This window comes from Aeromonas sp. FDAARGOS 1403, from assembly GCF_019047325.1.
Lineage (GTDB): Bacteria > Pseudomonadota > Gammaproteobacteria > Enterobacterales > Aeromonadaceae > Aeromonas > Aeromonas dhakensis.
Genome location: NZ_CP077249.1, coordinates 2,991,002 through 3,048,672 on the forward strand (window position 1 = coordinate 2,991,002; position 57,671 = coordinate 3,048,672).

A 57,671-nucleotide genomic window follows, 5' to 3' on the forward strand; every position below is an offset into this window, starting at 1 on the left:
CCTGGCCGCCGCCGACAAGGCGCTGGACTGGGCCGACATGGTGCTTTGCACCGCAGGTCCGGTGGGGCTCTACATGGCTGCCTACACCGAAGATGACTTCAAGCGTGAAACCACCCTGCCGCTGCTGCCCGGCGTCATCCCCGAGTTCAACATGTACGAGTTCAGCCGCCCGATGACCCGCAGCGGCTGCCGCGTGCCCAAGCGCATCTACTCCCACATCTCCCCCTACATGGGCGGGCCGGAGAAGATCAAGAACACCAACGGGGCAGGGGACGGGGCGCTCTCCGCCGTGCTGCACGACATGGTGGCCAACGCCTATCACCGCAGTGCCGTGCCCAACTCCGCCAAGCACGTGGCCGAGTTCCTCACCTACTCCTCCCTCTCCCAGGTGTGCAAGTACGCCAACCGGGTGAGCTACGAGGTGCTGGCCCAGAGCAGCCCGCGCCTGTCGCGCGGTCTGCCGGAGAAGGAAGACAGCCTGGAAGAGGTGTACTGGGAGCGTTGATCCCGTCCTCTGCGCTGAAAACGCCTCCTTCGGGAGGCGTTTTGTCAGGTAAAACCCGCCATCGGGCAGTTTTTTGTGTGATAACCCCCAAGATGCTTGAGTCCATGTCGCTTTTGCGACACCATTTGGCCACCGCATTGCCACTCGGCACTGCCGTGGCCGCAGCACCCGATTAAAGAGAGAGCCCCATGAGTAAGTTAACTGACAATCTTGACGCCAATTTCCAACTGTTCATCGAAGAAGTCCGCGAGTCGGGTCAGGTGTGGGGTCTGCGCTACGGTGAAGACTGGGTGGTCTGCCGCTCTGCCGAGTTCGAAGATGCGGACGTGATGCCGCTCTGGTCCGCCGAAGAGGACGCCCGTCTGCACTGCGTGGACGAGTGGGCCGACTACGAGCCGGAAGTGATCGAGCTGGAAGAGTTCCTCGACATCTGGATCAACGATCTGGACGAAGACGACGTGCTGGTCGGCCCGAACTGGAACGCCGATCTGGAAGGGCAGGAGCTCGAACCCATCGAGCTGGCCAAGGCGCTGGTAGAACTGGACGCCTGAACCAGGCTGCATTGAACCGGGCCTTGGCCCGCGTGACGAGAACCGATATCCGCGAGGATGTCGGTTTTTTTATGGCCGGCTTGCAGAATACTGAATGAAAAGGCGATTTGCCTTTGCACCCGCCAAAGGGATGGTCCATCATCAACCTTTTGCCGAGCGGGAGGAGCCATGTTTGTATTCGACGTCACCGGCGCTGCGGGGGAGCGGGCCGAGATCCGGGTCCAGGCGCTGGACTGGGGACAGAGCGGCCCCGTCACCTTTCACTGTGATGACGATCGACTGGCGGTACTGCTGCTGACCGACTGCCGCTGCGATGCGGTGGGCTTCTTCAATCTGCTGGCGGGTTGCAAGCCGCTCTATCTGGAGCAGTGGCTCAGCTATCTGCAGGAGACCGGCCGCATCGCCAAGCAGAGCTGCCAGCTGGAGAGCCCGGCCCAGGAGGATTACCTCGCCAAGGCCGGTCTTGAACACGAGGAGCTCAATGCCCTGCTGGGGCAGGTCTATCAGGTGGCGGGCTTCAACCGGCTGCAGATCAACCGTTACCTCAAGAATCGCCACAATCCCACCGCCCTGGCGACCCGCTACGATCAGAAGGCGCTGGAGCGCTATCGCCAGCTCAACGACATCATTCTGACTCTGTTGAAGTTGAAGCATCCTCAGTAAAGAGCCCGAGCTGGCTGATGTCCGGCCGAAGCGGCTGGGGCCTGGCGATGAGATAGCCCTGCAACCCGTCCACATACATGCCTTGCAGCAACTGCTTCTGGCCCAGTTGCTCGACCCCTTCCGCAATCACCTGGCACCCCATCCGGTGTGACACGTCGACGATCATCCGCACGAACTGCTGATTGGTGAGATCCTGCTCCAGCCCGGTGATGAGGGCGGGATCCAGCTTGATGTAGTCGGGCTTGAGCTCGCGAAACAGATTGAACGAGCCGATCCCCTTGCCGAAGTTGCAGATGGCGGAGCGGCTGCCGTTGCGTCTGAGCAGCTCGAACACCCGCTTGGCCCCGGTCAGGTTGCGCTCCAGGTGCTCCTCATCCAGCTCAAACACCAGGTTGGCGCTGGTGTTGGGATCGTTGAGCAGCTGTCGGTCCAGCCAGATCAGAAAGGCGCTGTTTTGCAGCAGATTGCTGGAGAGGTTGATGCCCCAGCGACTCTGATTCGAGCCAAAGGCCCGGTACTGGCGCATGACGTGGATCACCAGCATCTGTTCCAGCCGCATCACCATGTCCAGCCGCTGGGCCATGGCAAACAGGGTGTCGGTGGGCAGCACGGTACCGTCGGCACCGCTGAAACGGGTGTAGATCTCGTTGTAGGCCAGCATGCTGCGGTGCATGGGCTGGATCGGCTGATAGGTAAAGTCGATCCGCTCCTGCTCCAGCAGCTCGGTCAGCACCAGCTTCCAGTGATGCTGCCCCTGCAGCTCCACCACGTTGTCATCCTGCTGGATGGCCCAGCCATTGACCGTCTCGGTCTGGGCACGGGCCAGCGCCAGATCCGCCCGGGCCAGAATGGCCTCTATCTTCTGGCCGCTGCTGAGCCGGGTCAGCCCGGAGTAGGCGGCGCTCTCCAGCTCGTGCTGCTGTTGATAGTGGTCGAAGGCGATCTTCAGATCCCGCCCGAGCAGGGGGGGCGGTATGTTGGCCTCCGGCCGTACCAGCACCGCGAAGTCGGCCCCCGAGATGCGGTAGACCTGATGGCCGGGAAAGCGGCTCACCACCTTGTTGATGAGATTGGCAATATCTTTGATGTAGGCATCCCCCGACTGAAAGCCGCGCTGTGCGTTGAGCTTGCCAAGCTCGGTGGCGCGGACCAGCACCAGGGTGGCGGTCTGGGTATCCTGATCCCGCTGCAACAGCTCGGTCATGTCGCGCCGAAAGGCGTGGCGGTTTTGCAGCTGGGTCAGCTCGTCCTGGGTCGCCTGATTGTGCAGTTCATTTATCTGGCGGTGGGCATCGAGCTCGGCTTCGTTGAAGTGGGCGAGCAGCTGCTGCAGGGCCGCCTGGGCTGTCGGGGTCTCCAGGCAGGTGGGGTCGCGCAGTTGCAGCGCCCGGCACCACACCTGCTCCTGTCTCTCCCGATCTGCCTGTTGCAGCCCCATCACCAGCCGGATCAGCAGGCCAAAGCCGAGCAGGCTGGTGGCGAGGATGAGCAGCAGGGTGAGCGGCGTGCTCGCGAAGGCGAGCCAGAGCCCCTGCAGCATCAGCAGGGGAGCACAGATGAGAGCCATCACCATCAGCTGGTTGCTCCCGAGCTTGTTCAACATGGTGTCATCCTTGATGATGTCGTTGATGCTGAAATTCTAACCAAGCTCGCATCGCAAAGCATGCGATCCCGCTCAACTCCTGGAAAAGGGCCAATTGAAATCAGTTAAATGTGAGTGAAACCACTTTCATGACGCCGGAAACAGGCGAAGATGAATCGAGAATGGATCAAAACAAGGCAGAGGTAATTATGTTGTTAGAACCCGTAAATACTGCCAAAGCACGGCAACTATTGAACCAGAGTATGGCCTTGGTGCTCGCGGGGGGACGGGGCAGTCGCCTGAAGCAGTTGACCGACAACCGCGCCAAGCCTGCCGTCCATTTTGGCGGCAAGTTCCGCATCATCGATTTCGTGCTCTCCAACTGCATCAACTCAGGCATTCGCCGGGTGGGGGTGGTGACCCAGTACAAGTCCCACAGCCTGCTGCGTCACCTGCAATCGGGCTGGTCTTTCCTGCGCTACCAGATGAACGAGTTCATCGACCTGCTGCCTGCCCAGCAGCGGGTGGACGAGGTGCACTGGTATCGCGGCACCGCCGATGCCATCTACCAGAACGTCGACATCATCCGTGACTACGGCCCCAAATACATAGTGGTGCTGGCGGGGGATCACATCTACAAGATGGACTATGCCGCCATGCTGCTCGATCACGTGCGCCTCGGCGCCAAGGTGACGGTGGCCTGCATCGAGGTGCCGCGCGCGGAGGCCTCCGCCTTCGGGGTGATGGACATCGACGAGCAGCGCAAGATCCGCGCCTTCGTTGAGAAGCCGGCCAATCCGCCCGCCATGCCGGGTAACGAGCACGTCTCCCTGGCCTCCATGGGCATCTACATCTTCGAGGCGGAGTACCTCTATCAGCTGCTGGAGGAGGACATCCACAACCAGGAGTCCAAGCATGACTTCGGCATGGACGTGATCCCGCGCATCGTGGGGGAGGGCAAAGCGTTTGCCCACCCGTTCACCATGTCCTGCGTGGGGGCCAAGGAGGGGCTGAAACCCTACTGGCGGGACGTGGGTACCCTGGATTCATTCTGGGAGGCCAACATGGATCTCGCCTCCGTGGTGCCCGAGCTGGACATCTATGACGAAAACTGGCCCATCTGGACCAGCCAGACCATGACGCCGCCAGCCAAGTTCGTGCAGGACCGCAACGGCCAGCACGGCATGACCATCAACTCCATGTTTGCGGGGGGGTCGATTGTCAGCGGCTCCTTCGTGCTCAACTCCGTGCTGTTCACCCATGTGCGGGTGCACTCCTTCTGCACCCTAGATCAGGCGGTGATCTTCCCCGGGGTCGAGATAGGCTCCGGCTGCCGCTTGCGGCGAGTGGTGGTGGACAAGGGCTGCAAGCTGCCCGATGGCCTGGTGGTGGGGGAGAACGCGGACGAGGATAGCCGCCGCTTCTATCGCTCCGAGCAGGGTATCGTGCTGGTGACCAAGGAGATGCTGGCCAAGCTGGGGTGATGTCGCTGCCAACGCCAGACGCCACAACTAAAAAGGGAGCCGATAAGGCTCCCTTTCTCTATTCAACCAGTGGCTGATCATTGCTCGGTGATCAGCGCCTTGGCGGCCATCACCATGGCGGTGCCGTGCTTGCCACCGGCGGCGGTGACTTGCGGGACGCCATCTTCGTCGGTGTCACCACCGGCCCCTTCGATGACGTTCTCGCCGGAGTCGCCGATCCACTCGGCCATCTGCATGCCACCGTTGACGGTGCCGCGGAACCAGCTTACGTAGCGCTGGGTCAGCTGGGCCAGCTCGAGCGCCGGGGCCTTCTCGCTGCCTTCGTTGCGCAGGTTCAGCATGGCGGAGCGCAGGGCGCCGGAGATGGCGGCCTGGGTCCAGGGGGTATATTCACCCTGTTTGCCTGCGAGCCAGGTACCGGCCTTCTGGTTGAAGTAGGCCTTGTCGGCGGCGATGAACAGCTCGCGCGCCGCGGTGCGGTACTTGGCATCCGAGGTGGCCAGGAAGGCGGCGGTCAGGCCGCGGATGGCGGCAAATTGTGCGTCGATGGACTGGCCGGCATCGAGCTTGCCACCCAGGGTGATCCCATCGTGCACCAGCCCATTTTTGCCCTTGAGATTGGCCAGGATGAAGTCGGCCTGCTGGCGAATGAGCACCAGCGCCTGCTGGCCCTGGGCGGTTTTCAGGTTCAGCTCGCCATTGTCACCGGCGGCGTAGCCCACCGGCAGCGCATCCTGGGCGCGCTGGAAGATCTGCAGGGCGACCAGGCTGTAGGCGGCGTCAAAGGTGGTGACGTGCTTGGCCTGTTTGCCGGCCTGCCAGCTGTCGACCAGGGTGCCGGCCTTGGGCTCGAAGTGGAGGGCATTGAGGTTCTTGAACACCATGCCGGAGAGGTTCAGCGCCAGGGAGAAGGCATCGTCACCCGCTACCAGCTTGGCGGCATCGCTGCCCTTGTTGGCAGCCGGTGCGGCGGCGAACGGGGCACCGTCGAACACGGCGTGGAAGGCCGGGTTCTGGTTGGTGTTGGCGCTGCGCTGATCGCTGAAGGCGTAGAACTCGGAGAGCGGCCACAGCATCATCCAGGTGTCGCGCAGCTGAGCGGAGCCATCAACCACCTCGAGCTTGCCGATGGCGCCGACCTCGTTCTTGGCCGTCTCGGTCACTTTCACCTGATGGGGGAAGTAGACGATGCCCTTGGCCGGATCGTACTGCGGAGTGATCTTGGCGCCCAGCTGCTTGCCGTCAAAGCCGAGCTGACCCTGCAGGATGGCCAGCTTGTCGATGGACTGCTCGGTCAGCATCATGCCGTTGAAGCCGTCGGCGGCGGAGACGCCCAGCTTATGCTTGCCGTCCTGATCCATGGTGGCGGACGCGGCTTCCACCTCTTCATCTGTCTCGGCCACGTGCATGCCGCCGAGGAAATCCTGGGACCACATCACTTCCTTGAGCAGGATGCCGCCCACGGCTGCCGGTACCAGCAGGTTGTCACTGCCGCTCCAGCGCAGGGTGGCGTAGTCGCGGAAGTAGGCCGGCACCTGGGTCTTGACGCTCTTCTCGTTGCCCTTGGCGGTCTTGATGGTGATCTGGTCGCCGTTGACCGGGGTGGCGTTGACGGCTTGCGCGAACTCCGGGTTGGCAGAGGCGTAGGGCAGGGAGAGGGGATACATGCCTTGCGGCACTTCATCGGCCGGGAAGCCGACCGCATCGGCCATGGCCAGTACCCGCTGGCCGAGGGTGGCCATGGTGCCGCCACGAGCCAGGTTTTGCGGCCCGTTCACCAGGTGCGGGCCCATGCCGGATTGATAGTTGAGGGCGTACATCGCCTCTTCGGAGTATTCGTAGGATTCGATGCCGGCGGCGAAGTCGAACGGGGTCGGCTCGTCGGCGCGGTTGGCGTCCAGCACATCCAGATCCAGACCGAGGGCTTCGGCCAGCGGCTCGCCGGAGAGCTCGAATTCGGTGTAGGCCAGCATGTTGGCGGCGGTGTTGAATGTCTTGTCTTCTACCTTGACGGCGGCGTGTGCGGCGCCGCTCAGGAGGGCGCAGGCGATCGCCTGGACCAGTACGGTTTTTCTCATGTCCCTTCTCACCATATGTTTGATTTTATTATGACGCTTCTCATGAATCTAAATGAGAATGGTGTGCATTATGAGGCAAAGGGGGGAGCTTGAGAAGAAAAAACCGCGCCCCTGGAGTTGAAGAGAAGAGGGGCGCGGTTGGGGGTCAGAGCAGCTTGAAGGGGATCACCAGTCGACCCGGCTCTACCTTGAGTGCTTCGACCTTCTCCTTGATCCGCGCCTCGTTCTGGCGGCTGCCGTCGAGCCGATAGACGGGGGTCTGGGAGAGGAACAGGGAGAGGGACTGGTTGAAGGTGGGCAGCAGCGGGGTGAGAGCGGTACCCACGTCGGCCGGCTCTGTCTTGACCGAGAGCAGCTCGAGATCGCGCAGATAGATGGCCCCCTGCTCGGCCACGTAGTCGGGGCGGGCGCTCAGGGAGAAGCGGATCTTCATCTGCTGGCTGCCGAGCGGGCTCATCACCTGCAGGTTGCCGGCGGCATCCAGCTCGACCCGGTCAGCCTGGCGGCGACCGATGCGGCTCTGCATCTCATCGAGGCGGATCTTGCTCGACATGATGCCGGGGATCCCCAGCTGTTTTTCGAAGGCGACCCTCTCTTTGAGGTACTGGTTGATCTCCCCTTCGCTGACGTTGTACTGGGTGAGTGAACAGGCCGCCAGCAGCAGGCTGAGGGGGAGCAGAAGCAGGTGCTTTAACATCGAGGATCCCGTGGGTTGAAACAATGGTCATGAAGATGGCGCCATCTTAGGGGGAAATGGCGCTCGCTGCCAGCGCGGGCGGTGAGACCGCGGTTTTTGTCGCAGCCTCATATGGGGTGTTGGCAGCGGTGCTCATACGGGCAAGAGGGGTAGGCCCTGCACGGTGGGCCACGACGGGCAATATCCACAGATAAGTTCCAGTTTTATCGGCACAAAAATCCCATTGACCGGGGGATTTCAAAGCGAGTATTTTACCGCCGCACAAATACAAATTGATAATCATTATCATTTTGAATCATATTTGAGGGTGTAACGTGGATACTCTTGTGATGGAAAATAGCGCGCCTGCCCAGGCTGCGTCACCGCCCGATTTCTTGTTTACCTCGGGGCAGGGCACGATCAGTGCTACTGACCTGGGCCAGCCTATCACCACCCCCGCCTGTGAATGGCCCTTGCTGGAACAACAGATTGCCGACGCGCTGGCCGCGGCCAGCGCCGCCGGCCAGAGCAACCCGCTGCTGATCGGTGCCTTCGCGTTCGACCCGGCGGAGGCCTCCTGTCTCTATGTGCCCAGCCGCTATAAGCGGGGCGATAAACTGGCCCCGACAGAGCCGTCATCGGTGACAGCGGCCGAACAGGCCGTCGAGGCCAACCGGGTCATCTCGGTGCAGAGCACCCCGCCGGCCAGCGAATTCCAGGCCTCGGTCAGTGCGGCGCTGGATGCGTTTGCACAAGGCCGGCTATCCAAGGTGGTGTTGTCGCGCAAGCTGACACTCACTCTGCATCAGCCCGCCGATCCGAAGCGGGTGATAACTCGTCTGATGGCCCAGAATCCCCATGCCTTCCACTTCTCCCTGCCGCTTGGCCAGGAGCGCCGCCTGCTTGGCGCCAGCCCGGAGCTGCTGCTGAGGGTCAGCGGGGGAGAGGTGTTCACCCATCCGCTGGCGGGCTCCGCCAGACGGGCGAGCGAGCCGGCGCAAGACGAAATGGTGGCCCGGGAGCTGCTGGCTTCTCGCAAGGATCAGCATGAACACAAGTTGGTGATCGACGAGATCCGCCGGGTGCTGACCCCCCACTGCCGCGAGCTGGCGATCCCGTCCAGCCCCTCCCTGATGAGCACGGATACCCTCTGGCATCTGGGTACCCCCATCGCCGGCCGACTGCACGGTGGCGAGGCATCGGTGCTCTCCTTGGCCTGCCAGCTGCATCCCACCCCGGCCCTGTGCGGCTATCCCACCGAACTCGCCCGCCAGTTTATCCGCGAGCAGGAGCCCTTCCGGCGCGCCCTGTTCAGCGGCATCGTCGGCTGGTGTGACAGCCAGGGCAATGGCGAGTGGGCCGTGGTGATCCGCTGCGGCGTGCTCGATGGCCATCAGGTGGAGCTGTTTGCCGGCGCCGGCATCGTCGCGGGCTCGGATCCTGCGATGGAGTGGGCCGAGACCGGCACCAAGCTGGGCACCATGCTGAAGGCCCTGGGCCTGGATTTGGAGGTAGCGCAATGACGCAGCTTCAATATCTGGGCTGGCCGAGTGGGCAGCCAAATCTGAAAGCCCTGGACCTGAGTCCGGAGGTCGCGCAATGAGCGATACCAACCGCTTCCTGCCCTATACCCGCTGGCCCGATGAATTGGCCCAGCACTACCGCGCCAAGGGCTATTGGTGCGGCGAGCCGCTGACCGCCATGCTGGCGCGCCAGTGCGAGCTGGCCCCCGACGCCGAGGCCATTCTCTGCGGCGAGCGCCGCTTCAGTTATGGCGAGCTGGACGCCGCCTCGAGCCGGCTGGCCGCAAATCTGGCCCGCCGCGGCTTGGGGGTAGGGGATACCGCGCTGGTACAGCTCCCCAACGTGGCCGAGTTCTATCTGGTGTTCTTCGCCCTGCTCAAGGCCGGCATCGCGCCAGTCAACGCGCTCCTTAGCCACAACCGGCTGGAGCTCCTCTCTTATGCAGAGCAGATCACACCGCGCCTCTTTATCGGTTCGTTCGCCCATCCGCTGTTTGCGAGCAAGGGACGCGAGAGCGAGCTGCTGACAGCCATCGGCGCCGAGCTGGTGCTGCTGGATGGCGACGTAGAGGCGCTGGGGCTGACCCGCTGGCTTGGCGAAGGGGATGAGGGGAGCTCCCCATCCGTCTCCTTTGTCCCGACCCCGGCGAACGAGGTGGCCTTCTTCCAGCTCTCCGGCGGCAGCACCGGCACTCCCAAGCTCATTCCCCGTACCCATGACGACTATTACTACAGCGTGCGCCGCAGCAATGAGATCTGCGGCCTAGGCTCCCACACCCGTTATCTGTGCGCCCTGCCGGCGCCCCACAACTTCCCCCTGAGCTCCCCGGGCGCCCTTGGGGTGTTCGAGGCGGGCGGCACAGTGGTGCTGGCGCCGGATCCCAGCCCCATCAGCTGTTTCCCGCTGATCGCCCGCCACCGGGTCAACCTCACCTCGCTGGTGCCGCCGGCGGTCTCGCTCTGGCTGCAGGCCGCGGAAGCGGATCCCACTGCGCGCACTCAGCTCGAGAGTCTCGACTTGCTGCAAGTGGGGGGCGCCAAGCTGGGGGAGGCGGTGGCCAGCAAGATAGGGCCGCTGCTCGGCTGCCGGCTGCAGCAGGTGTTCGGCATGGCGGAGGGGCTGGTCAACTACACCCGGCTGGATGACCCCGACGAGAAGGTCATTCACACCCAGGGCCGCCCCATGAGCCCGGACGACGAGGTGCGCATCCTCGATGAGGCGGGCAATCCGGTCGCCCCCGGCGAGCCTGGCGCCCTGCACACCCGTGGCCCCTATACCTTCCGCGGTTACTACCAGAGCCCGGCCCACAACGCCCGGGTGTTCGATAGCGAGGGTTTCTACTGCTCCGGCGATCTGGTGGTACAGGATGCCGATGGTTACCTCACCGTGGTCGGGCGGCAGAAGGATCAGATCAACCGTGGCGGCGAGAAGATCGCGGCGGAAGAGGTGGAAAACCAGCTGCTGCACCACCCGGCCATCACCCATGCAGCCCTGGTCTCCATGCCCGACAGCGCCATGGGGGAGAAGAGCTGCGCCTTTATCGTCACCACCGAGCCGGGGCTCAAGCCGCTGGCCTTGCGCAAGTTTCTGCGCGAGCGCGGGGTGGCGGACTTCAAGCTGCCCGACCGTTTCGAAACCTTGGACGCCCTGCCCATGACGGCAGTGGGCAAGATTGACAAGCAGGGGCTGCGGGCGCGCATTGCGCACCTCATCGCCGCCAACCAGTCCCTGACAACAGCATAAAACTAAAAAGGAATCATGACGTTATGGCTATCCCAACCCTGAACAATTACGCCATGCCCAGCCAGTGGAAGGCCAACAAGGTCGACTGGTCTCTGGATCCCAAGCGCGCCGCCCTGCTGATCCACGACATGCAGGAGTACTTCACCGCCTTCTATGGCGAAAACAGCCCGCTGATTGCGGCGCTCACCGAGCACCTGGCCGCCGTGCGCAAGCAGTGCAAGGCCCTCGGCATCCCGGTCTTCTACACCGCCCAGCCCAAGGATCAATCCCCTGAAGATCGCGCCCTGCTCAACGACATGTGGGGCCCGGGGCTCAACAAACGGCCCGAGCAGCAGCAGGTGGTGGCAGCACTGCGCCCGGAGCGTGACGACACCGTGCTGGTCAAGTGGCGCTACAGCGCCTTCCAGCGCTCCGAGCTTGAGCAGATGCTCAAAGCGCTGGGGCGGGATCAGCTGATCATCGGCGGCATCTACGGCCATATCGGCTGCATGATGACCGCCTGCGACGCCTTCATGCGCGACATCCAGCCTTTCTTCCTGGCGGACGGGGTGGCGGACTTCTCCCTGGCCGATCACCAGATGGCGCTCGATTACGTGGCGACCCGCTGCGGCAAGGTGATCCGCTGCGAGGAGGTGCTGGCCCTTGCCCCGGCCTCCGCTTCTGTCGCCCAGAGCAATTCGTTGTCCGCCAATCCGTTGCTGACCAATCCATTACTGACCTACGAGGGGCTCAAGGCGCGGCTGCTGAGCCATATCGATGAGGACGAGGGGGAGTTTGACCCCGACGAGAACCTCATCGACTACGGTCTGGATTCTGTGCGGATCATGGCCCTGCTCACCGAGTGGCGCGCCGCCGGGGTGGAGCTCGGCTTCGTGGATCTCGCCAAGCTGCCGACCCTCAACGGCTGGTGGCGCCTCATCGAGGCCAAGCTGGCAGCCCAGGCCCTGGAGGTGGCCCCATGAACCGCTTCCCCTTGACCATCCCCCAGCAGGGGCTCTGGTCCGGTCATCTGCTCAATGACGACAAGGCGATGTTCAACACCGCCGAGTGCATCGCCTTCGACGGCAAGGTGGAGGCGGCCGTGCTGGTCGCGGCCCTTGCCAAGGCGGTGGGGGAGTGCGAGGCGCTCAAGGGCCACTTCGAAGACGATAAGGAGGCGGTCTGCTTCGTCCCGGCCGAGCTGCCCCTGGCCTATGAAGAGGTCTCCCTCGAGCATGATGACGAGACGCTGGCCCGCGCCTGGGCCTGGGCCGATCTGCGCCGCCCGTTCGAGCTGACCCAAGAAGCGCCCTGCCGTTTCGCCCTGCTGCGCGGCCCCGGCCGCGATTATCTCTACAGCTGCGTGCACCACATCGCCCTCGACGGCTTTGGCACCACCTTGCTGTTCCAGCGCATCGCCGAGCTCTATGCAGAGGGGCTGGCCGGTGAGATGCACTCTCCATCCCCCTTCGGCTCGTTGGCTGAGGTGCTGGCCGAAGAGGCGAGCCGCGAGCTAAGCGGCAAGAACGCCGCCGCTCGCGCCTTCTGGCAGGAGCAGCTGCAAGGCTGGCCCGAGGTGACATCCTTTGGCTCGTTACGGGCGCCGATTGCCGCCGACTTTATCCGCGAGAGCCGCCCGCTGCCGGCGGCGCTGTGGCAATCCCTGACCGGCTTTGCCGACGAGCACAAGCTGGGCTGGCCCGATCTGCTGCTGGCTGGCCTCTCTGCCCAGCTGTCGCTTGCGAGCGGCCAGGATAAGACCCTGCTCGGCCTGATGATGATGAACCGCATCGGCTCGGCGTCGCTGACCGTACCCTGCATGCAGATGAATATCACCCCCTTGGCTCTTGCGCTTGATGAGACGCTGGATCTGGCGGGAGCCGCCAGCGCCGTGGCCAAGGCCAAGCGCGGGGTGCGCAAGCACCAGCACTACCGCTACGAGCTGCTGCGCCGCGACCTTGGCCTGGTGGGGGGCGACAAACGCCTGTTCGGCCCCTTGGTCAACATCATGCCGTTCGATCACGCTCGCCGCTTCGGGCCGCTATCTGCCCATATTCTCAACATCAGCGCCGGCCCGGTGGAGGATCTCACCATCGAGGTGCAGGTCGGTGTCGATGGCCAGCCCAGACTGGATCTGGACGCCAACCCCGGCTGCTACTGTCAGGCAGACCTGGCGGCCATCGCCGATACCCTGTTTGCCCTGCTGGGGCGCTGGCTGGCCGAGCCCGCCCAGACCCAGGGAACCCTCAAGGCCGACTGGCTGGCCGAGCAGCGAGCCCGCGCCCTGATCGCCGGCTCCGCCCATGAAGTGATCAAGGTACGGCCGGTGCTGGAGGCGCTCTGCCACTTCGCTGCCCAGACCCCGGACAAGGTTGCGCTGGAGCAGGGAGAGGCCCGCTTCAGCTACGAGGCGCTGCTGGCCAGATCCGAACAGATGGCAGCTGCCCTGCAGGCCGCAGGCGTCGGCCCCGGCGACAAGGTGGGGGTCATGCTGGCCCGCACCCCCCAGGCCATCTTCGCCCAGCTGGCGGTACTGCTGGCGGGCGCCGTCTACGTGCCGCTCGATCCCGAGCAGCCGCTGGAGCGCCAGGGCCATATTCTGCGGCTGGGGGAGGTCAAGACCCTGATCACCCAGGCCGAGTATCGCCACAAGCTGGCCAGGCTGTTTGAGGGGCGCACCCTGCTGGCGGGGGATCTGGTGAGCGGTGATCGGCTCAACCAGCCGGCCGCCGGCCGCGCCGTCGCCTACCTGATGTTCACCTCGGGCTCGACCGGCCTGCCCAAAGGGGTGGCAGTGAGCCACGGTGCGCTGGATCACTTCGCTGCCGCTGCCCGCTGCCGTTATCACCTGGATGAAGAGGCGCGGATGCTGCAATTTGCCCCCTTCAACTTCGACGCCAGCATCGAGGAGGTGTTCGCCACCCTGAGCGCCGGTGCCACCCTGGTGCTGCGCACCGACGCCCTGCTCGAATCCATGCCCGCCTTTGCGACCGGGGTGGAGCAGATGGGGATCACCCACCTCGACCTGCCCACCGCCTTCTGGAACGAGTGGGTGGTGGCGCTGACGGCGGGTCAGGCCCACATTCCTGCCGGGCTTACCACCGTCATCATCGGCGGCGAGGCGGTCTACCCCGAGCAACTGGCCCAGTGGCAGCGCCAGGGCCGCTCCGATGTGCGCCTGTTCAACACCTACGGCCCCACCGAGACCACAGTGGTGGTGACCATCCAGGAGCTGCAACAGGAAGACCCGAGCCAGGCCCAGTTGCCCATCGGCCTGCCGCTGCCCGGCATGCAGGCGCTTATCCTGGGAGCGGGGGAGCAACCTGCCGAGGAAGGAGAGTTGGTGCTGCTCGGCCCGCAGCTGGCCAACGGCTATGTGGGCAGCGCGCAGAGCGCGAATGTGCAGAGTGCGCAGGGCGGTTTCGGCACCCTGCGGGTTGGCGCGGAGCAGATGCCCGTCTATCGCACCGGCGATCGGGTGCGCCTGGTGGCCGGCCGGCTGGTCTACCTCGGCCGGCGCGACAACGAATTCAAGATAAGCGGCTATCGCATCCAGCCCGGCGAGGTGGAGGCCCAGCTGCTGGCCCTGCCGGGGGTGGACGAGGCCTGCGTGCAGGGGGTGAGCATCGGCAGCGTGCGCCGGCTGGTGGCCTTCGTGGCGGGGCCGGAGCGCGACAGCCGGGTCATCAAGGCGCAGCTGGCCAAGGTGCTGCCTGCCGCCATGATCCCCACCGACTATCGCCACTATGACCAGCTGCCCCGCACCGGCTCCAACAAGCTGGATCGCAAGGGGTTGTTGGCCCAGTACCAGGCGGGCGGCGAAGCGTTGACCCTTGGCAGCGAGACCGAGAACCGGGTCGGCGCCATCTGGCAGCAGATCCTGGGGCTCGCCACCATGGCGCCCGCCGACAACTTCTTCGAACTGGGGGGCCAGTCCCTGCAGACCATCCAGATCGTCAACCGGCTCGGCGCCGAGTTCGGGGTGCAGGTCAAGGTTTCCGACGTGTTCGATCACCCTCGGCTGGATGACTTCTGCCGTTTCCTCGACGGCCTGCTTGCCGAGGACGAAGAGAGCGTGGAGATGGTGTGGTGATGAGCAAGATGACGAAGGATCAGCAAAAAATGGCCTTTGATTTCACTGGCAAGCGGGTCTGGGTGACCGGGGCCGGGCGCGGCATCGGCCGCGAGGTGGCGACGCAGTTCGTGGCGGCCGGCGCCTGTGTGGTGGGGCTGGATCTGGCGTTTCCCGAAGCCGACTACCCCTATGCCACCCGGCTGCTCGATATTGGCGACTCGAAGGCGGTCAACGCCTGCTGCGCAGCGCTGCTGGCGGACGGCGGGCTCGATGTGCTGGTGAACGGGGCCGGGGTGCTGCGCCTCGGCCCCACCGAGACTCTTAGCGATGACGACTGGCACGACTGCATGATGGTCAACGCCAGCGGCGTCTTCTATCTGCTGCGGGCTCTGGTGCCCCACTTCAAGGGGCAGCGGCGCGGCGCCATCGTTACCATCGGCTCCAACGCCGCCCATGTGCCGCGCATGCAGATGGCGGCCTATTGCGCCTCCAAGGCGGCCGTCACCAGCCTGACCCAGACGGTGGGGCTGGAGCTGGCCCCCTTCGGCGTGCGCGCCAACCTGGTGTCGCCGGGCTCGACGGATACCCCCATGCTGCGCGGCATGCTGCCAAGCGAGGAGGCCATGGCCCGCACCATTGCCGGGCTGCCGGAGCAGTTCAAGCTCGGCATCCCCCTGCGCAAGGTCGCCACTCCGGCGGAGATCGCCCATACCGTCCTCTTCCTGGCCTCGGATCTGGCCAGCCACATCACGCTGCAGGATCTGGTCGTCGACGGCGGCGCCACCCTGAGTGCCTGAGGCTTGAGAAACAGATGAACAATATGATTTTGCTGTTGAAACAGCTGGGCGGTCAGAGCGTGAAGCTCGCCCTGAATGAGAAGGGGCAGGACGGTTTTTCTTCCCATCGAGCCACGCCGGCTGTCTGAGGTACAGATGAACAATATGATTTTGCTGTTGAAACAGCTGGAACGGCAGGGGGTGAAGCTGGCGCTGAACGACAAGGGCCAGCTTATCTCCCAGTCGAGCAAGGAAGCGGTGACACCTGCCATCGGCGCCACCATCAAGGCCCACAAGGATGAGCTGGTGCGCTGCCTGGCGGCCCGCGCCGCCTTCGAGGCGCCCATTCTTGCGCAACGTGAGGCCGAGGGGGCCTTGCAGGGGCCGCTCTCGTCGTCCCAGAGCGGACTCTGGTTTATCGAGCAGTACGAGGAGGCCTCCCACCTCTACAACATGCCGGTCTATTTTCGCGTCAAGGGAGAGCTGGACACGGCGGCGCTGGAGTTTGCCTTCGACCACCTGTTTGCCCGCCACCCCAGCATGCGTACCCGCTTCATCAAGGACGAAGCGGGCAGGGGGGCGCAGGAGATCCTGCCCCATACGCCCTTCAAGCTGCAGATTGAGGACGTGAGCGCAGAGCCCGCTGCCGAGCGCGAAGCCTATGTGGCTCGCCGGGTGCGCGAGGAGATCGGGCGCCCCTTCTCCCTGACCCAGGGGGATCTCAGCCGGGTGCATCTTATTCGGCTGGGCAGCCGCGAGCACGTGCTGCTGATCACCCAGCACCACATCATCTCCGACGGCTGGTCGGTCAAGAACATGTTCGCGGATCTCAAGCGCGCCTTTCTTGCCCATCAGAACCGCGAGCCCCTGCAGGTGAGCGAGCTGCCGCTCACCTACATCGACTATGCCCGCTGGTTCAACTCTGACCGTTTTCTCGATTATCACGCCGAGTTCAAGCCGTTCTGGGTCGACCGGCTCGGTGGCAGCCCCGAGGTGCACGGTTTGCCGCTCGACAAGCCGCGCCCGGCCCATCAGGACAGCGGCGGCGAGCTGGTCTTCTCCACCATCGACAACGCGCTGTGGGAGAGCTTCAAGCGCCTCTGCCAACGCCACAGCACCTCCAACTTTATCGGTCTGCACGCCCTGTTTGCCCTGCTGATGGTGCGCCAGAGCGGCGAGAAGGAGGTGGTGATCGGCACCCCGCTCGCCTATCGTGAGCGCCACGAGATCGAGTCGCTGGTGGGCTTTTTCGTCAATACCCTGGTGCTGCGCACTCAACTCAGCGGCAAGCCCAGCTTTGTCGACTATCTGCAGCAGTGCCGGGAGGAGGATCTGGCGGCCTTTGATCACCAGCTCTACCGCTTCGAGGCGCTGGCCGAGGCCATCGGCGCCGATCGCACCACCGCCATCAACCCCATCTTCCAGATCATGCTGGTCTATCAGGCCAAGGTGGACTTCAACGATCTCATCCCCGGCTGCCAGCTGGTGGAGGAGACCTCGCCTGTGCTGCCGGCCAAGACCGACATCTCGGTCAAGGTGACCGAGCTGATGGACTCCGTCCGGGTAGACTGGCTGTTCGCCACCGCCCTGTTCGAGCGAGAGACCATCCAGGCTTATGCCGATCGCCTGCTGCACCTGATGCGCGCCGTGGTGGCGGCCCCCGAGACCGACATCTGGCAACTGCCGCTGGAGGCGGGCACCGACCAGGCCGCGCTGGCCGCACAGCTTGCCGACCTGCCGCAAGACTACCCGGGCCGCGACACCCTGCTCTGCCACATCGAGCGGCGTGCTATTCAGTTGCCGGACGCGCTGGCGGTCAGCGACGGCGCGCAATCGTTGACCTATGGCGAGCTGGAGGTGCGTGCCAACCGGCTGGCCCACTGGCTGCAGGTTCAGGGGGTCACCCCGGGCGCCGGCATCGGCATCCAGGCCAGGCGTGATGTCGCCTTCGTCATCGCCCTGCTCGCATGCTGGAAGGCGGGGGCGGCCTATGTGCCGCTGGATCCTGCCTATCCCGCCGAGCGACTGGCCCATATCTTAGGCGATGCATCCATCAGCCTGGTGCTGGGGGGCGTGCCGGACCCGCGGCTTGACGAGGCGCTGGCGGGCACGACTGCCGAATATCACGATCTGCACGGGCTTGCGCTGGACAAGATGCCAACCAGCACGCCCGCACTGCCTCGGGACGCCGCCATGCTGGCCCAGATCATCTACACCTCCGGCAGCACCGGCCTGCCCAAGGGGGTCATGGTGGAGCAGGGCAGCCTGGTCAACCTGATGGCGGATCACGGTGAGCGCATCGCCCTTGATCAGAATGGCGCCATGTTCAACTGCATGTCCCTCTCGTTTGATGCGGGCAACATGACCAGCTTGCTGCCCCTGTACTGCGGCGCGGCCCTGCACTTCGGCGAGCCGGGGGAAGGGGTGATCGCTGCCGCCATCAGCAAGGGCGCCAGCCATATGATTTTGCCGACCGCCCTGCTCTCGAACCTGCTGCCACCGGCGGATCTCGGTTCCCTCAAGGCCATCGGTTTTGGCGGCGAGGCGTGCCCGAGCAGCCTGGTGGAGCGTTGGGGAGATCGGGTGGCGCTGTTCAACATGTACGGCCCGACCGAGTGCACCGTCACCGCGCTCTGCGCGCAGCTCACTCCGGGGGCGCCCATCACCATAGGTCGACCCGTCAACAACCTGAAGGCGCTGATCCTAGACGAGGCGGGCAGCCTCTGCCCGGTGGGGGTCCCAGGCGAGCTTTGCCTGGCGGGGCTGGGGCTGGCCCGTGGCTACCTCAATCTGCCGGAGCGCACTCAGGAGGCCTTTATCGAGCTGGCCTTTGATGCAACGAATGAGGAACGTACCCATCGCCTCTATCGCACCGGCGATCGGGCCCTGCTGCGCCGCGACGGCAACATCCAGTATCTGGGCCGGATAGACGAGCAGATCAAGCTGCGCGGCTATCGCATCGAGCCGGGTGAGATAGAGACCCGGCTTGCCGAATTGTACCCGGTCATTCGCCAGATCAAGGTGGTGGTGCAGGAGGGGCGTCTGCTCGCTTACGCCTGTTTGCAGGCCGGGGCAAGGGAGCCCGACGGCGACGCCCTGCTGCAGCGGGCCGGCGAGTGCCTGCCCGAATACATGGTGCCGGCGCGCCTGTGCTGGCTGCCAGAGATGCCGCTCACCCCCAACGGCAAGCTGGACTTGCGCCGCCTGCCCGCCATCGTCTGGCAGCAGAGCAAGGGCGAGCCGCAAAACGAACTGGAGCAGACCGTGCTTGCCATCTGGCAAGGGGTGCTCAAGCAACCGCTCGGGGTGGAGGATGACTTCTTCCGCTTAGGGGGTGACTCCATCCTCAGCATCCAGCTCACCACCCGGTTGCGGGATGCCGGGTTGCACTGCAGCGTGAAGGACGTGTTCGAAGCCAAGACGGTGCGCCGCCTCTGCCGCCAGCTCGGCCAGCAGCAGGCCGTCAGCCACAGGAGCGAGCAGGGCAGCCTGACCGGCGAGTTCCCGCTCCACCCCATTCAGCACTGGTTCTTCGAGCAGGGCTTTGCCAAGTCCGGTCACTGGAACCAGGGGGTGATCCTGCGCCTGCCAGCCGGGGTGGACGATGAGGCCCTGCGCGGCTGGCTGGATACCCTGCGCCAGCACCACGATGCCCTGCGCCTGGCGGTGACCCCGACCGGCCAGCGCTACCTGGCCGAACTGCCATTGCCGCCGCTGCCGACCCTGGATGCCGGTAGCCTTGATGAGGCAGAGCTACAGGCCCGCCTGACCGAGCTACAGGGAGATTTCGATCCTGCTAGTGGCCACACCCTGGCCTGGGCCCGCCTGCGCAATCTCTCTCTGGAAGGTGAGCGGGAGGGCGAGGGTGAGACGGTGGAGGGGCTCTTCCTCGCCTTCCATCACCTGGTCATCGATGCGGTCTCCTGGCGCATTCTGGCCGAGGATCTGGCCCGGGTGAGCAGGGGCGAGCCGCTGCCCGCCAAGGGCAGCAGCTATCGCCAGTGGGGCGAGGGGCTCGCGGCCTATGCCAAACGGGAAGAGGAGCAGCTTGGCTTCTGGCTGGCTCAGGGGGAAGGCAGCCAGGGTCACCTGCTGATCGCTGCGCGCGCCGCCGACGGCCGCGCCGCCGCCAGCCTGCTGCAACTGAGTCAGGAGACCACGGCCCGTCTCATCGACACCGCCAACCAGGCCTACTTCACCCGGGTACCCGACCTGCTGCTGGCGGCCCTGACCCGTACCCTGAGCGAGCAGGGTTACGGCAGCCGTCACTGCGTGATGCTGGAAGGACACGGCCGTGAGGCCATCGATGCGGAACTGGACGTGAGCCGTACCCTGGGCTGGTTCACCAGCACCTATCCGCTGGCGCTGGAAGATGCCGGGGCATGGGATGCGCTGGTGTGCGCCACCAAGGAGCAGCTGCGCGCCGTGCCGGACAAGGGGGTGGGCTTCAACGCCCTGCGGCTGCACCACCCAGGTGGCTGGGCACTGCCCGAAGCCCTGGTGGTCTTCAACTACCTGGGGGTCAGCCATCAGGGCGTTGCAAGCCAAGCCTGGCAACCCCTGCCGCTGGCACCGGGGGCCCCCACGTCCCCTGACAACCTGCCGCGGGAGCTGGTCAGCCTGCACGGGGGGGTCTACGACGGTCGCCTCACCCTGCGCCAGGTGGGCGCCCTCAACCAGCAGGCGAGCGACGCCCTGATGGCGCGGCTGGCGGACAACCTGACGGCGCTGGTGGAGCACTGCTGCGCCGTGCAGGCTCCGCGTCACACCCCGAGCGACTTCCCGGGGCTTGGCCTCTCGCAAAGCGCGCTCGATCGGGTGCTGAGCGGGCGTGAGGTGGAGACCCTGCTGCCCATGACCTCGCTGCAGCAGAGCATGTTCCATCACAGGGCGCTGCTGCCCCGGGATCACGCCTATCACCTGCAGACCGAAATCGACTACCACCAGCCGCTGGACGTGGCGGTCTACCGTCAGGCCTGGCAGGGGGAGATCGCTCGCTGGCCGGCCCTTCGCAGCGAACTGGTGCTGGCGGACGGGGTGGCGCTGCAGCGCATCTTGAAGCACGCCGAGTTGCCATTCCACTATGAGGACTTGTCTGAAGTGGAAAATGCAGAGGCACGGGTTCAAGCCTACCGCGAGCAGGATCTGGCCCGTCCGATCCCGCTGGAGCAGGCGCCCCTGCTGCGCCTTGCCTGTTTCAAATTGGCCCCCGATCACCACAAGGTGATCTTCAGCGCCCATCACGGCGTGCTGGATGGCTGGAGCGGTCCCGTGTTGCTGGGTTCCTTGCATCGCGGCTATCAGGCGCTGATGAACGGCCTGTTGCCGCAGGGCGAGCCGGATACCGCCTGGCTCGAATTTGGCCGCCATATCGCGAGCCAAGCCCGCAGCGCCGAGGCCTACTGGCAGGGGCGGGGCGAGCTCTTGGCCAAGCCCAACGATCTCGCCTGCCTGTTCGGGGTGACGCTGGACGCTAGCTCAAGCGGGCGCCATACCCAGCAGCGACCGGCGGTGTGCGCCACGGCGCTGCCGGCCGAGGTGGCAACCTTGCTCGCCCATCGTGCCCGCGACCTTGGTGTGACTGCGGGCCTGTTGGCCCAATATGCCTGGCACCGTCTGCTGGCACGCCGCTCTGGTGATGCCGTCACCCTGGTGGGCAACGTGACCCCGGGCCGGGACTATCCCATCGAGGGGATCACCGCGAGCGTCGGGCTCTACATCAACAGCCTGCCGCTGGCGCTGGCGTGGCGCACCGAGCTGACCCTGGCCGAGCATATCGCCCGGTTGCAGACCGACCTGATGGCGCTCAACGAGCACGGCACCCAGTCGTTGGCGGCACTGACCAAAGGCCGGGCGCGTCTGTTCCAGAGCCTGTTCGTGTTCGAGAACTACCCCATGCCGGCGGCCCCTGCCGCCCCCGAACCCCACCAACTGGTGCCGCGCTTTGGCGCCGTGGTGGAGAAGGTGGAGCTTCCTCTCTCCTTGGTGGTCAGCAGTCGGGGCGAGACGCTCCAGCTGCGCCTCGAGTTCGACGGCGAGCAGATCCCCGAGGCCCGGGCCGAGGCGGTGCTGGCTGACTGGCTGGCCGAGCTCGACTGGCTGGCGCAGGCGGATCTGAGCCAGCCGGCCAGCGTGGCTGTGGCGGCGGCACCGTCCCCGGCGAAGGCGCAAGTGGCCGCTACCAAGGCTGAGCCCGGTCTGGCTCAGCCGCCGGCCGAGGCCCGCGCGCTGGTGGCCCTGTGGGAACGCCAGTGCGGCGTGCCCGGCATCTGGCAGCAGACCCTGTGTGAACTTGGGGTGGATTCGGTGCAGCAGCTCGCCCTGCTGGCGGCACTCAACGAGGCGTTTGGCCAGGATCGAGCGCCGCTCACCCTGCAGACGCTCAAGGCCCACCCATCCCCCAGCCGGCTCTATCGGCACTGGCTGGTGCGCCAAACGGAGGCCGCGCTATGACGGTGACCATCAAGCATAAGGCCCCGGCCCCCCTGAGAAGCGCCCCCAAGGGGGCGGTCAACCTGGGGGGGCGGCTGGCGGCATGTCTGTCCGCCACCCCGCTGGCCCCCGCCATCCGTATGGGCGGGGAGGGGATCAGTGAGGGTGGATCAAATGAGCAGTGGCTCAGCTACGGCGCGCTCAATGCCAGGGTCGGCGAGATTGCCGCCCGATTGCAGGGGCTGGCGGTGGGGGAGCGGGTCGGTCTCTACCTCTCCCGCAGCCCCGATCTGGTGGCCAGCCTGCTGGCTTGCCTGCGCCTCGGCCTCACCTTCGTGCCCCTTGAGCCGGATTTTCCGGTGGAGCGGCTGCAGGGGATCGCCCGTCAGGCGCGCCTGTCGGCGGTGATCTGCGACGGCGACAGGCCGGTTCCCGCCTTCGGCTGTCCGCTGCGCACCCTCGATGGGCCGGCAGCGGCAGGGCCCGTCTCCTGGCCCCGGGTGGATGACGCCCTGGCCGCCTACATGATGTTCACCTCGGGCTCCACCGGCGAGCCCAAGGGGGTGGTCATCAGCCGGCGGGCCCTGCTCTGCTTCCTCGACGGGATCCGCGAGCGGCTCGGGCTCTCACCGAGCTGCCACTGGCTCTTCATCACCACCCCGGCCTTCGATATCTCCCTGCTGGAGATGCTGGGGCCGCTCTGGGGCGGTGGCCGGTTGACGGTGGCTGGCGGTGAGCACAACAAGGATCCGCTGGGGATGCAGGCGTTGCTCGAGGCCGACCCCTCCATCAACTGGCTGCAGGCCACCCCGGCCTGCTGGCGCATGCTGCTCAAGGCTGGCTGGCAGGGGCGCAATACCCTCACCGCCCTGTGCGGCGGTGAGGCGTTGGACTCGGGATTGGCCGAGCAGCTCTGTGCCCGCACCCGGCGGCTGTGGAACTGCTACGGGCCGACCGAGGCCACCGTCTGGTCGCTGGTGAGCGAGGTGCGCTGGCCACCGACTGATGGCCAGATCACCATCAGCCACAGCCTGCCCGGTTATCGGCACTGGGTGCTGGACGAGGCGGGGCAGCCGGTGGCGGAGGGGGAGTGCGGCGAGCTCTGCATCGAGAGCCCGGCCCTGTGCGAGGGGTACTGGCGCAAGCCGGCCTTGACCCGCACCGCCTTCCTGCGCCTTGCCACCCATCGCCTCTATCGCACCGGCGATCGGGTGCGGTGGCTGGGGACGGACCGTTTCCTCTATCTGGGGCGGCGCGACGATCAGGTCAAGTTGCGCGGTTTTCGCATCGAGCTCGGCGAGGTGGAGGCGGGACTGCGCCGCCAGGCCGGGGTGCAGGAGGCGGCAGTGCGTCTGGTGGGCGAGGGGGACGAGGCCATGCTGGTGGGCTACGTGGAGGCGAAAAGCGGGGTGACTCTCAATCGCCTCGCCCTGCGCAAAGGGCTGCAGGCGACGCTGCCGCACTACATGGTGCCGGCGCGGCTCATCTTGCTGGATGCACTGCCCAAGACCGGCAGCGGAAAATTAGATAGGAAGGCGCTGCCACTGCCTGAATAGGGCGACCGGAAAGCGCCAAACATCCATAAGAAAGAAGCCCGCATATGCGGGCTTCTTTGTGGGCGCTCATCACGCGGGCTTATTGGGTGATGGGGGCCGCATCGGGTTTGGCCAGCAGCTGCTCGACGTCGTCGATCACTTTGAGGGCCGCCTGGGGGCCGCCGGTGGAGGTCCACAGGGATCCGTCCACGGCGCCGAAGCGCTTGCTCTTGATGGCGCCAAGCTGCTGGAAGGCCGGGGTCTGCTCGGCCTGCTTCATGGCATCCACCGCATCGCCGCTGGCGCTCAGGGTGCCGATCACCAGCCAGTCGCCGTCCAGCAGGTTGAGGGATTCGAGGCTCAGGGCCGGGGAGTGGGGGGTCTTGTCACCGATCTGGTGGGTCGGTCGGGTCAGCCCCATCTCTTCCACCACGCTGCTGGCGAAGGTGCCGCTGTGCATGTAGCTCGGGCCCTTGGGGTTCCAGCGCACTATGCTCAGGCGCTCGCCCTGATGCTTGGCGAGCTTGCTGCGGGCTTCCTGCAGGCGGGCGTCATACTGGGCGAGGAAGGTCTTGGCTTCGGCGTCCCGGTTCAGCACGTGGGCGCTGCGATTGAAGATCTCTTTCCAGGAGTCACCCCAGTTGCCGGTGACCACTGTGGGGGCGATCTCTTTGAGCAGGGCCAGCAGCTCGGGCTTGGTCTGGCCGGTGAGGATGAGGTCGGGTTCCAGATCGATCAGCTTCTCCAGGTTGGGGTTGTCCAGATCGCCGACCACGGCGATCTCCTTGCCCGCCTGTTGCAGCAGGTAGCGGGGCAGGGTGGACTGGCCGCGGCCATTGACGGTGCCGACCGGTTGCAGCCCCAGGGTCAGGGCGCTGTCCAGATCGATTTCGCTCAGCACCACCACCCGTTTGGGCTGGGCCGGTACGACCTGGGTCTTGCCGTCGGCATCGGTCACCTGACGGGTCTCGCTGCCGGCCTGTGCCTGGAAGCCGACCAGGCTGGCCAGCATCAGCACGGCAGCCAGGGGAGAGGAGATCTTCATCGTTACATCCTTCTTGGTGAAATCAGTGGAACACTGGGTCCCAAACGGGCGAACTCATGCTACCACAAATTCAAATGATAAGAATTGTCATTTGTGTTTGTGGCATGTAGAGGGGGCTGTTTGCTACCATGCTGGCTCACCCACCAAGGGCTCTTCGTGATGTTCATTGCCACTGCGCCAGCCTGTTCACTGGACCGCTTTATCGTGCAGGCTGACAGCCTGCCGCTGCCCGGCGCGGCGCACATGGCGCTGCAACGGGTCTGCTTTGACCCCGCCGCCTTCACCCCGGCCTGCTACGACGCGGCCGGCATGGTGCTGCCCGCCAGCTTGCAGCGCGCGGCCCCCAAGCGGCTGGGGGAGTTTCTGGCGGGGCGTCTTGCGGCCCGCGAAGCCCTGCGCCCCTTCAACCTCGCGGATCACCCCGTGGCCATCGGCAACGCCCGCGAACCCTGCTGGCCTGCGGGGTTTGAGGGCAGCATCAGCCACAGCCTGTTGCAGGGGGGCGGCATGGCCCTGTGTGCGGTGCGCCCCGGTCGGGCGGGGATGGGGCTGGATCTGGAGGGCTGGCTGACAGAGGGGCAGGCGAGCGAGCTCTGGCCCGGCATTGCCAGCGGGGAGGAGTGGGCCCGGCTGGCGACCGCAGCTCGCGCCGTCGGCCTGAGCAGGGCTGAGGCGCTTACCTTGATCTTTTCGGCCAAGGAGAGCCTGTTCAAGGCGCTCTACCCCAGGGTGGGGCGCTATTTTGACTTTCTCGATGCCCGCTGGCTGACCATGACGGAGCAGACCCTCACCCTCGAACTGGTGGGCGGGCTGACCCCGGGTCTGCCCGCCGGTTGGCGCTGCACGATCTACTGGCAGCCAATGTACTGGCAGACACAGCATTGGCAAACAGGGCACTGGCAAACACGGCCGGGCGGGGTGCTCACCAGCCTGCTGCTGTGAGTGGCGGTGCGCCGAGCTGCAAACATAAAAAAACCGCCTCTCGGCGGTTTTTTGATGGGGCTCAGGCCGGTTGGCGCATGGCAAAGGCGTGCGGTCTGCGGCGCGGCACTATGATGGGGGCGCCGTCGCCGGGGGCGTGCAGTATGTCCACATCGGTCTGATAGAGGCGGTCGATGAGGGACTTGGTCACCACCTCGCGGGCCGGCCCCATGGCCTGGATACCGCCATCTCCCAGCGCGATCAGCTCGTCGCAGTAGCGGGCGGCGGTGGCGAGGTCGTGGATGACGATGAGCACCGTCTTGCCCTCGGCGGTGATCTGGTGGATGGCCTCCATCACCTCGGTCTGGTGGCCGATGTCGAGGGCGCTGGTCGGTTCATCCAGCAGGATGATGTCCGCATCCTGGGCCAGCACCATGGCGAGCCACACCCGCTGGGCCTGACCGCCGGAGAGAGAGCTGGCGCTCTGCTGCAGAATGTCGCCGAGCTGCATCCGCTCGCAGGCCCAGCGCACCATGTGCGCATCCTCCTCGCTCCACTGATTGAACCAGCCCTGATGGGGATGGCGGCCATACTGCACCAGCTGCTCGACCTGGATGCCGGCGGGCACCAGCGGACGTTGGGGCAGGTAGGCGAGCTCGCGGGCCAGCGCCTTCTTGCCGTAGCTGGCCAGCGGCTTGCCCTTGAGCAGGATCTCGCCGGCTTGCTGCTCCTCCTGGCCCGCCAGCAGTTTGAGCAGGGTGGACTTGCCGCCGCCGTTGGGGCCGACGATCCCCACCAGCTTGCCCTGGGGAATGGTGAAGGAGATGTCGTTGAAGACGGGCTTGTGCTGATAGCCAAATTGCAGGTGATTGATGGTGAGCGTCATCAGGCGGCCCTCGGTCTGTCTTGAAAATGGATGAATGGCATCGTCAGTCGGCCTTCTGGCGGTCTTTGAGCAGGATGAACAGCAGCAGCAGGCCGCCGAGAATACGGGTCATGATGCCGGTGGCCACCTCGTGGGGGCTGGCCAGCACTCGCACCAGGGTGTCGCTGGCCAGCAGCAGCAGGGCGCCGCACAGGGCGGCAATCCACAGCGGCACGATGCGATCCCGGCTGAGCCAGGAGGCGAGCACCGGGGCCGCCATGGCGATGAACACCACGGGGCCGCCGATGGCGGTGCCGAGCGCCGCCACGACGATGGCCTGGGCCAGCACGCCGAGCTGCACCCGGTTGACGTTTACCCCCAGACTCTGGGCGGTGACGGGGCCCAGACGCAGTACGCCCAAGGCCCGGGAGAGATAAATGATCCAGGGGCAGACCAGCAGGATCAGGATCCCCACCGGCAGCACTGTGCTGTAGCCCTGGCCGACGAAGTTGCCCATGTTCCACAGGTAGAGGCTGGTGAGGTGCACCAGCGACTGGGTGGACATCACGAACTGGCCGATGGCGTTCATCAGCTCGGAGACGCCGATGCCGATCACCACGAACAGGTAGCCCTGCTCCCCCGGCTTGTTGCACAGGGCATAGAGCACGGCGGCGGCAAACAGGGCGCCCAGCGGCGCGGCCCACCAGGGCCAGCTGCCGAGGGTCAGGTAGAGGGAGAAGGCGATGATGGCCAAGGAGGCCCCCTCGTTGACCCCGATCATGTCCGGGGTGGCGAGGCGGTTGCGAATGAGGGTCTGCACCAGGCAGCCGGAGAGGCCCATGGCCGCTCCCGCCACCAGCACGGCGACGATGCGCGGCAAGCGGATCTTGAAGACGGTCACCTCGCTCAGCCGGTTGCCCTCGCCAAGCAGGGTCTGGATCACCCCCAGCATGGTGAGCTTGCCGGAGCCCAGGGTCAGCGCCAGCAGGGAGAGCAGCACCAGGGCCACCAGGAGCCCTAGGGTGATCAGCCAGGCGCGGCGGTGCAGCAACAGGGTGCGGCTGCCAACGCGCAGGCAGACGGTACCGGTGGGAAGCGTCGTGGTGAGGGAGGGATGGATGGAATTGTTCATGAGGCAGGCAACCTTATTTGACGGCCAGCAGGGCGCGGAAGCCGCCGCTGCGCACCACCAGGATGAGCACGGGGGCACCGATCAGCGCCAGGATCACCCCGTTGGGCAGCTCGAACGGCTGGATCAGCCAGCGCGCCAGGATGTCGGCGCCGAGCAGAAAGAGCACCCCGAACAGGGCGGAGAAGCGCACCTGGATGGCGAGGCGCACCGGCTCCACCAGACGGGCGCAGTAGGCGGCGAGAAAACCGACGAAGCCGATGGGGCCGGCGATGGCGATGGCGCAGGCGGTAAACAGGGTGGCGGCCAAGAGCACGCCGATGCGCACCCGGGTCGGCCGGATGCCGAGCGCCAGCGCCTGGCTGTCACCCATCTGCATCAGGGTGAGCTGGCGACAGAGTGCCAGGGTCAGCAGCAGGCCGAGCAGGGCAAAGGGCATCACGGTGAGCACCGCATCGAGATCCGAGGCGGCCAGCGACCCCAGATTCCAGAAGCGGAACTGCTCCAGCACCACCTGGTTGGAGAGCAGCAGGAAGTTGGAGAGGCCGCCGAAGGTGGCGGAGAGAGCGACCCCCACCAGAATGAGCTTGAGGGGGTTGGAGCGCCCCACCATCAGGCCGAGACCGAGCACGATGAGGTTGCCGAGCAGGGCCCCCATGCCGGACCAGAGCAGATAACCGTAGGCGGATTCGACGCCAAAATAGGTGAGGCCGATCACCAGGGCGAACACGGCGCCGGCGTTGACCCCGAGCAGGCCGGGTTCGGCCAGCGGATTGCGGGTGGCGCTTTGCAGCATGGAGGCCGCCAGCGCCAGGGAGACGCCCACCACCAGGGCACACAGGGTGCGGGGCAGACGCAGGGTGTGAACTATCATGGCGAGTTTTTCATCGGCCACGAGGGCGGGATCGCCCAGCAGAAAACCGGCGACCTCGCGGCCACCATAGACACCGGCGCCAGTGGCCAGTGACAGACAGATCAGCAGGAACAGGAGGATCACTCCCAGCCAGAACAGGTGTGTTTGGTGTCTCTGCACCCGGCTACTCCTTCATGTCGAGGCAATAACAGCAGAAAGAGGGGAGCCCTGACGGACTCCCCTGCGGGGCTTACAGCTTGTAATCCACGCCGGCGTAGACGGTACGACCTTCCAGAATGAAGTCGGCGTCGGTGGCGACCTGGTCACGCTTGGTGTTGGTGAGGTTGGTGATGCCCAGCTTGAAGTCGAGCGCCGGGGTGACCTTCCACTTGGTGTTGACGTCCAGGGTCTGGTAGCTGTCGGACTTGAGCGCCTGGGAGTTGTGCATCGGCACCTTGATGAACTGGCTGCCCACGTACTGCCAGGCCAGGTTGGTGCTGACGATCTCGGTGGCTTGCCAATCCAGGCTCAGGTTGCCGGTGTGATCCGGGGTCTTGGCCAGATCGTCGCCGGTGCTCTTGTCTTCGGAGTCCAGCATGGTCCAGTTGCCGGTCAGCTTGACGTCGTCCATCACATCGACCCAGCCGGTCAGCTCCAGCCCCTTGACCCGCGCCTTCTTGACGTTGAGGTAGGTCATCACGCTCGGACGGTAGCCCGGGCCCCACTGATCGCTCTGGATCAGATCCTCGATGTCGTTGTGGAAGCCGGTGAGGCCGGCGCCAAAGCGTTCTGCCTCATAGGCGGTGCCCAGCTCGTAGCTGACGGCGGTTTCCGGTTTCAGATCCGGGTTGCCGACTACCTTGCAGGCGCCGCGGCAGGCGGTGGTGGCGAAGCCTTCGCTGGACTGTGCCAGGGTCGGGGCCTTGAACGCCTTGCCGGCGCCGCCCTTGATCACCCACTCGTCGCTCAGCTTGTAGAGCGCATAGGCGCGCGGGCTGAACTCGTTGCCATAGGTTTCGTGGTGATCCAGACGACCGGAGAGAGTCAGCGCCAGATCGCCAAAGCCGAACTCGTCCTGCAGATAGAGAGCGCTCTGGCTCGCATCCACGCTGCCGTTGGTGATGCTGCGGCTGTGTTCCAGCTCGGTTTTGCGGAATTCTGCGCCGGAAGTCAGCAGATGATCCCCGAGGTAGCCGCTCAGCTGGCCGTCGACGGTGTGGTTGGTCTGGGTGACGTCGGCCGCGCCACCGTTGAGCTGGGAGTCATCCATCAGATCGGTCTGCTCGAAGTAGTAGCGAGCCCGGCTGTCGAAGTGTTCCCAACGGCCGTTGTGGGTGACCCCCAGGCTCAGGCGATCGAGCTTTTGCACGTTGTGCGGAGTGGCCGGGGCGGTAGGGGCGCGCGGCACGTTGTTGAAGTAGCTGTCCATGTCGTTCTGGTTGTAGCCCAGATCGAACTCCACATCCTGGTTGTCGCTGACCAGCCACTTCAGGCTGGAGAGCATGTTGACCACTTCCCGTTTCTCCAGCGCATCGGCGTCCTTGTTGTTGGACTGATCGCTGTGCCAGCGATCTCGCTGATAGCCTTCCACCACCAGGCTGCCGAGCAGCTTGTTGTCGATCAGGGCGCCGGAGACGAAGGCGTTGCCACGGTTGGCATCACCGCCATCACCCTTGGTGGGCATGGTATGGGTGTAGCCGAAGGCCGCCTCGGTCTGCTCCTTGGCCTGGCGCAGGATCACGTTGACCACGCCACCGAGGGCGTCGGCGCCATAGAGGGAGGAGACGGGACCGCGGATCACCTCGATGCGCTCGATGGCAGCCATGGGGATGGAGCTCAAGTCGAAGTCATTGCCAAACGAGCTGCCCAGGGTCTCGCGGGCGTTGACCCGCTTGCCGTTGATCAGCAGCAGGGTGTAGTCGCCGCCCATGCCGCGGATCTTGATCTCGTTGCGGCCGGTGGGGTTGGTGCCGATGACGTTGACGCCCGGCACGTGCTTGAGCGCTTCGCCGATGTTGTTGGCGTTCATCTTGTCCAGATCGGCGCGGGTTACCACAGAGACGCTGGCCGGCGCGGAGAGCTCGGTGTGCTTGGTCTGGGTGGCGGTGACCACCAGGGTCTCGTTGGCTTTGGGCGCTTCGGCCTGGGCCAGGCCCGGCAGGGCGATAAGACCGAGGGAGAGCAGGACGGGGTTCAGGCGAAAGACGCCAGGCTGCAACTGCATAGTCAAAACTCCATGAATAAAACAGAGGTTATGGGGTCCGGCTCTGGGGCCGGTGGCTCACTGACTTCCTTGTCTGGCGGGGCCAGACTCGGGGTTATTGTTGTTCCTTGTCTGTGCCAGCCCCTTGAGCAGGAGCCAGACACCGCCGCAGGCCAGCAGACCGCAGCCGATATTGATCCAGGCGAGCCCAGCAAAGCCGTGCAGGGCGCCGCTCTGATCCGACACCAGCAACCTGGCGGAGAGCAGGCTGCCAAGCCCGGCCGCCACATTGGTGACCGTGCCCTGAAAAGACATGAAGGCGGCGCGCTGATGAGGGGCTGGGATGGATGCGGTGATGGCGAGGGTCGAACTGGATCGGGCCGAGCTCAGCGCCATGAAGAGGGTGAACAGCAGGTAGACGGGCATGCCGACCGGCATGGCGAAACCGAGCAAAGTGATCAGCGCCAGCAGCAGGCTGGTGATCAGGATGGCGGCCTGGGCCCGGCCCTGATCAATCCAGCCGCCGCACAGCCGCATGGTGGCCATGCTGGCGAGGCCGCCGCACAGGTAGAGGGCGGCGATCTGCTCGCGCGGGAAGGCGAGGTTGAACTGGAAGTAGTTGGCAAAGTGCGGGATCAGCAGGAAGTGGCCGAACATCTGCAGGCAGAGGATCAACAGGGCCCCCTGACAGAGCGGGGAGGCCAGCAACTGGCGCAGGCCGCTGCCGTGAGGGGCGCGGTTGACCGGCAAGGAGGGCAGCAGGCGGCTGCTCAGCAGCGCCAGCAGCAGGCCGCTAGCACCAAACAGCAGGAAGGGGCTCTGCCAGCCAAACCACTGGGCCAGCACCAGGGCGATGGGCACTACCAGAATGGCCGCCAGGGAGAACGCCATGCCCACGTAGGCGAGGCGGCGGCCCCGCTCGGCAGGCGGCACCAGATCCAGCACGGCTGCCATCAGGATGGCGGCGAGCGGGCCGGCCACACAGCCCGACAGGACGAACAGCACCAGCAGCTGCTGGCTGTTTTGCACCAGGGGGCAGGCCATCAGCAGCAGAAAACGCAGGGTGAGCAGCACCAGCAGGGCGGGTTTGCGATTGACCCGATCGAGCCAGGGGGCGGCGATGAGGCCCATCAGGGCGGCCCCCAGGGTGGCACCACCGCTGAAGTAGCCGGTCTGCTCCGGTTGCATGCCGAGGCTGATGACCAGGTCCGGCCCAAGGGGCATCACCATCATCATGCTGCCCATGGAGAGCATATTGACCAGCAGGGCAAGGTGGATGGCGGCGGGGGTGGTGGTCACTGGCTTCATCGACGGCAAGCTCGAAAAAATGAGACCGAATTGTATCCGAGCGATTTTTTCGTGACAACAAATGGTAATCATTTTTATTTGTGTTATTTGATCTATCTCCGCTCTTTTCATCGAAAAATGAAGGACCTGACCTGCACGGCGTTCACCGCTCACGGGCAAAATCATTGAAAAGCGGGCGGGATGGCCCATGATGACGAGGTGATGAGCAGGCCGATGAGGCGGAGGGCTGCCGAGTGGGACGGGAGGAGAAGATGAGAAGATGGCGCGGGTTTGGACTCTGGCTGCTGTGGGGGCTCTGGTGCCTACCGCTGCGGGCCGAGGTGAAGGTGATCCCGGTATTCGAAACCCAGGCGGCGGTGCAGACCCTCAAGGATCTCTATCCGGAGCTGGGGGTGAGCGCCATGGGCAACCAGCTGGTGCTGAGCGGCAGCGCCGCCCAGCTGCAGGAGGCGGAAGCGGCGCTGGCCAAATTCAACCAGCCGCCCCAGAGCCTGCTCATCGAGTGGCGGGTGGATGGCGCTTCCAGTAGCCAGCAGGCCGGGGTGGGGCTGGGCCGGGATGCCGCCAAGCGGCAGTGGCTGCTGGAGGGCAATGCCCAGCAGTATCAGCGCAGCCAGAACGACAGCTGGCAGGTACGCGGCCTGTCGGGTCGGCCCGTGCTATTGCAGATGGGCACCTATCAACCGGTCACCTTCTATCAGTGGCGCGGTGGCCAGGTGGTGGGGCTGATGCCACTGGTGAACGGCCTCTATGCCACCGCCACCCTGATTGGCGACAGGGTACAGATAGCGCTCAGCAGCGAGCAGGCCAGGCTGGAGCAGGGCACCATCAACCGGGGGCAGAGTGCCACCGAGGTGAGCGGTGCCCCCGGTCAGTGGCTGACGGTGGGAGAGCTCTCCACCAGCGCGGCGCAGCAGGGCAGCAGCCTGGGCACCCAGTTGCAGGGGGGCAGTGGCAGTCAGAGTGATCGCCAGACCCTGCAGATCCGGGTCACCCGCCAGTGAGCCGACTCGCCCTTCAGTGGGGTTGATCCACCGCGTATTCACGCAGCTGGCGGCTACGCAGCAGATACCAGAGTGACCAGAGGGTGGCGACCAGCACCAGGGCGGTGGGCCAGCTGAACGACCACTTCTGCAGATTGAGGCTGTGCAGTTGCATCAGCAGGCCGCTGACGGCAGAGCAGAGCAGCAGCAAGGGGCTGTGGCGCCTGAGCCAGGCCCGGATGCTCTGGGTCTGCTGATAGGTGCCGCCGCAGGCGAGCAGCGCCAGCATGGCGGGCACGTCGGTCAGCAGGCTGATGTAGAGGGTGAGCCGGTCCGGGTAGAAGAGGGTCAGGATGGCGCTGCCGCTCTCGCGGGTGACGCCGGCCATCAGAAACAGCCAGACCGAGCGGGTCAGCAAGAGGGCGATGGGCCAGAACCAGAGCGGGGGACGCAGCTGGCCGTGATCGTCATATCTGTGTTCGGGGTAGAGGGTCATGGTTGCCCGGGGTCGTCTGTGCAAAGGATGAAGGGGATATGGGGCGAAGCAGAGCCCTTTGCAAGGCGAGCCAGGGACGGGAATTAATCGGGGGGCCAGGCCCCCCAATCCGCTTATCACTTTTGGTGCCGGGCCGCCGGCGTCACAGCCAGCCTTTTCGCTTGAAGAAGAGACCCGTGCCGAGCGATGACATCACCATCAGTACCAGGGAGAGGGGATAGCCGTACTCCCAGGCGAGCTCCGGCATGCGACCGAAGTTCATGCCGTATATGCTGGCGATAAGGGTCGGCGGCAGGAAGATGACAGCCGCTACCGAGAAGATCTTGATCACCTTGTTCTGCTCCAGGTTGGTCACCCCCATGGAGGCCTCGAGCTGGAAGTTGATCTTGTCGAACAGGAACTGGGTGTGGGGCAGCAGGGACTCCACGTCGTGCAGCATCTCGTCGATCCACTTGTTCTGCTCGCCCGTCATGCGCTGGCGCAGGCTGCGTTTCAAGAAGCGCAGGGCGCGACGGGTATCGTGCAGGGAGAGACGGATCTGGCCGTTGGCCTCTTCCTGGGCCATCAACTCCTTGAGCATGGGATTGATCTGATCCGGCTCGAAGATCTGATCGGCGGTGTTTTCCAGGGTCTTGTAGCCATCTTCGATAAGATCGGAAAGGTATTCGACTTTCAGGTTCTGCACCTCCAGCAGGATGTCGAGGGCGTCCTCCACCTCCAGCCGGTCCTGGCGCATGTAGTGGCGCAGCAGGCGCACCAGGCCGATGTCATCCTCACGGATGCTGATCAGCAGGTTGTTGCGCAGGGTAAAGGAGACGTGGACACCCTTGGTGTCACGGCCGATCCGCTGGGGAAACAGGGAGTGAATGTGCAGACCGTCGGTATCCCAGTAGAAACGGGCGGATGCTTCGATGTCATCGAGCTCCTCCTTGTCGGGCACCTCTTCCAGAAACAGGCCCGTCAACCATTCTCGTTCCGCCGTGTCCGGCTTGTAGGCATCCAGCCAGACGGTGTTGTCAGGCACTATGTCGTCAGGCCCGAGCGTGACTATGTCCAGTACCTTGTTATTGAGAATGTAGGCGGTGATCATCTGTCCCCCCTTAAGAAGTCATGGGTAATCAGGGATGGTTGCACAGGTCATGCGGCCTTAGAGCGCGTAGAAAGCGATCCCGTGGACAAGCTGAACGGGCCGATGGAAAACCTGAATGCGGCGAACTATACAGGGGCGGGCCGCGGTTGTCAGGGCCTATTCATCGGAGGTTCAGCCTGTTCGCTCAAAAAAACAGCGAGGTCGGAGCAGCCACGCCGACCTCGAAACGGGCGATCCCGGCGTTGCCTCCTTTATTCACCCTGATAGGCGGGAGGGCTTGGGCTCACCGGCCGGGATCGTGGGCTCCCGAGCGCCCTGCGACAGCCCCCGGCCGCGCGTCTTTCATCACATACATTGCAATAGTTGGGGCCGCAACCGCTCTGCGGTGTGCATCCTTGCTGTCTGCACAGGTCTGCACAGGTCTGCACAGGTCTGCACAGGTCTGCATGGGCCGGCCTGTTACATATTGGGATAGTTGGGGCCGCAGCCGCCTTGCGGCGGCGTCCAGACGATGTTCTGGCTCGGATCCTTGATGTCGCAGGTCTTGCAGTGGATGCAGTTGGCCGCGTTGATCTGCAGGCGGGGCTGGCTCTCCGAACCCAGGATCTCGAACACCCCGGCCGGGCAGTAGCGCTGGGCCGGTTCGGCCCAGGTGGGCAGGTTGACCGCCACCGGGATCGTCTCATCCTGCAGCTTCAGGTGGCAGGGCTGATCCTCGTCGTGGCTGGTATTGGCGAGATAGACGGACGAGAGCTTGTCGAAGCTGAGCTTGCCATCCGGCTTGGGATAGTCGATGGGCTGGCAGCGGCTGGCCATGCGCAGCTGGCGGTAGTCCGGCTCCTTGTCCAGCAGGGTGAACGGCGAGGAGCGAGCAAACAACCGCTGCTCCAGCCAGTTGAAGGCGCCACCGAGCCAGGGGCCCCAGCGGTGCAGGGCGGCGCCGAAGTTGCGCGCCGTTTTGAGCTCATGGGCCAGCCAGCTCTGTTGCAGCGCATCGCCGTATTCGGCCAGATCCCGGCCCCCTTCATCGCCACCGCGCAGACTCATGGCAACTGTCTTGGCCGCCAGCATGCCGGACTTCATGGCGGTGTGGATCCCCTTGATGCGGGAGAAGTCGAGGGTGCCGGCATCGCAACCGATGAGCAGGCCGCCGGGAAAGTGCATGCGGGGCAGGGAGTGCCAGCCCCCCTTGGCGATGGCGCGGGCGCCGTAACTGATGCGCTCGCCCCCCTGCAATGCCGCGGCGATGAGCGGGTGATGCTTGAGGCGCTGAAACTCGTCAAACGGGCTGAGCCAGGGGTTGCGGTAGTTGAGATCGACAATCAGCCCGACCGCCACCTGATCCTGCTCCAGATGATAGAGATAGAAGCCGCCCTGGCTCTTGTCCTCCTTCCCCTCGGAGAGCGGCCAGCCGCTGCCGTGCAGCACCTGGCCTGGTTTGCCCTGACCGGGGGGGAGCTGCCACAGCTCCTTGAAGCCGATGGCGTAGTGCTGCGGCTGGGCAGCGCTTTCCAGCTGAAAGTCGGCGATCAGCTGTTTGCCAAGATGACCACGAGCCCCTTCGGCAAACAGGGTGTAGCGACCGAGCAGCGCCATGCCGGGCACGTGATCCGCTTTCGGATTGCCCGCCCGATCCAGCCCGAGATCGCCGGTGATCACACCCTTGACCCGTCCCGCTTCCATGATGAGTTCGCTTGCGGTAAAACCCGGGTATATTTCGACTCCCAGCTGCTCGGCCTGCTGACCGAGCCAGCGACAGAGGTTGCCGAGGCTGATGATGCGGCTGCCCTCGTTGTGCATGCGCGGCGGCACCGCCCAGTTGGGCAGTTGCAGGGCGCGGCTGTCGCTTTGCAGCAGGAGCACCTGATCGTCGTTGACCTCGACCCCGAGCGGGGCCTGTTGCCAGCTCTCTGGCAGCAGCTCCTTGAGGGCAACGGGATCCAGCAAGGCGCCGGAGAGCAGATGGGCGCCGATCTCCGCTCCCTTCTCCAGCAGGCAGACCGACAGCTCGGCATTGTGCTGCTTGAGGGCGATGGCGGCACTGAGTCCCGCCGGGCCGCCACCGACGATGACGACATCAAATTCCATTGCTTCGCGTTCCATCTTGCCTCTGTGCTCGACTTGGCCTAGGGTAGTGCTGGTAGTTTACGTAAACGTAAAGTAAATGTAAGCAAAAATGTGAGGGTTTTCATGGATTCACTCAACAGAAGCGAGGGATGCGCGTCATGAAGCTGCTGGTCGCGGTCAAGCGGGTGCTGGATTACAACGTCAAGGTCCGGGTCAAGAGCGATGGCTCCGACGTGGAGCTGGCCAACGTCAAGATGGGGATCAACCCGTTTTGTGAAATTGCGGTGGAGGAGGGGGTCAGGCTGCGCGAAGCCGGCGTGGCATCCGAGCTGGTGGTGGTGACCTTCGGCCCCGAGGCGGCGGCCGAACAGCTGCGTCACGCCCTGGCGCTGGGGGCGGATCGGGCCCGTCATTACGTGACCGGCGAGACCCTGACCCCGCTCACCGTGGCGCGCGCCCTGCAACAGGTATGCGAGCAGGAAAAGCCCGATCTGGTGCTGCTCGGCAAGCAGTCTATCGATTCCGACAACAACCAGGTGGGCCAGATGCTCGCCGCCCTCAATGACTGGCCGCTCGCCACCTTCGCCTCCGCCATCAAGCTGGTGGAGGGGGAATTGCAGGTGACCCGCGAGATTGACGGCGGCCTCGAGACCCTCGGCATGGCGCTGCCGGCGGTGGTGACCGTGGATCTGCGCCTCAACGAGCCGCGCTTTGCCTCGCTCCCCAACATCATGAAGGCCAAGCGCAAGCCGCTTGAGAGCGCGCCCTTTGCCGACCTCGGCGTCGAGCCGGCCGGCCAGACCCGGCTGCTCGGGGTGATGGCCCCCGCTGCCCGCAGCGCCGGCATCATGGTGAGCTCGGTGGACGAGCTGCTGGACAAACTCAAGCATGAAGCGAAGGTACTCTGATGCTGCCAGCAATCAACAAAACCCCGCCCGCCGGCGACAGGCTCGGGGGCGTGATGGGCACACAGGCAGGGACATCAACGGACGATAGCAAGGGGCAGTCATGAGCGTATTGATCATTGCCGAACATCATCAGGGCCAGTTGGCCGACAACGTGGCCCGTCTGGTCACCGCTGGGGGCCAGCTGGGCGGCGAAGTGCATCTGCTGTTGCTGGGGCAGGGGCTGACCGAGGCGGGTGAGCAGGCCGCCGCCCTGCAGGGGGTGAATCGGGTGCTGCTGGCCGAGCACCCCATGCTGGCGGAGGGGCTGAGCGACGGGGTCGATCCGCTCTTGGCCCACATCGCACGGGATTATCAGCACTGCCTGATGGCCGCCAGCACCCAGGGCAAGGATCTGCTGCCACGGGTGGCGGCCAGACTCGGGGTAGAGATGCTCTCCGAGGTAACCGGCATCGAGAGCGGCGACACCTTCCTGCGCCCCATCTACGCGGGCAACGCCATTGCCCGGGTGGCGAGCAGCGCCCCCATCAAGGTGCTCACCATCCGGCCTACCGCCTTCGCCAAGGCGGCGAGCGGCGGCCAGGCAGAGGTAGATCGGTTGCCGGTGAGCGAGGTGGCCTGCCGTACCCGCCTCATCGAGCGGCGCGCCGTGCGTTCCGCCAGACCCGATCTCGCGGCGGCGCGGGTGGTGGTCTCCGGCGGGCGGGCGCTGGGCTCCAAGGCGCAGTTTGCCCTGATCGAGGCGCTGGCCGACAAGCTGGGCGGTGCGGTGGGCGCCTCGCGGGCGGCGGTGGATGCGGGCTTTGTCGCCAACGATCTGCAGGTGGGTCAGACCGGCAAGGTGGTGGCCCCCGAGCTCTATATCGCGGTCGGCATCTCGGGCGCTATCCAGCATCTGGCGGGGATGAAGGAGTCGAAGGTGATCGTCGCCATCAACAAAGACAGCGAGGCCCCCATCTTCCAGGTGGCCGACTACGGGCTGGTGGGGGATCTCTTCACCTTGCTGCCGGAGCTCACCGCCAAGCTGTAACCTGGTGAAAAAAGGGGGCCTGGGGCATTGAGCACCGGCAGGCGCCCATTTCCACGCATGTTCTCTGCAAGCCCTGACCCGTTCAGGGCTTTTTTCTGCCAAGAGCACTGGCGGCGGGTCGGCAAAAGGTTGAGCCAGCTCCCAAAAAGACTTTGATCCGGGGGCTGCACTTGTGTAAAACCAGACAAGTCCCCGATCACACTCATCCACTCACGGAAAGCGTCATGAGCAAACAGATTTACAACTTCTGCGCCGGCCCCGCCATGTTGCCGGTCGAAGTCATGGAGCGCGCCCAGCGCGAATTTTGTAATTTCCAGGGGCTGGGAGCCTCGGTCATGGAGCTCTCCCACCGCGGCAAGCCCTACATGGCGGTCGTCGAGAAGGCCGAAGCGGATCTGCGCGAGCTGCTGGCGGTGCCGGACAACTACAAGGTGCTGTTCATGCACGGCGGCGGCCGTGGCCAGTTCTCTGCGGTGCCCATGAACCTGCTCGGCGGCGCCAACAAAAAGGCCGACTTCCTGCTGACCGGGGTCTGGTCCCAGAGCGCGGTGGATGAGGCCAAAAAGTATGGCGATATCCAGACCTTCCAGGGTGTTGCCAAGAACGAGCAGGGGATCTCTCACCTGCTGCCGACCCCGGCGTTTCGCGCCGATGCGGCCTATGTGCACTACTGCCCGAACGAAACCATCGACGGCATCGAGATGTTCGACATCCCTGCCACCGGCGATGTGCCGCTGGTGGCGGATCTCTCTTCCACCATTCTCTCCCGTCCCATCGACGTGAGTCGCTTCGGCATCATCTATGCCGGCGCCCAGAAGAATATCGGCCCCTCTGGGCTGGCCATCGCCATCGTGCGCGACGATCTGCTGAACCAGGCCCGCGCCGATGTGCCGTCGATCTTCGACTACCAGCTCACCGCCAAGAACGACTCCATGTTCAACACCCCGCCCACCTACGCCTGGTATCTGGCCGGGCTGGTGTTCGAGTGGCTAAAAGAACAGGGTGGCCTCGAGGCGATGGAAGCGCGCAACAAGGAGAAGGCCGATTTCCTCTATGGCTATCTCGATCAGTCGAGCTTCTATGGCAACCAGGTGGATGCCAGCTGCCGTTCGCGGATGAACATCCCGTTCCAGCTGAAAAATGCCGAGCTGGACAAGTTGTTCCTGGCCGAATCAGAAGCCGCCGGCCTGCTGGCGCTCAAGGGACACCGCATTGTCGGCGGCATGCGCGCCAGCCTCTACAATGCCATGCCGCTGGAAGGGGTGAAGGCGCTGGTCAGCTTTATGGACGGCTTTGCCAAGCGCCACGGCTGAGGCGTTTTTCCCCGATTGCCGACGCCGGGGACTCCCCGGCGTCTGTTTTTTCCCTGATGCCGGACCGGCTGCCCCCACGGCCCGCTTTTGTGCCACGTGCAGTCTTGCCGAGCAGGGCGCGGGCTGCTAACGTCCGGTCAGGTCAATTTTTTGAGATCGTACAGGAAGTCTATGAATTCGTTGCGTTTGGAACCCATTTCTCGTGTGGCCGGTGAGGTCAATCTGCCCGGCTCCAAGAGCGTGTCCAACCGGGCCCTGCTGCTGGCAGCCCTGGCCCGTGGCACCACCCGGCTTACCAACCTGCTCGACAGCGATGACATTCGTCACATGCTGGCGGCGCTGACCCAGCTCGGGGTCAAGTACAAGCTCTCCGCCGACAAGACCGAGTGCACCGTGCACGGTCTGGGTCGCAGCTTCGCGGTGAAGGAGCCGGTCAATCTGTTCCTCGGCAACGCCGGCACCGCCATGCGACCGCTGTGCGCCGCGCTGTGTCTGGGCTCCGGCGAATACACCCTGGGCGGGGAACCGCGCATGGAAGAGCGTCCCATCGGCCATCTGGTGGATGCCCTGCGCGAAGCGGGCGCCCATATCCAGTACCTGAAGAAAGACGGCTATCCGCCGCTGGTGGTGGATGCCAAGGGGCTGTGGGGCGGTGATGTCCATGTCGACGGCTCCGTCTCCAGCCAGTTCCTGACGGCGTTTTTGATGGCGGCGCCCATGGCGGCGGGCGACACCCGCATCCACATCAAGGGGGAGCTGGTCTCCAAGCCCTACATCGACATCACCCTGCACATCATGAAGCAGTTCGGGGTGGTCATCGAGCACGACAACTACAAGCTGTTCTACATCAAGGGCAACCAGAGCTACGTCAGCCCGGGCGACTTCCTGGTGGAAGGGGATGCCTCCAGCGCCTCCTACTTCCTCGCGGCGGGCGCCATCAAGGGCAAGGTACGGGTCACCGGCATCGGCAAGCACAGCATTCAGGGCGATATCCACTTCGCCGACGTGCTGGAGAAGATGGGCGCCCGCATCACCTGGGGCGATGACTTCATCGAGGCCGAGCAGGCGCCGCTGCACGGCATCGACATGGACATGAACCACATCCCCGATGCGGCCATGACCATCGCCGTGGCCGCGCTGTTCGCCGAGGGGCCCACCTCCATTCGCAACATCTACAACTGGCGGGTGAAGGAGACCGACCGCCTGCACGCCATGGCGACCGAGCTGCGCAAGCTGGGCGTCGAGGTAGAGGAGGGGCGTGACTTCATCACTGTCACCCCGCCAGCGCAGCTCAAGCATGCGGCCATCGATACCTACAACGACCACCGCATCGCCATGTGCTTCTCGCTGGTGGCGCTGTCCGATACTGCCGTCACCATCAATGATCCGGGTTGTACCTCCAAGACCTTCCCGGACTACTTTGACAAGCTGGCCAGCATCAGCCAGCGTGCATGAGTCAACCAGGCCCGCCTCGCTGCGGGCCTGTTTCTTTGGGCTGTCCCGCTCTGCTACCCCCCCTCTCTTTATCCTCGCCTAGCAGCATTATTCAAACTTGCAAGGTAGGTTAAGAAAATTCCTTATCCAATAATGTAATTTTCTATTTACACCGCTGCTTGTGCGGGCTAGATTGAAGTTTCTTTATCGCAGTCATCTAGCAGGAAGCCTTGTCATGCAGCATCAAACCGACGACGTTCGTATTAGTGAAATCAAAGAGTTATTACCCCCGGTTGCGGTGCTTGAGAAGTTTCCGGCCACCGAGGTCGCATCCAATACCGTCTTTGAATCCCGTCAGGCCATCCATCAGATCCTGGCCGGTGAAGATCAGCGCCTGCTGGTGGTGATCGGCCCCTGTTCCATTCACGACCCGGCCGCCGCGCTGGAGTACGGCAAGCGCCTCAAGGTGCTGCGTGACGAACTCAAGGGCCAGCTGGAGATCGTGATGCGGGTCTATTTCGAGAAGCCGCGCACCACGGTGGGCTGGAAGGGGCTGATCAACGACCCTTACCTCGACAACAGTTGCCAGATCAACGACGGCCTGCGCATCGGTCGCAAGCTGCTGCTGGATCTCAACGACATGGGGCTGCCGACCGCCTCCGAGTTCCTCGACATGATCACCCCGCAATACGTGGCGGATCTGATGAGCTGGGGCGCCATCGGAGCCCGTACCACCGAATCCCAGGTGCACCGCGAGCTGGCCTCCGGTCTCTCCTGCCCTGTGGGCTTCAAGAACGGCACCGACGGCACCATCAAGGTGGCCATCGATGCCATCGGCGCCGCCAGCGCGCCGCACCACTTCCTGTCGGTGACTAAATACGGCCACTCCGCCATCGTTGCGACCCGGGGCAACCCGGACTGCCACATCATCCTGCGCGGCGGCCGTGAGCCGAACTACAGCGCCGCTCACGTGGACGAGGTGGTGAAGGGGCTGGACAAGGCCGGTCTGCCGCAGAAGGTGATGATCGACTTCAGCCACGCCAACAGCAGCAAGCAGTTCAAGAACCAGATGCTGGTGGCCGAGGACGTGGCCGGTCAGCTGCGTGCCGGCAGCAAGGCGGTGTTCGGCGTCATGGTGGAGAGCCACCTGGTGGAGGGGCGTCAGGATCTGGTGGAAGGGTGCGAACTCACCTTCGGTCAGAGCATCACAGATGCCTGCATCGGCTGGGCTGACACCGAGACCCTGCTGCGCAATCTGGCCGATGCGGTAGCCACCCGCAACGCAGGCTGATCCTGGCCTCGCTGATCCCGTTCTGAGTGCGCCGCGTGGCGCGCCTGAGCTACGACACATAAAACAAAAGCGCGACCCTGGGTCGCGCTTTTTATTGGCCACAGCGGGCGGCAGGCATGATCACCAGCGGTAGGTCTTGAGCAGCTGCTCGAGCTTGCGGCATTGCTCCACCAGCTGGACGCTGGCGAGATTGGCGGCGTGAGCCTGGCCCAGGGTGTCGTTGGAGGTGTTGCGAATGTCGCTCACCGAGCCGTCCACCTCGCTGCAGACCCTGTCCTGCTCCTCGGCGGACTGCGCCATCTGGGCGTTGAGATCGTTGATGCTGCTGATGCGGCCGATGATATTCTGCATGGCGGCCAGGGTCGCCTCTGTCTTGTGGATGCTCTCGTCCGCCTTGGCCTTAGCATCCCCGATCACCGACACCGCGCTCTGGGCCTCGTTCTGCAGGGCGGCGATCATCTGGGAGATCTCCTCGCTGGCAGCGCGGCTGCGGTTGGAGAGGGCGCGCACCTCGTCAGCCACCACCGCAAAGCCGCGGCCCTGCTCGCCAGCCCGGGCCGCCTCGATGGCGGCATTGAGGGCCAGCAGGTTGGTCTGATCCGCGATCCCCTTGATCACTTCCAGCACCCCGTCGACCGCCAGGCAGCGATTGTCGAGCTGCTGGATCACCCTGTCGACCCGCTCGATCTCCGCCGACATCTCGCCCATGTCGTTGATGGAGTGCTGGGCAAGGCGACTGGTGTTGGCCGCATCCTGGTTGGTGAGGGCGGAGAGCTCGGCGCTCTTGCGGGCGTGTTCGCGCACCTCGTGGGAGCTGGCGGCCAGCTCGCTCACGGCGGCGGCCACCTGTACCGTCATGCTCTCCTGCTGGCGGGCCGAGCCTTCGGTCTGGGTCGCCACCTGGCGGATCTGGTTGGACTCCTGATAGAGCTGGTGGGTGGCGCTCTCCACCTCCTGCAGGCTGTGGCGAAACCCCTGCACCATGTCGCTGACGGCGCGGGTCATCTCGCCCAGCTCATCCCGGTTGGGATTGATCAGGGGGAGAGAGAGATCCCGCTCCTTGGCCATGCGAGTCATGGCCAGCTGCAGATGGCGTACCGGCCGCTTGATGTAGCGTTGCAGCACCCAGCCCAGCAGGCCGAAGCCCAGCCCGAACACCGCCACCAGGCTGCCGCTCAGGATCAGGTTGTTGCGATGGATCTCGCCAAAGGTGTGGCTGAGATCGTAACTGATGCGCACCGCCCCCATGACGGTACCTTCCGCCACCTGATGGCAGGTGGTGCACTGGGTACCGCGGTACTCCTTGTAGGCCTTGAAGGGCTTGATCAGGGTGAGCTGGTTGCCCTGCTGCTCGAGAATGGTCTCGCCCTGCTGGATGGCGCGCTCGTCCAGCTTGTCTTCAACCTGCTGATCCGGATGGCCTGGGCCGAACAGGCTGGTCACTGCCGGGGCGCGGATCAGGCGGGCCTCGACGATGCCGGCCTCGCTCTTGAGCTTGGTCTGCACGATCTGGCGGTTGGCGATGGCCCCTGTCATCATCAGCACGTTGAGCTGATCCATATAGGTGTTGGCGGCGCTCTCCACCTTTTCACCCGCCAGCCGGATGGCGAGATCCCGTTGCAGCCAGGCGGAGAGCTCGAAGCTGAGGGCGAAGGTGCAGCCGATGACCAGGGCGAGGGGGAGAAAGATTTTCCAGTTCAGAGACAGATTTTGCATCGTTGGCAGGTCCATGCGCAGGTGAGCGATCGTCAATGGTTGATGACTCTCCCCCGTTTGCTCATCAGAACGGGGGAGATGGTTCTCTATCGGCTCACCCTACCTCATCTTGAGTAAATTAACTGTTAACTGGATCCATGATGGAGGTTAATGGTGCGTAGCAAACGAGGGTTGTTCGTCATTGAGTTGATCCAGCACAAACTTGGCGCTTATTGATAGTGGTTATCATTTGCATTATTTCACTCGATAGCCTGCCTGCGATGACACCACTGCTGACCCCGACCATGACAGGTCTTGCCACCCCGGATCCCCTCAAGTTCGCCTTTGGCGCCAAGACCTCGGCCCACGCCAGTCGCGGCGGCGTGCGTCCGTTCACCCTCGACCATGCCGACTGGCAAGCCTGGTGGCGCCGCGAGAGCGAGGCGGACGAACGGGCGCTCTATATCCACATCCCGTTTTGCCGCAAGCGCTGCAGCTTCTGCAACTTCTTTGAAAATGGCGCCAATCCGGCCCGTATCACCCGTTATGTCAACGCGCTCTGCGGCGCGCTTGCCAAGGCGGCCGAGACCCCCTTCACCCAGAGCCGCCCCTTCTCGGCCGTCTATGTGGGGGGCGGCACACCGACGGACATGAGCGCCGACGAGCTGGCGATGCTGGCCGCCGCCATCCGTCGTTTTCCTTTGACTTCGGATGCGGAGGTGACCCTGGAGGGGCGCCTCAACGGTTTTGATGATGCTAAATGGCACAGTGCGCTGGCGGGCGGCTTCAACCGCTTCTCGTTCGGGGTGCAGAGCTTTGATACCGAGGTGCGCCAGGCGGCGGCCCGCTTCGACGATAGGGAGACCCTGCTGACCCGGCTAGTGGAGCTGACCCGTCACGACGACGCCGTGATCGTGGCCGATCTCATCTTCGGCCTGCCGGGCCAAGATGATGCGGTGTGGCGTCAGGACATCGCGGATGTGATGGCGAGCGGGGTGCACGGGGTGGATCTCTATCAGCTCATCGCCATGGCCGGCACCCATCTGGCCCGTGCCGAGGCGAAGGGCAAGCTCGGTTGGGCCGCCGACGGCCAGCAGCGGGCTACCATGTATGCCTATGGCGCCCAGATGCTGGAACAGGGGGGCTGGCAGCGGCTCTCCTGCAGCCACTGGCGGCGCGGTGAGGCCGAGCAGAGCCGCTACAACCAGATGGCTAAGCGCGGCGCCGAGATCCTCCCCTTCGGGGCCGGGGCTGGCGGCAACGTGCATGGGCACGGCCTCATGTATGGCCGGGATCTGGCGCTCTGGCATGAGGCGCTGGCGGCGGATCTGCGGGCCCCCGGCATGGTGATGGGGCGCAATCCCAATGGCCGCCTCGATGGTCTGCTGCGCGGTGCGCTCGACAGCGGCTGGCTAGCGCTGGCCCGCTTGCCGACGCCGCTGCGGGCACATCTGCAACCCTTGTTCGAGGCCTGGCAGCTGCATGGGCTGGCGACGCTGAGCGAGGCACGGCTTGAGCTCACCTTGGCGGGGCGTTTCTGGAACGTCAATCTGCAGGCCGGGCTGTTTGAATACTTGCAGCTCAACCCGCTGGCGGGGTCGGGTACGGCGCCAGCCGATCCGGCGCAGGCGGTGCGCCACTCGCTGGTGTGAGTGTGCTGGCCGAGCGGGCCTGACAAAGAGAGGATGATAAACAAGGGGGCACCTGATGTGCCCCCTTGTGCGTTATGGCTGGTGGACCTCTTCCACCCGCACCCGCAGCTGTCCCTCTGCAAGCTGGGTGACCAGCGTCTGGCCGGCATCGACCTGGGCGGCGCGGCTGATCACCTCACCGCTTTGGGTGCGGGTGATGGAGTAGCCACGGCCCAGGGTGGCGAGCGGGCTCACCCCGTCGAGGCGGGCGCTGAGCATGGCGAGGCGGTGGTCGGCCAGATCCCGGCGCTTGGCGATGAGGGCATGAAGGCGCTCCTCGGCCAGCTGGTGGCGGCGCTTGCCGGCGGCCAGCAAGCGCTCCGGGCTCTTGCCCTGCAGGCGCAGCTCCAGGTTGGCGAGGCGCCGCTCCCCCTGATGCAGTTTGTGGTTCATCAGCTGCTGCAAGCGGGCGGAGAGCTCGTCGAGGCGCTGGGATTGCTGCTCCAGCCGCCGCTTCGGATCCTGATGGTCGAGCCGCTTTTGCAGCAGGATGAAATCGTGGCGGGCAGCGGTCTGCTGGCGGTTCATGGCCTGCAGCAGTTGCTGCTTGAGATGGGCGAGGCGCTGGGCACGGGCGCTCTGATCCGGCGCCACCAGCTCGGCCGCCGCCGACGGGGTCGGGGCGCGCAAGTCGGCGGCAAAGTCGCTGATGGTGACGTCCACCTCGTGGCCTACCGCGCTCACCACCGGGATGGCGGAGTGGGCGATGGCGCGCGCCACCGCCTCTTCGTTGAAGCACCAGAGATCTTCGAGCGAACCGCCGCCGCGCCCGACGATCAGCACATCCACCTCGGCGCGGCGGTTGGCCAAGGCAATGGCAGAGACGATCTGGCCGATGGCGGCGCTGCCTTGCACCTGGGTCGGGTAGATAAACACCGGCAGATCCGGCGCGCGGCGTTTGAGCACGGTCAGCATGTCATGGAGGGCGGCACCGGTGGCGGAGGTGATGAGGCCCACCGCGCGCGGTTCGCGCGGCAGCGGCCGCTTGCGCCCCTCGTCAAACAGCCCCTCGGCGCCAAGGCGGCGCTTGAGCTCCTCAAAGCGCAGCGCCAGCACGCCGTCGCCCGCCGGCTGCATCGACTCGATGATCAGCTGGTAATCGCCGCGTGGCTCATAAAGCGAGACCCGCGCCTGCACCAGCACCTGCATGCCATCCTGCGGGCGAAACGCCACCCGCCGGTTGTTGCCCTTGAACATGGCGCAGCGCACCTGGGCCGACATGTCCTTGAGGGAGAAGTACCAGTGGCCGGAGCTTGGCATCGCCAGGTTGGAGAGCTCGCCGGTCAACCACACCAGCCCCAGATCCTGCTCCAGGATCATGCGCACGGCGCTGTTGAGGCGGGTGACGGTAAAGACCTGCTGTTGTCTGCTTTGACTCGGTTCGTTGCGGTAGTTCAAGGCTGGTCCTGCACTCTGTGCCCCGCCTTGGGGGCGGGGGCATAAAACAATGGCGCTATCTTAACGCAGTTCGCGGCTAACGCCGAGCAGCGCTGGCCCTGTCGGGTTCAGCGTGCGTCCGGATCCTGAGGCTGCGCCCGGGCCTGAACGGCCGGGGGACTGGCCTGGCTGGTCACCAGCCAGACCGAGAGGCAGACGACCAGGCCCCCCAGCACGAAGCCCTGGCTCAAGGTCTCGCCCAGCACCAGCGCGCCCCACAAGATGCCGAAGGGGGGAATCAGGAAGGTGACGGTGAGACTGCGCAGCGGGCCGATATCGGCGATCAGTCGAAAATAGAGCAGATAGGCGAGGGCGGTGCAGACCACGCCGACCGCCAGCACGCTGGCCCAGGCGGTGGGCACGGCCCAGTCGACCGCGGGGCCGGCCGCCAATTGGTAAGCGAAAAAGGGCAGCAGGAACAGGCTGGCACCCAGCTGGCTGCCAAAGGCCACCAGCTTGGCATCGAGCCCGCCGCGATGGGTGATCCAGCTGCGGGTGAGAAAGCCGGCGAGGCCGTAGCAGGCGGTGGCAAACAGGCAGGCCAGCACCCCGGGCAGCAGATGCCCACCGGCACTCACCTCGCCGGTGGTGGTGATGAGGCTGATCCCGATCACCCCCAATACCACCCCCAGCCACTTGCGCCTCTCAAGGCGCTCGTTGAAGCAGGAAAAGCCGATGAGGGCCCCCATCAGCGGCGTGGTGGCGTTGAGAATGGCGGAGTAGCCGGCCGGCAGCCAGAGGGCGGCGATGGCGTACATCAGAAACGGAATGGCGGAGTTGATGACGCCGAGCAGCATGGCGGACTTGAGCTTGCCCTGAAACCCCATGGGGGCGCGCAGCAGCAGAAGCATGACGGCAAGCCCGATGAGGGCGAACAGGACCCGCAGGAAGGTGGTGTTGACGGCGCCGAATGCCGGGGCGGCGATGCGCATGAACAGGAAGCTGGCGCCCCAGATGGCGGCCAGCAGAAGCAGGCGCCCATAATCGGCAGGTTTCATGGTGTCGTCCTTGCGGTGATGGTGGCCAATATTGGCGCTGCATCGGCATGATGCCGACAAGGTGCCTGTGCTGGCAACTGCCAGGATGGCAGCAGGGCATCCATGCCTTGGCGTACTGGCGTGTGGGTGACGGGAGCGTTACGGCTCCGGCTGGCTCACGAAGGCAATCTTGTGCAGGCCGTGCTGGGAGGCCTGCGCCATCACCCTGGCGATGATGCCGTACTCCACCTTGCGATCGATGCGCAGCTGGATCTCGGGCAGCTCCCCCTCGGCCTGGCCGGCGCTCTCCATTCTGGCGAGCAGGGCGGTCTCATCGACCTCCTGATCGTTCCAGTAGATCTTGCCGGCACCATCGATGGCAAGATTGATGTCCTGCTTGTCTGGCTGGTTGAGCTGGCTGCTGGCCTCTGGCAGCTCGAGCTTGACCGCGTTGGTGAGCAGTGGGGCGGTGATCATGAAGACGATGAGCAGCACCAGCATGACGTCGATCATCGGGATCATGTTGATCTCGGAGAGGGGTTGATCGTCCCCTTCGTCCGACAGTTTACCAAATGCCATCAGCCGCGCCCCTCTCTGGTTTTCCGCTCCATCAGCGGAGTGACCTTGGTGGTAGCGACCTGCTCGCAGCCGGTTACCAGCAGGGTGAACAGATCGTGGCCAAACTCCTCCAGCGCCGCGAGCCTGAGGCGATTGCGCCGCACGAAGAAGTTGTAGATGAGCACGGCCGGCAGGGCGACCGCGAGGCCGAAGCCGGTCATGATCAGCGCCTCGCCCACGGGGCCGGCGACCTTGTCCAGACTGCTCTGGCCGGCGGCGCCGATGGCCAGCAGGGCGTGGTAGATGCCCCAGACGGTGCCAAACAGCCCGATGAAGGGGGCCGCCGAGCCCACCGAGGCAAGGAAGGCCAGTCCCTGTTCCAGCCGCACCCGCTCCTGGGTGATGGCCCGGCGCATGGCGCGCAGCAGATATTCATCCGGCGAGCCCAGTTTGCAACTGACCGCACGTTTCTCGGCCCGGTTCAGCTGAGCCACGGCCGCCAGCGCGGCGCCGGTCAGCCGGCCATAGGCTTCCTGCGGCGGCAGGTGGGCCAGCTGGCGCTCCATCTCTTGCACGCTGTCGTGTTGCCAGAAATCGGCGACGAAGCGGGCGTTGAGGCGTAGTTCCCGCTGTGCGAGATAGCCCTTGAGCAGGGCGTAATAACAGGTGCCAAGGGACATCAGTACCAGCAGGATGAAGGGGATCAGCCCCACGCCGCTGTTCTGGCTGAGCAGGTGGGCGATGCCCATGCCGTTGCTTGCGATTTCAGGATCCATGTTCAAGCCCTTAATTTGAAAATGATGGTGACTTTTGCCGAGGCCTCGACGGCCAGGTTGTTCTGTCTGGCAGGAATGAATTTCCAGTGGCTGACAGTTTTGCGGGCCGTCATGTCCAGCCGCCGATAGCCGCTGCTCTTGGCCACCTCCACCGAGGCGGCGGTGCCCTCGGCGGTCACCCGCACATTGAGGATGACCCGCCCCTCTTCTCCCCGTCGTCTCGACTCATAGGGGTATTGGGGCTCGGGGTTGTTGAGCCGTGCATCGCGGACGATGGGGGCGCTGTTGCCGGCACCGCCGCCAGCCTTGTGGGCAGGACGCTGACTGGCACTTTCGCCGCTTGCCTGTGCGGCCGTTGCTGCCGCCTCTGCCGTCGCAGGGGCGGGCGAGGTGACCGGCGGTTGCGGACTGCTCACCGGCATGACCTTGGCGGGCTGCACCGGCGGGGTGCGGTGTTTAAGCGGCTTGACGCTCTTTTTGACTGGCTTGAGCGGCGGTTTTTTGGGTAGTGGCAACGGCCTGGCCTTTTGCTGCACTTTTTGTATTTGCTGCGTTGTGGTAGCAGGGGCGGGGGCCGCCTTGGCAGGAGCGTCATTGGTTGCAGCTTCGCCGACCCAGCGGGCCGACAGGGTCAGCGGCAAGGGCGGGGTGATGGGCGCAGGCTGGTGCGCATAGAGCCACCAGAAGGCGGCAAGATGCAGGGCGATCGCGATGGCAAGGCAAACGAGACGGGCGGCGTCGGGATCGTTGGCGGGCAGTGTTGGTCTCGGGCTGCAGGCATCCATCACTGGGCTCCCTGACGAGTCTTCATATTCATACTCAAACGGCTGGTGTGAAGGCGCCCTAACCGGCGCCGAAGCCGCAAGCTTGCCCGACGAATAGCTCATCAAACAATAACTATTATCAATCGTGTTTTAATCGTAACAGGATGAAAAACCTGGGGATAAGCATCGATACTGGGCCCCTTTGCCACCTCACAGGTTGCAACGCCGCCTTCTGGTAATGAGTGGTGGCAGCGGGTTACAGCTCCAGCAATACCCCGAGCTCCACCACCCGGTTGGCGGGAATATGAAAGAAGTCGGTGGCCTTGAGGGAGTTGCGGTTCATCCAGACGAACAGGCCCTCCCGCCAGCGCGCCATGCCGGGCAGATCGGTGCTGACCAGGTGCTCGTGGGAGAGGAAGAAGGAGGTCTTGGCCATGGTGACTTTCAGATCCTCCTGGGCGCAGGCCTGGAAGATCTCCTCCATGGAGGGCACCTCCTTGTAGCCAAAGTGGGCGACCACCTGCCAGAACCCCTCGCCAAGATGGGTGAGCTCGATGCGCTCCTTGAAGGAGAGCCAGGGCTCGTCCTTGATCTGAACGGTCAGGAAAATGACCCGTTCGTGCAGGATCTTGTTGTGTTTGAGGTTGTGCAGCATGGCGTGGGGCACCACCTGCACCGACTTGGAGAGAAACACGGCGGTGCCGGGTACCTGCAGTGGCGGGTCTGCCTGCATGTTGTCGACAAACCCTTTCAGCGCCAGTGACTTGTGTTCCAGCTTGTCGAGCACTAGCTCCCGTCCGCGCTTCCAGGTGGTCATCACCAGGATGGCCAGCAGCGCGAACAGGATGGGGAGCCAGCCACCGGCCAGAAACTTGGTGGTATTGGCGGCAAAGAAGGTGAGATCGACCAGCAGCAGCGGCGCGCATACCAGCGCAATCAGCCAGCGTGACCACTTCCAGCGGCGGGCGGCCACCATCATCAACAGCAGGGTGGTCAGTGCCATGGTGCCGGTCACCGCGATGCCGTAGGCGGCCGCCAGGTTGCTTGAGCTCTGGAACCAGAGGATGACGATGACGATGCCCCCCAGCAGCAGCCAGTTCACCAGCGGCAGGTAGATCTGGCCTATCTCGTGCTCCGAGGTGTGGCGGATCTCCTGGCGCGGCAGGTAGCCGAGCAAAATGGCCTGGCGCACCACCGAGTAGGTGCCCGAGATCACCGCCTGAGAGGCGATGACGGTGGCCAGGGTGGCGAGGATCAACAGGGGAAAGGCCAGCCAGGAGGGGGCGAGCAGGTAGAAGGGATTTTCGATGGCGGCGGGATTGCGCAGCAGCAGGGCCCCCTGGCCGAAGTAGTTGAGCAGCAGGGCCGGCATCACCAGGGAGCCCCAGGCCAGCCGGATGGCGCCACGGCCAAAGTGGCCCATGTCGGCGTAGAGCGCCTCCGTGCCGGTGACGCAGAGCACGACCGCCCCCAGGGTGATGAAGGCGACCCCCGGTCGGCTGGCCATGAAATCGAGGGCGTAGAGCGGGTTGATGGCCTGCAAAATGGCGGGATTCTGCCCGATCTCATAGGCGCCGAGCGCCGCCAACACTCCGAACCAGAGCAGCATGACCGGGCCGAACAGGCGGCCGATGCCGGCGGTGCCGTAATGCTGGGCCCCGAACAGGATCACCAGTACGGTGAGGGTGATGGGCAGCACGAAGGGCGCCAGCTCCGGGGTGATCACCTGCAGCCCTTCGACCGCCGAGAGCACCGAGATGGCGGGGGTGATCACCGCATCCCCGATAAACAGCCCCACGCCGACCAGACCCAGCATCATGAGCAGGGCGCGCGACCTGGCCGGGAGGCGGCGGGAGGCCAGCGAGGCGAGGGTGAGGATCCCCCCTTCTCCCTTGTCGTCGGCCCGAAGCACCAGCAACACATATTTGAATGAGACCACGATCATGATGGTCCAGAAGAAGAGGGAGACGATGGAGAGGATCCCCGCCGGCGTGGGTTGCAGGCCCAGGTGTCCGGCGAAGCTCTCCTTGAGGGCATAGAGCGGGCTGGTGCCGAGATCGCCATAGACGACCCCCAGTGCCGCCAGAGTTATGGCCATGCGTCCTTGCGGGTGTCCGTGATTCATCATGAAATTCCATTTCAATTCAGAATGTTAATCATGATACGCAGGCGCCGGCTCAAAGCAAACCCGCGCCGTGAAAAGGTCACTTAGCTGAACGTGCCAACCCGGGTGAACCAGTTCGGATACGGCGCAGCTCTGCTTAGTTGTTGACGAACTTGCCAGAGGCGAGTGACCCGGTTGGCGAGGGAGCTCGACAGGTGCCAACGGGTCTGTGACGGGGGAGGGGTTGCGGGGCTACCTGAAAAAATTAAACGGGGGCTTTTTTGCATAAAACCGCAATGAGGCAACTCTTTTGCCTGCAAACGGCCGTTTTATGACGAAAATTGTTGGGTTTTTAGCGTCTTGGCGGCTTAAAAGGTCAAAACGCCATAAAAAATTCAAAAAACTTCTTTACCAGTGACCAATGCGTGAGTAAACTTCGTCGGCAATATTTTACACCCCCACTTCCTCAACGGTGAGATATTGCCATGCTCAGGATTGCCAAAGAAGCGTTAACCTTCGACGATGTACTGTTGGTTCCCGCCCACTCCGAAGTTCTTCCCAATACTGCCGATCTGCGTACCAAGCTGACCTCTGCCATCAGCCTGAACATCCCCATGATCTCCGCTGCCATGGACACAGTGACCGAGGCCCGTCTGGCTATCGCACTGGCCCAGGAAGGCGGTATCGGCTTTATCCACAAGAACATGTCCATCGAGCAGCAGGCTGCAGAAGTGCGCAAGGTCAAGAAGTACGAGAGCGGCGTGGTCACCGACCCCGTCACCGTACGTCCTGACCTGACCATCGCCCAGATCAAGGAGCTGAGCCACAAGAACGGTTTCGCCGGCTATCCGGTGGTGACCGAAGGCAACCAGCTGGTGGGCATCATCACCGGTCGTGACGTGCGCTTCGTGACCGATCTCTCCCAGACTGTCGAACAGATCATGACCCAGAAGGATCGTCTGGTCACCGTGCGTGAAGGGGCGCCTCGTGAAGAGGTGGTTGGCCTGATGCAGAAGCACCGTATCGAGAAGGTGCTGGTGGTCAACGCCGACTTCAAACTCAAGGGCATGATCACCGTCAAGGACTTCCAGAAAGCCGAGCGCAAGCCGAACGCCTGTAAAGATGACAAGGGTCGTCTGCGGGTGGGTGCAGCGGTCGGTGCCGGTGCCGGCAACGAAGAGCGCGTCGCCGCCCTGGTAGAAGCCGGTGTGGACGTGCTGCTGATCGACTCCTCCCACGGCCACTCCCAGGGTGTGCTGGATCGCATCAAGGCCACCCGCGAAGCCTACCCTGATCTGCAGATCATCGGCGGCAACGTCGCGACTGCCGCGGGCGCCAAGGCGCTGGCCGCTGCCGGCGTCAACGCCGTCAAGGTCGGTATCGGCCCGGGCTCCATCTGTACTACCCGTATCGTGACCGGCGTGGGCGTGCCCCAGATCACCGCCATCTCCGACGCCGTCGACGCGCTGGAAGGCACCGGTATTCCGGTGATTGCCGATGGCGGCATCCGCTTCTCCGGTGACGTGGCCAAGGCCATCGCCGCGGGCGCCAGCTGCGTCATGGTGGGCTCCATGTTCGCCGGTACCGAAGAGGCACCGGGCGAGATCGAGCTCTACCAGGGCCGCTCCTTCAAGTCCTACCGTGGCATGGGGTCCCTCGGCGCAATGTCCAAGGGCTCCAGCGACCGCTACTTCCAGACTGACAACGCCGCCGACAAGCTGGTGCCGGAAGGGATCGAAGGGCGCGTGCCGTACAAGGGCCGCCTCAAAGAGATCATCCACCAACAGATGGGTGGCCTGCGCTCCTCCATGGGGCTGACCGGCAGCGCCACCATCGACGACATGCGCACCAAGGCCGAATTCGTGCGCATCTCGGGCGCCGGGATGAAAGAGTCCCACGTCCACGACGTGACCATTACCAAAGAAGCCCCCAACTACCGGATGGGCTGATAAAACGGGGCTGCGGCCCCGTTTCTCCACCCCTTTTTTATCCCGTGCTTTTTGTGACAACAGCAGCCTGATGCAGGAATAAAATGACTAAAGACATTCACCAGCACCGTATCCTTATCCTCGACTTCGGTTCCCAGTACACCCAGCTGATCGCCCGCCGCGTGCGCGAAATCGGCGTCTACTGCGAACTGTGGGCCTGGGATGTGACCGAAGAGCAGATCCGCGAATTCAATCCGAGCGGCATCATCCTCTCCGGCGGCCCCGAGTCTGTCACTGAAGCGGGCAGCCCGCGCGCCCCCGAGTACGTGTTCAACGCCGGTGTGCCGGTGTTTGGCATCTGCTACGGCATGCAGACCATGGCCGAGCAGCTGGGTGGCAAGGTGCAATCCTCCACCGAGCGTGAGTTCGGTTACGCCAAGGTGGAAGTGCTGGGCAACGCCGGCAAGACCAGTGCTCTCTTGCGCAACATCGAAGATGCCATTGCCGACAACGGCAATGCACTGCTGGATGTGTGGATGAGCCACGGCGACAAGGTCACCACCATCCCGGCCGACTTCACCACCATCGCCCAGACCGCCACCTGCCCGCACGCCGCCATGGCCAACGAGGCCAAGCGTTTCTACGGCGTGCAATTCCACCCGGAAGTGACCCACACCCGTCAGGGTGCCCGCATGCTGGAGCACTTCGTCAAGGACATCTGCGGCTGCGAATGCCTGTGGACCCCGGCCACCATCATCGACGACGCCGTTGCCCGCATCCGCGAACAGGTGGGTGACGATGAAGTGATCCTGGGCCTCTCCGGCGGTGTGGACTCCTCCGTGGTCGCCATGCTGGTGCACCGTGCCATCGGCGATCGCCTGACCTGCGTCTTCGTCGACAACGGTCTGCTGCGCCTGAACGAAGGCACCCAGGTGATGGAGATGTTTGGTGACCACTTCGGCCTGAACATCGTCAAGGTCGATGCCGAAGAGCGCTTCCTCTCCGCCCTTGCCGGTGAAGATGAACCGGAAGCCAAGCGCAAGATCATCGGCCGCGTCTTCGTTGAAGTGTTTGACGATGAAGCGAAAAAGCTGAAAAACGCCAAGTGGCTGGCACAAGGCACCATCTACCCGGACGTCATCGAATCGGCTGCCAGCAAGACCGGCAAGGCCCACGTCATCAAGTCCCACCACAACGTCGGCGGCCTGCCGGAAGAGATGAAGATGGGTCTGGTGGAGCCGCTGCGCGAACTGTTCAAGGACGAAGTGCGCCGTGTCGGCCTCGAACTCGGCCTGCCCTACGACATGCTCTACCGTCACCCCTTCCCGGGTCCGGGCCTGGGCGTACGGGTGCTTGGCGAAGTGAAGAAAGAGTACTGCGATATCTTGCGCCGCGCCGATGCGGTCTTTATCGAAGAGCTGCGCAAAGCCGACCTCTACAACCAGGTCAGCCAGGCGTTCGCCGTGTTCCTGCCGGTGCGCTCCGTCGGCGTCATGGGCGATGGCCGCAAATATGACTGGGTCATTGCCCTGCGCGCGGTCGAGACCATCGACTTCATGACCGCCCACTGGGCCCACCTGCCGTACGACTTCCTCGGTCACGTGTCGAATCGCATCATCAACGAGATCAACGGTATCTCCCGCGTGGTGTACGACGTCTCCGGCAAGCCGCCCGCAACCATCGAATGGGAATAAGCGGCTAACGCCCTTTCGCCCTTCAAGCATAAAAATGTAAAAAAGACGCCCTTGCGGCGTCTTTTCTTTTTCCAATCGTTTGCGCCTCATTTTTCCCCTCGCTAGCCGCTTTCTCGCCTCCCTGCCTCTGTCAGATATGACAGGGGGTGTTTTATGGATCTCGCACTAGGCTCAGCCATGCCAATTGAGACCGATGCTGTGAGGCGAGGGTCGTGGCAGCAGGGGAGGGTGACGACAGCAATGCCTTCATGTGCACTGTCGACACCGGACATACCAAATCTGGTGTGGCCCCCGGTGGAGTCCGGACACCACTTGAATAAACGGGGCGGAACCCGAACAGCCAAACGAGTAGGGACAAGAGATCACGGAGGGTTTGTTATGTCAGAACAAGCAGTGTTGTTGGGCGGATGGACTGCCTACCACAAGCTGAGCGCTAAAGATCAGGCCGTATTCAACCAGGCGTTGGAAGGATTTGTCGGGGTGCAGTACACCCCCTTTGAAGTCTCCACCCAGGTCGTCGCCGGCACCAACTACCGTTTCAAATGCAAAACCACGGTGCCGCTGCCCAACCCGATCCACGGAGAAGCCGTGGTGCAGATCTTCCAGTCCCTGGATGGCTCGGCCCATATCACCTCCATCACCCCGATCTGATTAGATTGTGGGGCTAGGCGGGGAGAGAAAATCGCCCAACCGATTGGCTCCAACAACCAGCAATAAGAAAGACGCCTTAGGGCGTCTTTTCTTTATCTACGATCCGGTAGCGCTGCTATGAGGTCAGTATTTGTACTTGCTGGTTAATTTTTTGATCTTGCTCAGGAAACTGCTATCTCACACTTTTTCTTATCGGCCTTGCTCGTTATGATATCCGTATGGGTATTGCCTCTCTGGAGTCACCTATAAATCAGACCAGATACACAGCGTGGGTTAAAGGCAGCAAACTGGCGGTAGCTTGACCGTTATCCGAGTGGTGCGGGTAAGCTGAACGTGAGCGGATCGAGTGGATATTGTGGCGATGCAAGAGAATTACTGTCCAGATTTGTTCACGTAGACGTAGCTTGGTAGAGCTGCCCATGGCTAATTCCTCAACTGTTTTTATACAGCAGTAAAGTAGATAAAAAAGAGAAGTTAAGCGAATACATTCAGATACCAGTGACAGTTCGGTAATATTTATAGCTTAAAATGAGCTTTTGGGGAGGGAATAAGGATGAAGCAGAGTCATTCGGATGGTTTTACGATTATATTACTATCATCTTCTTTACAAGAACGCTTAAGCGCTTAGGAAAATACATGATATCGAAAAAAGTCAATAGTTTTTCCGACTATATATATGCGCTTGAAGGGCTTGCAGAAGATTCGGAATTAATATTATTCAGAGGGCAATCGGTCCAAGGTAACCTTCTGCCCAGTGTTTGTAGAGATGATCCGACAAAAAATACAACTGAATCTGAAAAAGAAACACTAAAGGAGCTCAGAAGAATGGGGGGAGGATTGATATCTAATGACCAGATATC

General features: G+C 64.1%; 42 protein-coding genes (2 of these 42 running past the window's edge). 23 read left to right on the forward strand and 19 right to left on the reverse strand.

Annotation, left to right across the window (positions count from 1 at the left end; genetic code table 11):
* The 3 genes from I6L33_RS14155 to I6L33_RS14165 form a co-directional block, all read left to right on the forward strand.
* A protein-coding gene (locus tag I6L33_RS14155; protein WP_010633745.1) for an inosine/guanosine kinase crosses the window boundary here: on the forward strand, positions 1-505 show its end. Its footprint begins 800 nt before the window's first position; the window shows 505 of its 1,305 coding nt (coding positions 801-1,305); the start codon falls outside the window, past its left edge; the stop codon is at positions 503-505.
* A 188-nt stretch (positions 506-693) separates the two neighbouring features.
* On the forward strand, positions 694-1,056 hold the full coding sequence (locus I6L33_RS14160; RefSeq protein WP_005301823.1) for a DUF2750 domain-containing protein: 363 nt from the start codon (positions 694-696) through the stop codon (positions 1,054-1,056).
* Between the two features lie 168 nt (positions 1,057-1,224).
* Entirely contained in the window at positions 1,225-1,719 is a 495-nt protein-coding gene (locus tag I6L33_RS14165; protein ID WP_216972738.1) for a hypothetical protein, read from the forward strand.
* Here I6L33_RS14165 and I6L33_RS14170 read toward each other — a convergent pair.
* A complete protein-coding gene (locus I6L33_RS14170) occupies positions 1,682-3,322 on the reverse strand; it encodes an EAL domain-containing protein (protein ID WP_215269178.1) in 1,641 nt (546 codons plus the stop codon). The genes I6L33_RS14165 and I6L33_RS14170 overlap by 38 nt on opposite strands.
* A 188-nt stretch (positions 3,323-3,510) precedes the next feature.
* Between I6L33_RS14170 and glgC the strand changes: the two genes are divergently transcribed.
* Entirely contained in the window at positions 3,511-4,785 is a 1,275-nt protein-coding gene (gene glgC, locus I6L33_RS14175; RefSeq protein ID WP_005301813.1) for a glucose-1-phosphate adenylyltransferase, read from the forward strand.
* Between the two features lie 77 nt (positions 4,786-4,862).
* Here glgC and I6L33_RS14180 read toward each other — a convergent pair whose 3' ends face one another.
* Positions 4,863-6,863 (reverse strand): hypothetical protein, encoded by a 2,001-nt coding sequence (locus tag I6L33_RS14180; RefSeq protein WP_216972739.1) that lies wholly within the window; start codon positions 6,861-6,863, stop codon positions 4,863-4,865.
* Between the two features lie 145 nt (positions 6,864-7,008).
* Positions 7,009-7,560 (reverse strand): lipoprotein, encoded by a 552-nt coding sequence (locus I6L33_RS14185; protein WP_206220210.1) that lies wholly within the window; start codon positions 7,558-7,560, stop codon positions 7,009-7,011.
* Positions 7,561-7,874: 314 nt separating this feature from the next.
* Here I6L33_RS14185 and I6L33_RS14190 point away from each other — a divergent pair, with 314 nt between their 5' ends.
* The 7 genes from I6L33_RS14190 (at position 7,875) to amoH (ending at position 23,624) form a co-directional block, all read left to right on the forward strand.
* Positions 7,875-9,062, forward strand: coding sequence for an isochorismate synthase MenF (locus I6L33_RS14190; RefSeq protein WP_065018065.1), 1,188 nt, complete (start codon positions 7,875-7,877; stop codon positions 9,060-9,062).
* Between the two features lie 76 nt (positions 9,063-9,138).
* Positions 9,139-10,806, forward strand: coding sequence for a (2,3-dihydroxybenzoyl)adenylate synthase (locus I6L33_RS14195; RefSeq protein WP_216972740.1), 1,668 nt, complete (start codon positions 9,139-9,141; stop codon positions 10,804-10,806).
* Positions 10,807-10,829: 23 nt separating this feature from the next.
* Entirely contained in the window at positions 10,830-11,768 is a 939-nt protein-coding gene (gene amoB, locus I6L33_RS14200) for an amonabactin biosynthesis bifunctional protein AmoB (protein ID WP_216972741.1), read from the forward strand.
* The gene (gene amoF / locus I6L33_RS14205; RefSeq protein ID WP_216972742.1) at positions 11,765-14,878 is read left to right on the forward strand and encodes an amonabactin biosynthesis non-ribosomal peptide synthetase AmoF; all 3,114 of its coding nucleotides are present in this window, start codon (positions 11,765-11,767) and stop codon (positions 14,876-14,878) included. The genes amoB and amoF overlap by 4 nt, the downstream gene beginning before the upstream one ends.
* Positions 14,879-14,907: 29 nt before the next feature.
* Positions 14,908-15,657 (forward strand): amonabactin biosynthesis protein AmoA, encoded by a 750-nt coding sequence (amoA, locus tag I6L33_RS14210; RefSeq protein WP_210548925.1) that lies wholly within the window; start codon positions 14,908-14,910, stop codon positions 15,655-15,657.
* Positions 15,658-15,792: 135 nt separating this feature from the next.
* Complete coding sequence (gene amoG, locus I6L33_RS14215; RefSeq protein WP_216972743.1) at positions 15,793-22,089, forward strand: amonabactin biosynthesis non-ribosomal peptide synthetase AmoG; 6,297 nt, start codon at positions 15,793-15,795, stop codon at positions 22,087-22,089.
* Positions 22,086-23,624: an amonabactin biosynthesis glycine adenylation protein AmoH gene (gene amoH, locus I6L33_RS14220; protein WP_216972744.1), complete on the forward strand. Its 1,539-nt coding sequence runs from the start codon at positions 22,086-22,088 to the stop codon at positions 23,622-23,624. The genes amoG and amoH overlap by 4 nt, the downstream gene beginning before the upstream one ends.
* Positions 23,625-23,703: 79 nt before the next feature.
* Here the strand turns inward: amoH and I6L33_RS14225 are convergent, their stop codons facing one another.
* Positions 23,704-24,648, reverse strand: coding sequence for an amonabactin ABC transporter substrate-binding protein (locus I6L33_RS14225; protein ID WP_017778923.1), 945 nt, complete (start codon positions 24,646-24,648; stop codon positions 23,704-23,706).
* Between the two features lie 156 nt (positions 24,649-24,804).
* Between I6L33_RS14225 and amoD the strand changes: the two genes are divergently transcribed.
* Positions 24,805-25,590 (forward strand): amonabactin biosynthesis phosphopantetheinyl transferase AmoD, encoded by a 786-nt coding sequence (amoD, locus tag I6L33_RS14230; protein ID WP_216972745.1) that lies wholly within the window; start codon positions 24,805-24,807, stop codon positions 25,588-25,590.
* Positions 25,591-25,651: 61 nt separating this feature from the next.
* On the opposite strand, the gene I6L33_RS14235 is transcribed toward amoD, so the two are convergent.
* From I6L33_RS14235 to I6L33_RS14255, 5 genes are all read right to left on the reverse strand, one after another.
* Positions 25,652-26,455 (reverse strand): amonabactin ABC transporter ATP-binding protein, encoded by an 804-nt coding sequence (locus I6L33_RS14235; protein WP_168967310.1) that lies wholly within the window; start codon positions 26,453-26,455, stop codon positions 25,652-25,654.
* Positions 26,456-26,498: 43 nt separating this feature from the next.
* Entirely contained in the window at positions 26,499-27,566 is a 1,068-nt protein-coding gene (locus I6L33_RS14240) for an amonabactin ABC transporter permease subunit 1 (RefSeq protein ID WP_216972746.1), read from the reverse strand.
* A gap of 13 nt (positions 27,567-27,579) precedes the next feature.
* Positions 27,580-28,596 (reverse strand): amonabactin ABC transporter permease subunit 2, encoded by a 1,017-nt coding sequence (locus I6L33_RS14245; protein WP_005301628.1) that lies wholly within the window; start codon positions 28,594-28,596, stop codon positions 27,580-27,582.
* Positions 28,597-28,666: 70 nt separating this feature from the next.
* Positions 28,667-30,640, reverse strand: a complete 1,974-nt coding sequence (locus I6L33_RS14250) for a siderophore amonabactin TonB-dependent receptor (protein WP_216972747.1) — start codon at positions 30,638-30,640, stop codon at positions 28,667-28,669.
* A gap of 57 nt (positions 30,641-30,697) precedes the next feature.
* A complete protein-coding gene (locus I6L33_RS14255) occupies positions 30,698-31,927 on the reverse strand; it encodes a siderophore amonabactin export MFS transporter (protein WP_216972748.1) in 1,230 nt (409 codons plus the stop codon).
* A gap of 251 nt (positions 31,928-32,178) precedes the next feature.
* On the opposite strand from I6L33_RS14255, the gene I6L33_RS14260 reads away from it, so the two are divergent.
* Positions 32,179-32,931 carry a hypothetical protein gene (locus I6L33_RS14260; protein WP_024941952.1) on the forward strand — a complete coding sequence of 251 codons (753 nt, stop codon included), beginning with the start codon at positions 32,179-32,181 and terminating at the stop codon, positions 32,929-32,931.
* A 13-nt stretch (positions 32,932-32,944) separates the two neighbouring features.
* Here I6L33_RS14260 and I6L33_RS14265 read toward each other — a convergent pair whose 3' ends face one another.
* From I6L33_RS14265 to I6L33_RS14275, 3 genes are all read right to left on the reverse strand, one after another.
* Positions 32,945-33,406, reverse strand: coding sequence for a DUF2919 domain-containing protein (locus I6L33_RS14265; RefSeq protein WP_024941953.1), 462 nt, complete (start codon positions 33,404-33,406; stop codon positions 32,945-32,947).
* 142 nt (positions 33,407-33,548) lie between these two features.
* Complete coding sequence (gene corA / locus I6L33_RS14270) at positions 33,549-34,496, reverse strand: magnesium/cobalt transporter CorA (RefSeq protein ID WP_005301617.1); 948 nt, start codon at positions 34,494-34,496, stop codon at positions 33,549-33,551.
* Between the two features lie 459 nt (positions 34,497-34,955).
* On the reverse strand, positions 34,956-36,599 hold the full coding sequence (locus I6L33_RS14275; protein WP_216972749.1) for an electron transfer flavoprotein-ubiquinone oxidoreductase: 1,644 nt from the start codon (positions 36,597-36,599) through the stop codon (positions 34,956-34,958).
* 122 nt (positions 36,600-36,721) lie between these two features.
* Between I6L33_RS14275 and I6L33_RS14280 the strand changes: the two genes are divergently transcribed.
* The 5 genes from I6L33_RS14280 (at position 36,722) to aroG (ending at position 42,536) form a co-directional block, all read left to right on the forward strand.
* Positions 36,722-37,471 carry an electron transfer flavoprotein subunit beta/FixA family protein gene (locus tag I6L33_RS14280; protein ID WP_162513062.1) on the forward strand — a complete coding sequence of 250 codons (750 nt, stop codon included), beginning with the start codon at positions 36,722-36,724 and terminating at the stop codon, positions 37,469-37,471.
* Positions 37,472-37,571: 100 nt separating this feature from the next.
* Entirely contained in the window at positions 37,572-38,498 is a 927-nt protein-coding gene (locus I6L33_RS14285) for an electron transfer flavoprotein subunit alpha/FixB family protein (protein ID WP_216972750.1), read from the forward strand.
* Between the two features lie 224 nt (positions 38,499-38,722).
* Positions 38,723-39,811 carry a 3-phosphoserine/phosphohydroxythreonine transaminase gene (gene serC / locus I6L33_RS14290; protein ID WP_216972751.1) on the forward strand — a complete coding sequence of 363 codons (1,089 nt, stop codon included), beginning with the start codon at positions 38,723-38,725 and terminating at the stop codon, positions 39,809-39,811.
* 171 nt (positions 39,812-39,982) lie between these two features.
* On the forward strand, positions 39,983-41,266 hold the full coding sequence (gene aroA, locus I6L33_RS14295; RefSeq protein ID WP_010633771.1) for a 3-phosphoshikimate 1-carboxyvinyltransferase: 1,284 nt from the start codon (positions 39,983-39,985) through the stop codon (positions 41,264-41,266).
* Positions 41,267-41,480: 214 nt separating this feature from the next.
* Positions 41,481-42,536 carry a 3-deoxy-7-phosphoheptulonate synthase AroG gene (aroG, locus tag I6L33_RS14300; RefSeq protein ID WP_017765809.1) on the forward strand — a complete coding sequence of 352 codons (1,056 nt, stop codon included), beginning with the start codon at positions 41,481-41,483 and terminating at the stop codon, positions 42,534-42,536.
* Between the two features lie 120 nt (positions 42,537-42,656).
* Here the strand turns inward: aroG and I6L33_RS14305 are convergent, their stop codons facing one another.
* On the reverse strand, positions 42,657-44,252 hold the full coding sequence (locus tag I6L33_RS14305) for a methyl-accepting chemotaxis protein (RefSeq protein WP_216972752.1): 1,596 nt from the start codon (positions 44,250-44,252) through the stop codon (positions 42,657-42,659).
* 260 nt (positions 44,253-44,512) lie between these two features.
* Here I6L33_RS14305 and hutW point away from each other — a divergent pair, with 260 nt between their 5' ends.
* Positions 44,513-45,883: a heme anaerobic degradation radical SAM methyltransferase ChuW/HutW gene (gene hutW, locus I6L33_RS14310; RefSeq protein ID WP_216972753.1), complete on the forward strand. Its 1,371-nt coding sequence runs from the start codon at positions 44,513-44,515 to the stop codon at positions 45,881-45,883.
* 72 nt (positions 45,884-45,955) lie between these two features.
* Here the strand turns inward: hutW and xseA are convergent, their stop codons facing one another.
* The 6 genes from xseA to I6L33_RS14340 all read right to left on the reverse strand — a co-directional run bounded on the left by xseA (position 45,956) and on the right by I6L33_RS14340 (position 52,559).
* Positions 45,956-47,320: an exodeoxyribonuclease VII large subunit gene (gene xseA / locus I6L33_RS14315; protein ID WP_017779637.1), complete on the reverse strand. Its 1,365-nt coding sequence runs from the start codon at positions 47,318-47,320 to the stop codon at positions 45,956-45,958.
* Positions 47,321-47,427: 107 nt separating this feature from the next.
* Positions 47,428-48,357 (reverse strand): DMT family transporter, encoded by a 930-nt coding sequence (locus I6L33_RS14320; protein WP_216972754.1) that lies wholly within the window; start codon positions 48,355-48,357, stop codon positions 47,428-47,430.
* 138 nt (positions 48,358-48,495) lie between these two features.
* On the reverse strand, positions 48,496-48,915 hold the full coding sequence (locus tag I6L33_RS14325; protein WP_216972755.1) for a biopolymer transporter ExbD: 420 nt from the start codon (positions 48,913-48,915) through the stop codon (positions 48,496-48,498).
* Positions 48,915-49,670 (reverse strand): MotA/TolQ/ExbB proton channel family protein, encoded by a 756-nt coding sequence (locus I6L33_RS14330; protein WP_216972756.1) that lies wholly within the window; start codon positions 49,668-49,670, stop codon positions 48,915-48,917. Before I6L33_RS14330 ends, I6L33_RS14325 begins: the two co-directional genes overlap by 1 nt.
* Before the next feature lie 2 nt (positions 49,671-49,672).
* Positions 49,673-50,455, reverse strand: a complete 783-nt coding sequence (locus I6L33_RS14335) for an energy transducer TonB (protein WP_216972757.1) — start codon at positions 50,453-50,455, stop codon at positions 49,673-49,675.
* A 235-nt stretch (positions 50,456-50,690) separates the two neighbouring features.
* Entirely contained in the window at positions 50,691-52,559 is a 1,869-nt protein-coding gene (locus I6L33_RS14340; RefSeq protein WP_367948489.1) for a potassium transporter Kup, read from the reverse strand.
* Between the two features lie 464 nt (positions 52,560-53,023).
* Here I6L33_RS14340 and guaB point away from each other — a divergent pair, with 464 nt between their 5' ends.
* The 4 genes from guaB to I6L33_RS14360 all read left to right on the forward strand — a co-directional run.
* Positions 53,024-54,487, forward strand: coding sequence for an IMP dehydrogenase (gene guaB, locus I6L33_RS14345; protein WP_005301581.1), 1,464 nt, complete (start codon positions 53,024-53,026; stop codon positions 54,485-54,487).
* Positions 54,488-54,570: 83 nt separating this feature from the next.
* Positions 54,571-56,160 carry a glutamine-hydrolyzing GMP synthase gene (guaA, locus tag I6L33_RS14350; protein WP_017781381.1) on the forward strand — a complete coding sequence of 530 codons (1,590 nt, stop codon included), beginning with the start codon at positions 54,571-54,573 and terminating at the stop codon, positions 56,158-56,160.
* 378 nt (positions 56,161-56,538) lie between these two features.
* A complete protein-coding gene (locus tag I6L33_RS14355) occupies positions 56,539-56,811 on the forward strand; it encodes a hypothetical protein (RefSeq protein WP_010633780.1) in 273 nt (90 codons plus the stop codon).
* 636 nt (positions 56,812-57,447) lie between these two features.
* Positions 57,448-57,671, forward strand: partial view of an FRG domain-containing protein gene (locus I6L33_RS14360; protein ID WP_216972759.1) — the start only. It continues 466 nt past the right edge of the window; the window shows 224 of its 690 coding nt (coding positions 1-224); it begins with the start codon at positions 57,448-57,450; its stop codon lies beyond the right edge, outside the window.

Bases quoted from the DNA above. Each gene is read 5' to 3' on its own strand.
- I6L33_RS14160 (WP_005301823.1), top strand. From the start codon at position 694: ATGAGTAAGTTAACTGACAATCTTGACGCCAATTTCCAACTGTTCATC.
- I6L33_RS14165 (WP_216972738.1), top strand. From the start codon at position 1,225: ATGTTTGTATTCGACGTCACCGGCGCTGCGGGGGAGCGGGCCGAGATC.
- I6L33_RS14170 (WP_215269178.1), bottom strand. From the start codon at position 3,322: ATGTTGAACAAGCTCGGGAGCAACCAGCTGATGGTGATGGCTCTCATC.
- glgC (WP_005301813.1), top strand. From the start codon at position 3,511: ATGTTGTTAGAACCCGTAAATACTGCCAAAGCACGGCAACTATTGAAC.
- I6L33_RS14180 (WP_216972739.1), bottom strand. From the start codon at position 6,863: ATGAGAAAAACCGTACTGGTCCAGGCGATCGCCTGCGCCCTCCTGAGC.
- I6L33_RS14185 (WP_206220210.1), bottom strand. From the start codon at position 7,560: ATGTTAAAGCACCTGCTTCTGCTCCCCCTCAGCCTGCTGCTGGCGGCC.
- I6L33_RS14195 (WP_216972740.1), top strand. From the start codon at position 9,139: ATGAGCGATACCAACCGCTTCCTGCCCTATACCCGCTGGCCCGATGAA.
- amoB (WP_216972741.1), top strand. From the start codon at position 10,830: ATGGCTATCCCAACCCTGAACAATTACGCCATGCCCAGCCAGTGGAAG.
- amoF (WP_216972742.1), top strand. From the start codon at position 11,765: ATGAACCGCTTCCCCTTGACCATCCCCCAGCAGGGGCTCTGGTCCGGT.
- amoA (WP_210548925.1), top strand. From the start codon at position 14,908: ATGGCCTTTGATTTCACTGGCAAGCGGGTCTGGGTGACCGGGGCCGGG.
- amoG (WP_216972743.1), top strand. From the start codon at position 15,793: ATGAACAATATGATTTTGCTGTTGAAACAGCTGGAACGGCAGGGGGTG.
- amoH (WP_216972744.1), top strand. From the start codon at position 22,086: ATGACGGTGACCATCAAGCATAAGGCCCCGGCCCCCCTGAGAAGCGCC.
- I6L33_RS14225 (WP_017778923.1), bottom strand. From the start codon at position 24,648: ATGAAGATCTCCTCTCCCCTGGCTGCCGTGCTGATGCTGGCCAGCCTG.
- I6L33_RS14235 (WP_168967310.1), bottom strand. From the start codon at position 26,455: ATGACGCTCACCATCAATCACCTGCAATTTGGCTATCAGCACAAGCCC.
- I6L33_RS14240 (WP_216972746.1), bottom strand. From the start codon at position 27,566: ATGAACAATTCCATCCATCCCTCCCTCACCACGACGCTTCCCACCGGT.
- I6L33_RS14250 (WP_216972747.1), bottom strand. From the start codon at position 30,640: ATGCAGTTGCAGCCTGGCGTCTTTCGCCTGAACCCCGTCCTGCTCTCC.
- I6L33_RS14255 (WP_216972748.1), bottom strand. From the start codon at position 31,927: ATGAAGCCAGTGACCACCACCCCCGCCGCCATCCACCTTGCCCTGCTG.
- I6L33_RS14260 (WP_024941952.1), top strand. From the start codon at position 32,179: ATGAGAAGATGGCGCGGGTTTGGACTCTGGCTGCTGTGGGGGCTCTGG.
- I6L33_RS14265 (WP_024941953.1), bottom strand. From the start codon at position 33,406: ATGACCCTCTACCCCGAACACAGATATGACGATCACGGCCAGCTGCGT.
- corA (WP_005301617.1), bottom strand. From the start codon at position 34,496: ATGATCACCGCCTACATTCTCAATAACAAGGTACTGGACATAGTCACG.
- I6L33_RS14275 (WP_216972749.1), bottom strand. From the start codon at position 36,599: ATGGAACGCGAAGCAATGGAATTTGATGTCGTCATCGTCGGTGGCGGC.
- I6L33_RS14280 (WP_162513062.1), top strand. From the start codon at position 36,722: ATGAAGCTGCTGGTCGCGGTCAAGCGGGTGCTGGATTACAACGTCAAG.
- I6L33_RS14285 (WP_216972750.1), top strand. From the start codon at position 37,572: ATGAGCGTATTGATCATTGCCGAACATCATCAGGGCCAGTTGGCCGAC.
- serC (WP_216972751.1), top strand. From the start codon at position 38,723: ATGAGCAAACAGATTTACAACTTCTGCGCCGGCCCCGCCATGTTGCCG.
- aroA (WP_010633771.1), top strand. From the start codon at position 39,983: ATGAATTCGTTGCGTTTGGAACCCATTTCTCGTGTGGCCGGTGAGGTC.
- aroG (WP_017765809.1), top strand. From the start codon at position 41,481: ATGCAGCATCAAACCGACGACGTTCGTATTAGTGAAATCAAAGAGTTA.
- I6L33_RS14305 (WP_216972752.1), bottom strand. From the start codon at position 44,252: ATGCAAAATCTGTCTCTGAACTGGAAAATCTTTCTCCCCCTCGCCCTG.
- hutW (WP_216972753.1), top strand. From the start codon at position 44,513: ATGACACCACTGCTGACCCCGACCATGACAGGTCTTGCCACCCCGGAT.
- I6L33_RS14320 (WP_216972754.1), bottom strand. From the start codon at position 48,357: ATGAAACCTGCCGATTATGGGCGCCTGCTTCTGCTGGCCGCCATCTGG.
- I6L33_RS14325 (WP_216972755.1), bottom strand. From the start codon at position 48,915: ATGGCATTTGGTAAACTGTCGGACGAAGGGGACGATCAACCCCTCTCC.
- I6L33_RS14330 (WP_216972756.1), bottom strand. From the start codon at position 49,670: ATGGATCCTGAAATCGCAAGCAACGGCATGGGCATCGCCCACCTGCTC.
- I6L33_RS14335 (WP_216972757.1), bottom strand. From the start codon at position 50,455: ATGGATGCCTGCAGCCCGAGACCAACACTGCCCGCCAACGATCCCGAC.
- I6L33_RS14340 (WP_367948489.1), bottom strand. From the start codon at position 52,559: ATGAATCACGGACACCCGCAAGGACGCATGGCCATAACTCTGGCGGCA.
- guaB (WP_005301581.1), top strand. From the start codon at position 53,024: ATGCTCAGGATTGCCAAAGAAGCGTTAACCTTCGACGATGTACTGTTG.
- guaA (WP_017781381.1), top strand. From the start codon at position 54,571: ATGACTAAAGACATTCACCAGCACCGTATCCTTATCCTCGACTTCGGT.
- I6L33_RS14355 (WP_010633780.1), top strand. From the start codon at position 56,539: ATGTCAGAACAAGCAGTGTTGTTGGGCGGATGGACTGCCTACCACAAG.